Here is a 57,671-nt window from a genome sequence, read left to right on the forward strand (position 1 = left end):
GAAATTTGTACCTATACAAGCTCTTCACAGGGCATGATCGCCCATCGAATTTTTCCGTGACTGCCGCGTGACGAACGAAAATCCGTCCCATCCGGGTCAACCCGGTCACCGAATTCCCGCGTTCCGCCGGCTGCTGTGCGCCGCGGCGCTGACCATCGCCGCCGTTCCGGCCTTCGCCCAGAGCACAGCCGAAGCCGATCCGGCCGCCGCCAGGCCCGCCGCCGCCAAACCCGATACCACCCAGCGCAGCAAGGCCGACGCCGCCGCTACCGCCACCCTGGCCGCCCTGCTCCCGCACTTGGCCGCCAACGACACCATTCCGCTGATGGACCGCTCGGCCATGTTCGCCGGCGACCTCAGCCGCCTGCTCTCGGCCTACGACGCCTCCAAGAGCGTGGCCGGCGCGACCGACACCGCGCTGGCCAACGACAGCGACGGCAAGGTGCAGTCGATCCTGCGCCGCGCCATGACCCTGCTGGGCACACCGTACCGCTGGGGCGGCACCTCGCCGGACGCCGGCTTCGACTGCAGCGGCCTGGTCGGCTACGTGTTCCGCACCGCGCTGGGCATCGAGCTGCCGCGCGTCTCGCGCGAGATGGCCAGCCAGGCCAGCAACGAACTGATCAAGGACCGCTCGGCGCTGGTCGCTGGCGACCTGGTGTTCTTCGGCCGCAAGGGCCGCGTCGACCACGTCGGCATCTACGTCGGCGAAGGCCGCTTCCTGCACGCGCCGAGCACCGGCAAGGACGTGCGCACCGACACCCTGCTCAGCGGCTACTGGGGCGACAAGTTCATGCAGGCGCGCCGCCTGGACCTGTAACCGGTCCGCGTCCGGATCCACGAAAAGCCGCGGCCCCGCCGCGGCTTTTCCGTTCCTGGCCGGATGAATGCACGGCGCCCTGTTTTTGCGGCCCATTCAGGCATGCATTTCGTTTTCCACGGCATTTCCCGCGGTTCACGAAAGGTATAAGTTGGCCGCTTGCAGCAAGGTGACCGCCATGCCCGCAACGCCTGCTCCCTCCCGCCGGTGCGTGATCTGGTTCGGGATGCCCTGTTCGATGGAACGAGCCCTGCTGGCTTCCAGCGGCTGGCATCTGCGCGCGGTATCGCTGTCGGAAGCCGGCGGGGTGGGCATGCGCAGCGAGGACATCGTGATCGGCGTGCTGGATTTCAGGACTTGCGCGGCCGGCGAGCTCGCCTCCGCCGCCGAGGTGGCCGTCGCCTACCGCCACCTTCCCCTGTTCGCCCTGCTGCCGGCGCTGCCGGACGAGAGCGACCCGCAGCTCCAGCATGTCCTGTCGCACTGCCGGCACCGGTTCCCGCATCCGCTGGACCATGCCGACCTGCTGCGGCAACTGGCGGCGCTGCAGGAAACCTCCGCGCCGGACGCATCGGGCGACGCGCTCGCCTGCCTGATGGGCGAGAGCAGCGCGATGCTCGCCATGCGCGCGACCCTGCGCAAGTTCGCGCCCGTGGACCTGCCGGTCCTGATCACCGGCGAAACCGGTACCGGCAAGGAAGCGGCCGCCCACGCGCTGCACCGCCTGTCGCCGCGCAGCGGCCATCCCTTCCATGCGGTCAACTGCGGCGCGATCGCCCCGACCCTGCTGCAGTCCGAACTGTTCGGCCACGAGCGCGGCGCCTTCACCGGCGCCACCACGCGACGCGCCGGACTGTTCGAGAGCGCCCATCGCGGCACCGTGTTCCTGGACGAGGTCGGCGACCTGCCCATGGAGGCGCAGACCAGCCTGCTGCGCGTGCTGCAGGAAGGCACGGTCGAGCGGATCGGCAGCAACCAGTCCATCCACGTGGACGTGCGCGTGCTGGCCGCGACCCACGTGGACCTGGAGCAGGCGATGGAACAGGGCCGCTTCCGCAGCGACCTGTATTACCGGCTCAACGTGCTGCGCCTGACCATGCCGGCGCTGCGCCGGCGCGAGGGCGACGTCGAGCTGCTCGCCCTGCATTTCCTGCACGAGTTCCGCGCGCGCCACCTCATCCGCGCGCGCGGGTACACCCCGGCCGCGCGCAGGGCGATGGCCGAATTCCACTGGCCCGGCAACGTCCGCGAACTGCTCAACCGCGTGCAGCGCGCCGCCATCACCACCGACAACGAACTGATCGACTGCGTGGACCTGGAACTGGCCGCGCCGGCGGAAACCCGGGAGCGCCTGCAGGATGCGCGCCTGCGCGACGAGCGCGAGACGCTGGTGGCCTGCCTGACGCGCAGCCACTACAACGTCAGCGCCTGCGCGCGGCTGATGAAGGTCTCGCGCGTCACCGTCTACCGGCTGTGCCGCAAGCACCACCTGCAGCTGGAAAGCCTGCGCTGAGGAGCCGCCGGCGCCGGCCAGCCGCGGCTAGAGCATGTAGGGCACCTTGAAGGCCAGGGTGAAATCGGGGGCATCGGGCGTCAGGCCGATGCCCAGCATGCTCACCAGCGTCGCCTTCGGCGTGAGCGCGTAGGTCACGCCCAGGTTGAGGGTACCGGCGTTGGCGTCGCTGCCGATCACCTTGACCCACTGCCCGCCCTTGTAGCGGGTCGATGCGCGGGCGCTGAGCTTGTCGCTGAAGGAGATGCTCAGACTGGTGCGCTCGTTGAACGCGAACGCCACGCCGGCGCCGAAGTAGTAGGCGTCGCCCAGCTGCACCTGTCCCGGGTTGACCGTGTCCGGATTGGAATCGATGTCGTCGAAGCTGCGCTTAAAGGAACGCACGTAGCCGATGTTGCCGAACAGGATGGCCGGATCGGCGGTCTTCACCGCCGACAGGCCGATGCTCGCCTGCCACAGCCCGTTGCCGGTGGGCTGTTCGGCCGGCACCGCGAACCGGATGAAGTCGTCGTCGTCGCGTTCGATCACCGTCCAGTCCAGCCCGTACGGCTCGCGGCCGGTGGGCGCGGTGACGCCCAGCGTCAGCACCGTCTCCGGGCGCCGGCGCCCTTCCTGGAACAGGCGGTAGTTCGCGCTGGCGGTGACGTCGCCGATGCCGGCTCCATGGGTTTCCTCCTGCGCCACGGCCGCGGCCGAACCGCCGGCGCCGCCCTTCTGGTAGATCGTCTTGCGCGCGATGTACGGTACGTCGAGGTTGAGCGTCAGCTTCGGATCGACGCCCCAGCGCGCGGCGAAATCGTAGGTCAGCGAATCCGATTCCACGTTCTCGATGGCGATGTTGCCCAGGAAGATCGCATCCAGCGCGAGGAATCCGTTGAGGGTGAGCTGCTTGCGGTCGTAACGCGCGTAGGTGAGGCTGTTCTCCAGCGTCAGCCGGCGGTTGAAGAGCGCCGACTGCTGCTGTTTCACGTCGTCCACGCTGCGCCGCGCCGATTCCTTCGCCGCGCGCGCCTCGCTGGCCGAACTGGCGTATCCCTCGCCGTAGGCGGGCGCCGTCGCCGGTGGTGGCGGCGCGGCCGCGGCGGGTGCGGCCGTCGCGGTGCGGCCGTTGAGGCGCGCCTGCATCGCCTGCACCTGCATGTCCAGTTCGCGCAGCCTGCGCACCTCCTGCGCGTAACTGGCCTTGAGCGTCTCCAGTTGCGCCATCAGCGCCCTGACATGCGCCTCGTCATCGGCGGCCTGCGCCTGCGCCGCCGCTTCCGGCGAGAACACCACAAGGCCCACCAGCGCCGCCATCGCCAGCTGTTTCATTGTCCCACTCCTCGATCGATGCCCACATTGCCGGTGCCGGCCGTGCCGGCTCAGTACCCCGCGCCGACGCCGCCTGCGCGGATCAGCGTGATGGCCTGGGCCACGTTCTGCGCCAGCGGCAGGTTGCCGGCCGGTCCCTGCCGCACCAGGTCGATCCGCAGGCGGTTGGCCGCCTGCTGCCCGTCGCCCGCCAGGGCGATGCGCTGGCCCACGCTGCCGCTGCGCAGCCACTGCTCGACCGCGCCCTGGCCGTCGATCTGCAGCAGCACGCGCGCCGCCTCGCCGTCGAAACCGGCCACCGCGCTGGCGCCGTCCATCCGCTGCGCCGCCTGGCCGCCGGACGCGTCGCCGCCATCGCCAGGCGACGCTCCCGCGTCGCGCACGGTCAGCTGCATGGCGTTGCTGGCCTGGTTGCCGTCGCCGGCCACCTGCACGCTCTGCACCAGTCCGGCCACGTTGCGCAGGCCGCTGCCGCCGATGCTGCGCCCGCCGGTGTCCGGCAGCGGCGCGTCGACCGCGGTGATGCTCACGCTGGGCGTGAAGCTGATCCGCGGGACCTTGCCGTCGCCGAAATCCATCGCCAGCGTCAGCGCGCCCTGCAGCTGCTGGCCGGACGCCGTCTGCCAGGTGGAGATCATCGTCACCCCGAACCAGGCCACCGCGTTCCCGCCCACGGTGTAGCGGCCGCGCATCAGGCTCAGTTCCGAGTCCGGTATTTCCTGTGGTTTGCGGCCCGGCGCGCCGTCGGCGCCGTGGGCCGGGAAGGCCATTGCAAATGCCAGCGCCAGGCCGGCGCATATCGCGATGTTCATGATCCGGTTCCTTCAAAACAGATCGGCATGGGTGAACCCGAAATCCACCAGCTCGGCCTCGGTGAGGGTTCCCGCCCCCTGCCGCGCGTACAGCGCGCGGGCGCTGGGTTTCTCGCTGGGCAGCAGCAGCACGGTGTCGCGGTCGAAATCGCTGCCGATGACGATGAACACCGCGCGCGATGGCCATGCGGCCAGGAAGTCCTGCAGCGGCACCACGCGGTTGCCCAGGATCGGGTCGGCCAGTTCGGCCATGTCCTCGCGCACCTGCTTGAGCACAACGAAATGGCGGAAGCCACGCACGTCCATCAGCACCAGTCCGGGCACGCGCAGCGAGCGCAGCCGTTCCTCGCTGATCCGGTAGCCGCGGCCGCGCATGCCCAGTGCTTCGACGTAGCGCTTGATGTCCAGCAGCGAGAAGCCGCGCTGGTGGACCAGCGCCGGGTCCGACACACCCATCATTCCCTCGATCACGGTCGATTCGTCGGCATCGAGGTGGTAGGCATAGCGCAGGATCGTGGCCAGCGCCGCCGCCCCGCAGCTGTAGTCGGTGTGCTGCCGCACCAGGTTGCGGAAGCGCCGCTCCTGCATGCTCTCCACCGGCTGCCGGTAGACCGCGCCGTTGGGCAGCACGCCGCTGAAGGCGACGTCCGCGGCAGCGCACGGCCATGCCGCGGTCGCGACGCAGGCCAGCAGCAACATCCTGCAGTACATGGCGGTCTCCGATACGGGTCCGGCAGGTGGGAGCCCTTGCCCGCGAGGGGTACGGGGACAAGGGCTCCCGGGATCGCCCGGTCATTGGCGGATGGCCGGGCGTACCGCTTGCGTCAGGGCCCGCCGCTCACCGGCGGACCGCGACTGTCACTGGCCGCCTTCGCCGCCACCGCCTCCGCCACCGCCGCCGGTGGAGGGCTGCGCCACCGCGAGCGCCAGGCTGTTGGCCTGCAGGTTGCCGGTGCCGGCGGAGACGTTCACGCCGATGTTGCCCGACGCCCCGCTGAAGGCGCTGCCGGACAGGCTGGCGGTGTTGGTGGCATTGACCGCGATCCAGTCCACGTCCACCACCTGGCCGCTCAGGCTCGCCACCAGATCGGCGGTGCCCATTTCCGAGAACGACAGGTTGCCGTGCTCATCCGTATCCCAGGCCATGCCGCCCACGCCCGGACGGTTGGGGTTGGCCACGGCGCCCTGGGTCTGGAAGTCCCAGTCGCTGTGCCCGGTCTGGTCGCCGGCCGGATGCGTGTCGCCGGTCCAGTTGTCCGGGTAGAAGTTGGTCTTCTGGTAGGAATTGCCGGTGCCGTTGTAGCTGCCGGTCCCGCTGCCGCGGGTGGTGCCTGCAACCCTGCCGCCCAGGCTGAGCGCGTAGGTGTTCACCACGTAGTCGTAGTACCCGTTGTTCTCCACGTTGTTGCCGGTGGAGACCTGGTTGGAACTGATGCTCGACTGCGCGTAGGCGGAGGTGGCCACGGAGGCGGCGAGCGCGTTCTTCTGCTCGTTGTTGTTGCCCGAGGTGACGTTGACGCCGATGTTGCCGGCGGCGTTGGCGAAGGCGTTGCCGCCGATGCCCGCGTCGTTGGTCACGCCGTGGTTCATCGTCATGTTGTTCATGCCGCTCTGGTTGACGAATACCTCGGCGTCGGCCATGCCGAAGCTGAAGGACGCATCGGCCGCGGAGAGCGAGGCGGCATTGTCCTGGGCGTTGTTGTCGCCGGCGGCGGCGTTGAAGCCCAGGTTGCCCGAGGCGTTGGAGCCCACGTCGTCGGCGATGGACGCCGAGTTCTCCAGCAGGCCGTTCTCGGCGTTGTTGCCGGAGATCGACTGGCGGTTGTCGACCACGGCGATGGCCGCCGAATCGATGGTGATGTCGCCGCTGATGGTCGGGTCGCCGGAGAACTGGATGTCCGAGCCCAGGCGCAGGTCCTTCTCCAGGTTCACGTCCACGCCGTGGTTGTTCTTCTCCCTGCGCTCGTCGGAACTGACGCTGGACGTCCTCTGCACGTCCTCGCGCACCTCGGTGTTGGAGCGCGAATCCAGGTAGCGCAGCGTCGCGGCGGCATCCAGCTTCAGGTCCACGTCGGTATCGACCGTGGTGTTCTGGGTGTTGTTGCGGATGTCGCTGGTGCTGGTGTTGGTACTGGTATTGGTGCTGGTGTTCGTGCGGGTGTTGGTGTCGTTGTTCGTATTGGTGTTGGTATTGGTATTGGTGTTCGTGTTGGTACGGGTTTCGGTCACGTTGTGCTGGTGATCGATGTCGGCGCTGGCGTTCTGGTCGTCGTCGGCCGCATTGGCTGCGGTGCTGGCGACCAGCGCGGCAACCGCCATGGCGAGTACCGTCCATTTGACATTCGCTTTCATGGTGCCCTCTTCAGGTTTTCTGATGCATCGGGTGGATGGAACCTTGTTTACGGGATGCCTTGCACGGAAATGCCGATCCGGTTTTCCACGGCATTGCCTGATCCCGCGATCTGATTGAGTTGCAGCACACCACCGAAGCCGCGCAACGCGGTTGCCTCCACCGCCACCTTGCGGATGGCGCGTGGATCGCCGGCAACGAACCGCTCCCCTGCCGACGCGAACGCGGACGGCGAGGCCATCGCTTCGTCCCCCGCTTCGCGTATGCCCTGTGCGGCCAGCGAAACGGCCACGGAGTTGAGCTCCGCATTGCCGCCGCCACTGGCCTGGTTGATCGAAACGACGCCGCCGGCGCCGGCCAGCGCATTGCCGCCGATGCTGGCCGATGCGGCCAACGGCGCGGTGGCCTGGCTGTCGGCCTGCGCTTGGCGCGCGTGGATGCCGGCATCGGCACGGCGTCCGACCGCCACGCTGTGCAGGTTGGCCTGCAGATTGAGATCGCCCGCCGCCTGGTTGATGCGGATCGCCCCCTGGCTGCCGGCCAGCGCGTTGCCGTCGATGCGGCTGCTCTGCAGGTAGGTCAGCATCGGCGCGTAGGGATCGGCCTGCTGCGCCCAGGCCGCGGCGCTGCCCGACAGCAGCACGAACAGCAGCGGCAGGCGACCGGCGGGAGCGCGCGCGCTCATGTTCAGCGGCCTCCCGGCGCGGCCGGCTGGCCGAGTGGGAACTGCGCCAGCGCCCCGCGCACCTGGTCGCCGATGCCGCGGGTGGCCCCGCCGACCGCGCCCATCGGTCCGCCGATGGTGCGCGCGAGCTGGGCGCCGGACAGCATGCCGCCCTCGCCCATGGCATGGCCCAGCGTCGTGCCGACCATGCCGCTGGTGACGCGTTCGACCGTGGTCTGCCCGGCATGCGCGGACGCTGGCCGTTCCATCGCCGAGTCGATGGACGCATAGGCGTCTTCGTCCAGTTCGTCGATGCCGTCGCCGCCTCCCAGCGCGGCGGCCAGTTCCCGGCGTGGCGACGGATCGACGATCAGCGCCATTCCCGGCGGGTGCATGCGGTATGCCGGACGCGCGGGAACGTCGCGCAGCAGGACGATCTCGCCCGGGCGCGCCTTCACGCCCTGGCGCGCGCCCGAGGCCTGGGCGATGCCGCTGGCGCCCAGCGTCAGCAGCAATCCGATCAGGATCGGAAACGGATATGAGGTCCTACCAGCCATCGCCCTGCCTCCCCGGTCAACGCGGGAGTCGGAGCAGCATCCATGCCAGGTCTATTTTCCCTTTCGGTACAATGGGTTGCATGTGAAACCCGGATGTCGTGTCTGTATCGCGCGTTACACCCCACAACGCGCGCCACGGGCGGCCGGAACAGGTGGCGACGCACCGCCGGGGCATCGCGCCGCGGTGTAACGGTCCGTTTACAGGGGGCGCTACAGCGTGTTACACCGCGTCGCTTCGGCGGGAAGCGGACGGGCAGACGCGTCCTGCCGGCGCCGCGGCAGCGGCCCTGTTCCTCGATCCATGCGGGAGACGGCGCGCCGAGCGGCGCATGCCAATGCGGGCGGGCCATCGATGCCGCCGCGCTCCGGGCCGGAAACGCTCCGGCCCGGAGACGGCGGCTTCAGCGTTCCTCGACGCCGAAGGTGCCGAACGGCGCCAGCTGCGGCGCCACCGCGTCGCGGTCGCCGACCACGATCACCGACTGCGCGTCCGGCGCGTAGTAGCGCGCGGCCACCGCCTGCAGTTGCGCCGCATCGACCGCGCGGATCCGGCCCACGTACTGGCCCAGGAACTCGGCCGGCAACCCGGCCAGCCAGTTGGTCGCAAGGGTCGCGGCCACCGTGCCCTGCAGCTGGTTGCCGATCAGGTAGCCGCCGGCGACGTAGCGCTTGGTCGACTCCAGTTCCGCGGCCGGCACCGGCTCCTTGCCCAGGCGATCGAATTCCCCGAAGAACTCCTTCAAGGACGCGCCGGTGACCTCGTTGCGCACGTCGGCCGATGCCACCAGGTTGCCGCCGGCACGCAGCGCCGCCAATCGTGCGCCGGCACCATAGGTGTAGCCCTTTTCCTCGCGCAGGTTCTGGTTGAGGCGGCTGCTGATGCCGCTGCCCAGCACGGTGCTGGCCAACTGCAAAGGCACGTAGTCCGGGTCGGTGGCGGCGATGGCCGGGCGGCCGATCCGGAAGGTGGACTGCACGCTGCCCGGCCGCGGCAGGATCGTGCGTTTGGCCGCCGCCTGCCGCGGTGCCGGCGCCGTGTCCGCCACCGCCTCGCCCTGCCCCTGCCAGTCGCCGAAGGCACGTTCGGCCTCGGCGAAGGCGGTGGCCGCATCGATCTTGCCGGTGATCACCAGCAGGCCATGTCCCGGACGGAAGCGGCGCGCGTGTTCGTGTTTCAGCGCCGCCGGGGTCAGTGCCGGCAAGGTGGCGTGGTCCAGTTGCGTGCGCGCATACGGATGGTCGCCGTAGACCGCCTGCAGCAGCGCGCGCGAGGCGCGGAAACCCGGCTGCGCTTCAGCCGCCTTCAGTTCCTCGGCGGCGTTGGCGCGGGCCAGCTCCACCTCGTCGTCGGCGAAGGACGGCGTGCGCGCGACCTCGGCGAGCAGGGCCAGCATCGGCTTGGCCTGCGAGGCCAGCGCCTGGCCGCTGACCAGCACGCCGTCGACGCTGGCACTGGCGCCGACGCTGCCGCCCATGCCCTGGGCCAGCTCGGCGATCTGGCGCGCGTCGCGCGCCGCGGTGCCCGCGGTGAGCAGCTGCGCCAGCACGCTGGCGAAACCGGGCGTGGCGGCGGCATCGGCGGCCAGCCCGGCGTCGCGCATGGCCAGCACGTAGTCCACGCGCGGCAGTCCGTCGCGCGGCACGACCCAGACCTCCAGGCCGTTGCCCAGCGTTTTGCGCGAGATGTCCGGCACCGGCAGCGGCTTGTCGGCCGCATAACCCGGCAGGCCGGCGGGCAGCGCCGGTGTGGCGGCATTGGCGCCAGCGGAGGCGAGCGAAAGGGCCAGGCCCATCGCGAGCAGGCACGGCATTGTCTTGATCATGGCGGTGTCCTCACTTCTGCTCGGCGGGGGCCAGCATCGCCGCCGGCTTGCGGTCGATGACGGTGCGGTTGGCGGTGGTCAGGTAGGTGCGCGCGGCGCGCTGCACGTCGGCGGCGTCGACCGCCTCGATCCAGCCCGGGATCCGGTTGACCACGTTGGCGTCACCCCACAGGGTCTGCAGCTTGGCCAGGGCGTCGGCGCGATCCAGGAACATCTCCAGGCCGTCGTACCACTGCGCCAGCAGCTGGGTCTTGACCCGCGCCAGGGTGGCCGCGTCCACGCCTTCGCTGGCGACCCGGGCGATTTCCGCGTCGATGCCGGACAGCACCGCGTCGGCATCGTGGTCGGGCTTGTACATCGCGAACACCACGAACAGGGTCGGGCCGTCGTATTCCCAGGCGCTGGTCAGGCCGTAGAGCGACTCGACGTTCAAGGCCAGCTGGCGGCCCTTGACCAGTCCCTGGTGCAGGCGCGAGGCATCGCCTTCGGCCAGCAGCGCGCCCAGCACCGCCATCGGCGCCTGGTCGCGGCTGCCGCGGTCGGGCATCATCCAGCCCACCGCCAGCGCCGGCACCTGCGCCAGCGCGTCGGACTGCTGCAGGCGGATCTCCTTCGTGTTCAGCCCTTCGGCGTAGTCCGGGCGCGGCGGCGTCGGCCGCGCCGGGATGTCGCCGAAGTAGCGTCTGGCCAGGGCGAAGCCCTGCTCCGGGGTGACGTCGCCGGCGATGGACAGCACCGCGTTGTTGGGGCCGTAGAAATCGCGGTGGAAACCGCGCACGTCGTCGAGGCTGGCGTTCTCCAGGTCGTGGAAGCTGCCGTAGCCGTCGTGGTTGTTCTCCCACTTGGAGAACGCGTGCTGGCCGATGTCGATCCACATGAACCCGCCGTAGGGCTGGTTCTGCACGTTGTTGCGGATCTCCTCCTTGACCACGTCCTGCTGGTTCCTCAGCGTCTCCGGGTTGAAGTCCAGCGTGCGCATGCGGTCCGCTTCCAGCCACAGCATCGGCTCCAGCGCCGATACCGGCGCGGTCTCGATGTAGTTGGTGAAGTCGGCGCGGGTGGAGCCGTTGTTGCGGCCGCCGCCGCCGGTGATCACGCTGTCGAACACGCCCTTGCGCGCCTGCGGCGTGCCCTGGAACATCAGGTGCTCGAACAGGTGCGCAAAGCCGGTGCGGTTGCGCGGCTCCAGGCGCATCCCGACGTGGTAGACCACGCTGATGCCGACCACCGGCGCGCTGTGGTCCTCGGACACCACCACGGTCAGGCCGTTGTCGAGTTTCTCGACCGCCACCGGCCCCCGCCACTGGTCGGCGTCGGCGGCAGCCGCCGTGCCGGCCAGCGCGCAGCCGGCCAGCAGGAGCATGCGTTGCAGCATCATGGAGCGACTCCTTTCGTTGTCATGGGCAGGCCGGACGGCCGCCGCTATGATGCGCCGGGGGTAATTGGGATATCCACAGGACTTCCGACACCCCTGCGATAGTCGCTCGGTTCAGCGGTTCAACAATCCCGCGCTCTCCCGCCACTGCGGCTCCGGTGGCTGCGGCAACAACTCGTTGAAAGCGCGCCAGAGCATGGTCGTGGCATTTTCTGCCTGCGCATTGCAATTACGGCTGCGTGCCGCATAGCGGCCATTGACGCAGGCTTCAAGAAATACCGGATTCCCATCGAGGCAAGCAAAGGCAGCCGCATCCTGAGGCGCATGCCAGAGTGCTTCATCACTCCAGAGTTTCCTGATTTTTTCCAGCTCGATGCGTGACTTCCGCACATGGGCGACGGGAACGACAAGGTCGCCAGACCGCGCAGCGACGATCTTGCCCGCGGAGGGAGGGGGCGGTGGCGGGATGGCGCCGCCGTGACTCCATGCGATATCGACGTGATCCCGCTCCACATCGATGACGATCTTCCACGTCGGCCCCCACGCATCCTTGCCGATGCGTGCGACATAGCGTTCCTTGTTGCCGCGAAAATCGTTTCGTTCCGGATTACCGCATTGCCAGGCAAGCGCCTCGGAGCGCCCTGCCTGACTCCAATCCCCCCAATTGACCACTTGGCGGGTGGGCAACTCCGACGCATCCATTCCACTACGCGGAAACTCGATCCACGGCGCCGCATCGAGGTCGACGGGAGCAGGAGAACCACGGCCGCCAATACCCACAACAGCAGCGCCGGCCAGACCCAGCAGCGTGCTCCACACGGCGACCCGGGTCAGATTCAGCGGTGTTCCCATGGCCATCCCCTGCGGATGAGAAGCAGCCCTGCGGTCAGTCCACCCCGACGCCGGCGTGCACCGGAGCGTCGTAGACCTGCCGGTCCAGCAGCCCGGTTTCCTTGGCCACGATCACCGGCACCACCATCTGCCCGGTGACGTTGGTCATGGTGCGCATCATGTCCAGCACGCGGTCGATGGCGTACAGGTAGCCGATGGTTTCCAGCGGCAGGTTGGCCGCGCTCAGCACCACGGTGGCCATCACCACCGCCGTGCCCGGCACGCCGGCGGTGCCGAAGCTGCCCAGCACCGAGGCGATCAGCACTACCACGTACTGCTCCGGCGTCAGCGGCACGCCGGTGTACTGGGCGATGAACACCGCGCACAGCGCCGGGTAGATCGCGCCGCAGCCGTCCATCTTGATGCTCGCGCCCAGCGGCACGGCGAAGGAAGCGTAGTCCTTGTTGACGCCGAGGTTGGCGGTGATCGAACGCATCGCCACCGGCATCGCCGCAAAGCTCGAGGAGGCCACGAACGCCACCTGCATGCCCGGCGCGGCGCCGCGGAAGAACTTGACCGGGTTCAGCCCGTGCGCCAGCAGCAGGCCGCTGTAGACCACCAGGATGTGCAGCGCGCAGGCCACGTACAGCGCCAGCACGAAGCTGCCCAGCGGCAGCAGCTTCTCGAAGCCGTAGCTACCGACCAGGCCGGCGATCAGGCCGAAGGTGCCCAGCGGGGTCATCTCCAGCACGAAGCGGGTGACCTGGATCATGACCTCGCTCATCTGCCCGGCCAGCTTGCGCGCCTCGCCCACCTTGTCGCCGAGCTTGACCATCGCAAAGCCGAGCAGGCCGGCGAAGAAGATCACCGGCAGGATCGAGCCGCGCCCGGCCGCCAGCACGGTCTCGCCGGCGGCGTTGACCGCCGTGCCGATGCCGGTCAGCGCGTAGAACACGTTGGCCGGCACCACGTCCATCAGCACCTTGGCCACCGACGGCACGTCGCGCGGGGTATAGGCGCCGTCCATCGCCAGGCTCAGCCCGCCGGTGCCCGGCTGCATCAGCGTGCCCACGCCCAGGCCGACGCACACCGCCAGCGCGGCGGTGACGATGAACCACAGGAAGGTGCGTCCCCCCAGCGCGGCCACCGACTTCTGCCCGTGCAGCGAGCCGATGGCGCTGATCACCGCGAAGAACACCAGCGGCACGGCGATCATCTTGATCAGGGTGACGTACAGCTCGCCCAGCGGGCCGAACCAGGTGTCGGCGAGCGGACCCAGCACCCAGCCGGCGAGCGCGCCGAGCACGAAGCCGCCAGCCACGCGCTGCCAGAACGGAATCCGCAACCAGGCAGAAACCAGCTTCATAGAGGGGATCCGGGAACGTTTTCAGGGACCGGCACGATAGCGCAAGCCCGGTGACGGCACGATCCCCGTGCGGAAAAGCTGCGTGTCATCGGCATGCCTTTTCGGGATCGTCATAATGGCCGCCTGTTCCGGATTCATGGTCGATCGCATGCGCCACGCCACACCCCTGCTCGCCGCCCTGTCCACCCTGCTGCTCGGCGCCTGCGCCAGCACCGCCGCCCCCAGGGCGCCGCAGGCCTTCGCCGTCGAGGTACCGGCGGTCAGCCACCCGCAGGGCGAGACCCCGCAATGGTGGTACCGCAACGGCGCCGCGCAGGCCGCCGCCAACGGCGCGATGGCCGGCAGGGCGAAGAACGTGATCCTGTTCCTGGGCGACGGCATGAGCCTGACCACGGTGGCCGCCGCGCGCATCCTGGAGGGCCAGCGCCACGGCAGCCCGGGCGAGGAGAACCTGCTGTCCTGGGAGCGCTTCCCGGCCACCGCCTTCAGCAAGACCTACAACACCGACTCGCAGACGCCCGATTCGGCCGGCACCATGACCGCCATCACCACCGGCGTGAAGACCCACATGGGCGCCATCGGCGTCAGCGCCGGCAGCCGCAGCGACTGCGCCGACAGCCTGGGCAAGCACGCCCTGACCTGGCTGCAGCTGGCCGACAGCGCCGGCATGGCCACCGGCGTGGTCTCCACCGCGCGCCTGACCCACGCCACCCCGGCCGCGACGTACGCCCATTCGCCCGACCGCAACTGGGAGAACGACACCGACCTGCCCGAAAGCGCGCGCGCCGCCGGCTGCCGGGACATCGCCCAGCAGCTGCTGTCGACCTCCCGCTACGGGCGCGGCCCGCTGGTGGCCCTGGGCGGCGGCCGCGGCCAGTTCACCACCGTCAACGAGCAGGACCCGGAATACGCCGACAAGGTCGGCCTGCGCCTGGACGGCCGCAACCTGGTGGCCGAATGGCAGGCCGCGCATCCGCAGGGCGCCTACGTGTGGAACGCCGAACAGCTCAAGGCCGCGGCCGGCGCGCCGGCGCTGCTGGGCCTGTTCGAGCCCGACCACATGCAGTACGAGCAGGACCGCACCAGGGACCCGGCCGGCGAACCGTCGCTGGCCGAGCTGACCCGCGCCGCCATCGCCAACCTGTCCAGGCATCCGGAAGGCTACGTGCTGATGGTGGAAGGCGCGCGCATCGACCACGCCAACCACAGCGGCAACGCCGCGCGCGCGCTGGGCGACACCATCGCCATGTCCGACGCGGTGCGCGCGGCGGTGGAGGCGACCTCGACCGAGGACACCCTGATCATCGTCACCGCCGACCACTCGCATACGCTCAACTTCGTCGGCTATCCGGCGCGCGGCAACCCGATCCTGGGCAAGGTCAAGGACAAGGGCGGCGAGGACGGCGCCGGCGGCCTGGACCTGGCCCGCGACGCCACCGGCCTGCCCTACACCACGCTCAGCTACGCCAACGGCCCGGGCTACACCGGCGCCAGCAACCGCCAGCCGGCCGGCCCCAAGACCTACCCGCACACGCCCAGCAGCTACGAGCCGGCGCAGGGCCGCCCGGACCTGACCCACGTCGACACCGAGCACCCGGACTACATGCAGGAAGCGCTGGTCCCGGCCAAGGCCGAATCGCACGGCGGCGAGGACGTCGGCATCTGGGCGCGCGGCCCGGGCAGCGTGGCGGTGCGCGGCACGCTGGAGCAGAACACGATCTACCACCTGATCGTGCAGGCCACTCCGCGCCTGCGCGAGCGCCTGTGCGCGCAGGGCACCTGCGACGCGCAGGGCGTGCCGGTGGAACTGCCGCAGCCGGCGAAGTTCGAACGCAAGGCGCCGTGAGCCACGCGCGGCGGCATGCGTCCGGGCCGGCGGCGCCACTGCTGTCGCTGGCCCTGCTGCCCGCCCGGGCCTGCGCCAGAGAACGCTGCCATCGCCGCGACACCGACCGCTTCGAGATACTGTCCGGCTGCTGGCAGACCGCGCCGGGCACGCTCGCCATCGGCGCCGGGGCACTGGCGCGGCTTCGGCTCGATGAAAAAACCGCAGGACGGCCGTTTTTCACTGCGAAGCCGCCCGAAGGGTGACGCACAGGGATGTGCGTCATGAAAACGGGCTGGCCGCGCTGCAGGCCGGCCGGCAGTACTACTACGTGCGCCGCGACGGCGCCTACCTGCCGGTGATCACCTACGACAACGGCCCGGACTACTTCGCCGACTGCCTGGTCCAGGCGCCGGATGGACGGCCGGATCGGCTCACGACACTCGCCTGCAGCCGGCCTTCGCCGCGCGTTTCGACTGGGGCTTCCCGTTCCAGCACGGCAGCGCCGAGGTCTGCAACGGCTGCCGCGAAAGCACGCCCGACGCCGACGGCCATGCCGGCATCGTCGGCGGCACGCGTTTGCGTATCGATCGGCAGGGCAACGTGTTGCCAGATTCCCCGTAACGGAGGGGCTTGCCCCTCCGCAGCTTCGGCGCGCCAGGAACGCATGGAAGAAGGGGGTTACTTGCCCCACCTTGGCCGCCGATGCGGGGAAGAAGAATCCGCCTGCATGCTCCTCGCGGCTGAAGCCGCTCCTACAATGCGGCGATGGAATCGTGCCTGCCACCGCTGACTGACGTCGCCGCGCCGGTAATGGCCGGTTTCAGCGGCGGGCTGGACTCGACCGTGCTGCTGCACCTGCTGGCGAACGCCCCGACGGCGCGCGAACGCGGCCTGCGCGCCGTGCACGTGCACCATGGGCTGCAGCCGGCCGCCGACGACTGGGCCGCGCACTGCCAGCAGGTCTGCGATCAATGGCAGGTGCCACTGCAGATCGTGCGCGTACGGGTGGACGCCGGAACCGGCGAAGGCCCGGAGGCCGCCGCGCGCCACGCCCGCCATGCCGCGTTCGCCGAGCTGCTGCGGCCGGGCGAATGGCTGGCGCTGGCGCATCATCGCGACGACCAGGCCGAAACCTTCCTGCTGCGCGCCCTGCGCGGTTCCGGCGTGGACGGACTGGCGGCGATGCGCGCGCGCCGCGCCTTCGCCGGCGGGCAACTGTGGCGGCCGCTGCTGCACGCCCCGCGCGCCGCGCTGGAAGCGCATGCGCGCCAGCACGGCCTGCGCTGGATCGAGGATCCCAGCAACGGCGAAGACGCCTTCGACCGCAATTTCCTGCGCAACGCGGTGATGCCGTTGCTGGCCACGCGCTGGCCCGACGCGGCCGCCCAGTTCGCACGCAGCGCCGCGCTCGCCGGCGAGACCGCGGCACTGCTGCAGGCGCAGGACGAACAGTGGCTGCAGGCCTGCGACGATGGCGACGGCGCGCTGTCGGCCGCCGCGCTGTCGGCATTGCCGGAGCCGGCCTGCGCCCGCGTGCTGCGCCTGTGGGCGCGGCAACGCGGCCTGCCGCCGCTGCCGGGCAACGGCGTGGCGCGCATCCGGCACGACCTGCTGGGCGCCGGCCACGACCGGCAGGCGGAATTCCGCTGGCGCGATGCGCGCATCGTGCGTTGGCGCGACCGCCTGCATGCCGTCGCCGGACTGCGCCCCTGGCCCAGCGGCTGGCAGGCCGCATGGGACGGCCGCGCGCCGCTGCCGCTGCCCGATGGCGGTGTGCTGGCGCTGCGCGGCGCGCCCGCCTTCGACGCGCCGCTGCAGGTACGCCAGCGCCAGGGCGGCGAACGCATCCGCCTGCCCGGCCGCACGCATTCGCACCTGCTCAAGCACCGGCTGCAGGCCGCGGACATCGCGCCGTGGCTGCGCCCGCACCTGCCGTTGCTGTGCGACGCCGCGCAGGTGCTCGCCGCCGGCGACCGCATCGTCGCCGCGCCGCTGCGGGAGTGGCTGCAGGCCCGCGGCGCGCAACTGCGCTGGCAGGCGCCGGGCCACACGAATTGACCCTTTCCCGCCCGCCGCTCACACTTCCCGCCATGTCCAAGAAGTCCCCCAACGAGGCCTCCCCGGTCGCCCGCTTCGAGCATTCGCTGGAAGAACTTGAGCAACTGGTGGAGAAGATGGAAACCGGCGAGCTCAGCCTGGAGCAGTCGCTGAGCGCCTACGAACGCGGCGTCGGCCTGTACCGGCAATGCCAGCAGGCGCTGGAACAGGCCGAACTGCGCGTGCGGCTGCTCACCGATCCGGCGCAGCCGGAGAAATCCGAACCGTTCCAACAGGCCGGCGATGTCGACTGAGGCCCTGTTCGCCGGCTGGATCGAACGCACCGAGCAGCACCTGCAGGCCGCATTGCCCGACCCCGACACCGCGCCGCAGCGCCTGCACCAGGCCATGCGCTACGCCGCGCTGGGCGGCGGCAAGCGCATGCGGCCGCTGCTGGTGCGCGCCGCCGGCCACCTGTTCGGCGCCGACCCGGCACAGCTCGATGCGCCGGCCAGCGCGGTCGAACTGGTCCACGCCTATTCGCTGGTGCACGATGACCTGCCGGCGATGGACGACGACGACCTGCGCCGCGGCCGCCCCACCACCCACGTCGCCTTCGACGAGGCCACCGCGATCCTGGCCGGCGACGCGCTGCAGACTCGCGCCTTCGAACTGCTCGCCGGAGCGCCGCTGCCGCCGGCGCTGGCCGTGGCCTGCCTGCGCACCCTGGCGGCCGCTTCCGGCGCGGCCGGCATGTGCGGCGGGCAGGCGCTGGACATCGACGCTACCGGCCGCCAGCAACCGCTGTCCGGCCTTGAACGCATGCACGCGCTCAAGACCGCCGCGCTGATCCGCGCGGCGGTGCGCATGGGCGCGCTGTGCGGCGGCGCCGGCGACGCCGAACTGGCGCGGCTGGACGGCTTCGCCGCCGCGCTCGGCCTGGCCTTCCAGGTGCGCGACGACATCCTCGATGTCGAGGCCAGTTCCGAGCAGCTGGGCAAGACCGCCGGCAAGGACGCGGCGCAGGACAAATCCACCTTCCCGGCGCTGCTGGGCATGGACGGGGCCAAGGCGCGGCTGGAAGCGCTGGCCGTCGACATGCGCGACGCGCTGGCGCCGTTCGGCACGCGCGCCGGGGCGCTGGCGACATTGGCCGAACTGGCGATCCGCCGCACGCATTGACGCCCCTGCTCCCGCAGGAATGCACCTTTGCGCTCCGGCGCGTTCCAGACGACGCAACAGATAAAGGCCCATCGCCGGTTGCCGGGCCTCGGCCCGGACAGTGAGCGCGCGCCCGCAGGTGCCGGACTCGCCGGCTGCGTCACCGGAAGGCTTCGTGCGGGGCAAGCCCCGCATCTGCGAGGTGGCTGGGCCCTGTAGCGCCGGGTAACGCCGACGAAGCCGGGCGGGCAATGCCCGGCGGGGCGATGCTCCGCACTACGGGAGAGGGATTCCTGCGCCAGCCGATCTGCCGGCAAGTGGCGATAGACCAAAAAAAAAAGCCCGGGAAACCCGGGCTTTTTTCGTCGCGCCTACGCCGGATTACTTGATCAGGCGGATCGCGAACGGATAGCGGTAGGCCTGGCCCTTGTTGGCCGCCAGACCGGCGACGATGCTGAGCACGATGCAGGCGATCCAGGCGATCAGGTTGATCAGCGCGCCGATCAGGATGATCGAGAGGATGGTGCCGATGATGTAGACGCCCAGCAGCGTGAGCTGGAAGTTCAGCGCTTCCTTGGACTGGTCGGTGAGGAACGACTTCTGCGGGTTGTCCTTGTTCACCAGCCACATGATCAGCGGCACGATGAAGCCCAGGATGATGCCCGACAGGTGCACCAGCATGGCAATGGTGTTGTCGTCGGACCCGTTGCCTGCCGCCGGCGGAGTGCTGTTCTCGTAATCGCTCATGGTGTTTCCCTTTACCCTTGGTCTTATGGAATGAGTGGGATGGCTGTCATCGGCGGTCCCCTGGATGCCCCGCGGCGGCGGCTGCCGAAGAATACGTCAATCGTCGCCCGCGACCGTCATTCTCCCGACAAGGATCGATCCTGTCGAGACGTGCGAACGCGTATCGACGTCGCTGCCCACCGCCTCGATGGTGGCGAACATCTGTTTCAGATTGCCTGCGATGGTGATGCCATCCACCGGCCAGGCGATCTGCCCGTTCTCGATCCAGAAGCCGCCGGCGCCGCGCGAGTAGTCGCCGGTCACGCCGTTGACGCCCTGCCCCATCAGTTCGGTGACCAGCAAGCCGGTGCCCATACCCGACAGCATGGACGGCAGGTCGCCGGCATTGGCCGCGACCTTGAGGTTGTGCACGCCGCCGGCGTTGGCGGTGGTCTGCAGGCCCAGCCGGCGCGCCGAGTAGCTGCCCAGGACGTAGCGCTGCAGCACGCCGCCGCTCACCAGCGCCGAATCGCGCGTGGCCACGCCCTCGCCGTCGAACGCGCAGGAGCGCAGGCCGTGGCGCAGCAGCGGCCGCTCGTCGATGGCGAACCAGTCGGGGAACAGCTGCGTGCCGGCGCTGTCGAGCAGGAAGCTGGCGCGCCGGTACAGCGCGCCGCCGGAAACGGCCGACAGCAGGTGGCCGATCAGCGAGCGCGCTACTTCCGCGGCGAACAGCACCGGCACCTGCCCGGTCGGCAGCGAGCGCGGCTGCAGGCGGGCCACGGTGCGTTCGGCCGCGCGCCGGCCGATGGCCTCCGGGTCCTGCAGGTCGGCCCGCGCGATCGCGCTGCTGTACCAGCCGTCGCGCTGCATGCCGTCGCCCTGCCCGGCGATCAGCGCGCAGCCGATGGAATGGTGGCTGCTGCGCTCACGGCCGATGAAGCCGTGCGAGTTGGCGTAGACCGACAGGCTCTGCGCGGTGGCCACCGAGGCGCCATCGGAATTGGCGATGCGGGCATCGGCGCGCCCGGCCGCTTCGCAGGCCAGGGCCAGGTCCACGGCGTGGTGGGCTTCCAGCGCCCAGGGATGCCAGGTGTCCAGGTCGGGGAAATCGCGCGCCATCAGCGCGGCATCGGCCAGGCCGGCGGCCGCGTCGTCCTCGGTATGGCGGGCGATGGCGCAGGCCTGGGCCACGGTCGCCTCCAGGCTGCTTTCCTGCAGGTCGGCGGTGCTGGCGCTGCCCTTGCGCTGGCCGAAGTACACGGTGACGGCGATGCCGCGGTCGTGGGTGGACTCGACCGTCTCCACCTCGCCCAGGCGCACGTTCACGTCCAGGCCGCGGTCCTCGCTGCAGCTGACCTCGGCCTGGCTGGCGCCCAGCGCGCGGGCCTTTTCCAGCAGCCGCTGCGAGATGCCGGCCAGCTGTTCCAGCCGCTGCAGGCTGTCGTCGGCGGCGAAGGTTCCGGTGGTGATGGTGTTCAATGCTTTATCCTTTCAGGTCTTCAGCCATGCCTGCCGTTCCCTTCTCCCCTCGGGAGAAGGTGGCGCGAAGCGCCGGATGAGGGGCGAACGGAACCAGCGATGCTTGAAGCATCCGGACTCCATTGCCCCTCACTCCAACCCCGCTCCCGGCGGGAGAGGGGCTTTCCGCGGCAGCTGGCGGGTACACACGAACTTTAATCGAGTAACAGGGCAATGCGCGGACGCGACGAAGATACCGGCGAATTTTTCAGCGAGAGCCGCAGCCAGAACCGGCGCGAGGCGCTGGAAATATTGGCGCTGGGCGAGAAGCTGGTGGAACTGACGGCCGCGCAGCTCGCGCGCCTGCCCATTCCCGAAGACCTGCTCGGGCATATCGAGTACAGCAAGCGCATCACCTCGCACGGCGCGCGCAAGCGCCAGCTGGCGTTCCTGGCCAAGCAGATGCGCCGCGAGGACGACGCCGTGCTGGACGCCATCCGCGATGCGCTAGAAGCCAACAGCGAGACCTCCAAGCGCGCGGTGGCGCTGATGCACCGCGTCGAGCACTGGCGCGAGCGCCTGCTGGCCGAGGGCGACGCCGCGCTGGCCGAACTGCTCGACGAATACCCCGGCGCCGACCGCCAGCAGCTGCGCACGCTGGTGCGCAACGCGCTGGCCGAGAAGGCGAAGAACAAGCCGCCGCGCGCGTTCCGCGAGATCTACCAGGTCCTGCGCGAGCTGGTGATACCGGCGCAATCGGCGGCCGCGGGCGACCCGGACGAGGAGGCCGACGGCCTGCCCGACGGCATCGATGACGCCAACGAGGACGACGGGCGCGATTGACCCGCGCGCCCACAGCAGCCGCTTCGGCCGGGCGCCGACGCATGGCGGCATGCCGCCGCTCCCCTTCCCGCAGCCCGGAGGCAGCATGCCCACACGACGATCGCTCCTGCTGGCCGCCCTCGCCGGCTCCGCCCTGCACCTGCCGACCGTGCGCGCCGGCATCTCCCGCGGCAACCCGCCCGGGGAGGCGGGCTACGTCGATTTGATGCCCGATTTCTGGAAGGCCTACACGCGGGCCGAAGGCGCGGCCGACCGCGCGCAGGCGTTGCAGGACGGCTTCTTCGCCCCGCACCACGCCATCTATGCCGCGGCCGGACTGAAACCCCGCACCGAACGCATCGCCCGCTGGCTGCCCGACTTCGACGCGATGGCCGCCGACGTGCGGCGGATCGTCGCCGGCTTCCCTGACCTTTACGCGGCGCACGCCCGGCGCTTCGCCGACGCCTTCCCGGATTTCGACCGTACCCGCGCCCCGATCTACCTGCTGCCATCGCTGTTCGCCTTCGACGGCCACCTCGAACCCGGCGACGGGCAGCTGCCGCTGTTCATCGGCGCCGACGGGCTGGTGCGCTACCACGGCACCTCGCCGGACCTGGCGGTATTCCTGGACCACGAATCCTTCCATCTCTACCAGTCCCAGATCGCGCCGGAGGCGATGCTGGACCCGGCGCCCCCGGTGTACGCGATGCTGTGGACCGAAGGCGTGGCGAGCTACGTGAGCGAACGCCTCAATCCCGACGCGGCGCTGCTGCACGTGCTGCTCGACGACGTCCATCTGGCCGGCGCCGACGCGGCCACGCGCCGCGAACTGGCCGCTGCGATCCTTGCCGTACTGGATTCCACCCGGGAAGCCGATGCGCTGCGTTTCTTCAGCGCAGGCGCCACCGGGCCGTGGCCGGCGCGCGGCGGCTACCTCGTCGGCCTGGAAGTCGCGCGCCGGATCGGCCGCGAGCTGCCGTTGGCGCAGCTGCCCAGGCTGCAGGGCGCGGCGCTGCGCGAGCGCTTGGCCCACGAACTGGCCGCGCTGGCGGCAGGCGAGGATTGAGCCCCACAGCACCTGCCTGCCGGGCGCACGCGGCTCAGGCCTGCGTGCCGCCCACGGTGAGCCCGTCGATCAGCAGCGACGGCTGGCCCACGCCGACCGGGACGCTCTGCCCATCCTTGCCGCAGATGCCCACGCCTTCGTCCAGCGCCAGGTCGTTGCCGACCATGCGCACCTTCTGCATGGTTTCCGGGCCGTTGCCGATCAGCGTGGCGCCCTTCACCGGCGCGGTGATCCTGCCGTCCTCGATCAGGTAGGCCTCGGTCGCCGAGAACACGTACTTGCCGCTGGTGATGTCGACCTGGCCGCCGCCGAAGTTGACCGCGTACAGGCCCTTCTTCACCGAGCGGATCATTTCCTGCGGGTCGTGGCTGCCGGCGCGCATGTAGGTGTTGGTCATGCGCGGCATGGTCATGTGCGCGAACGACTCGCGGCGGCCGTTGCCGGTCGGCGCCACGCCCATCAGCCGCGCGTTGAGCGTGTCCTGCATGTAGCCAACCAGGATGCCGTCCTCGATCAGCGGGGTGCACTGGGTCGGCGTGCCTTCGTCGTCGATGTTGAGCGAACCGCGGCGGCCGTCGAGGGTGCCGTCGTCGACGATGGTCACGCCCTTCGATGCCACGCGCTCGCCGATGCGGCCGGCGTAGACGCTGGTGCCCTTGCGGTTGAAGTCGCCTTCCAGGCCGTGGCCAACCGCCTCGTGCAGCAGTACGCCGGGCCAGCCCGGGCCAAGCACCACCGGCATCACCCCGGCCGGGGCCGGGATCGCCTCCAGGTTCACCAGCGCCTGCCGCAGCGCCTCGCGGGCGAAGGCCTCGGGGCGGCCGTCGGCGAACAGTTCCTCGTAGCCGTAGCGCCCGCCGCCGCCGGCGTAGCCGGATTCGCGGCGGCCGTCCTGCTTGACGATCACCTGCACGTTCAGCCGCACCAGCGGGCGCACGTCCGCGCCCAGCACGCCGTCGCTGCGCGCGACCAGCACCGTGTCCACGCCGCCGGACAGGCTCACCATCACCTGCTGCACGCGCGGGTCGGCCGCGCGCAGGTAGCGGTCCAGGCGCTTGAGCACGTCCACCTTGGCCTCGTTGCCGAGGCTGTCCACCGGATCGAGCGCCGGGTACAGCGCGCGCGCGCCGCCCCGCACCAGCGCGCTGGCGTTGCAGGTGCCGCCGTCGCGCGAGATCGCCCGCGCCGACTGCGCCGCGGCCAGCAGCGCCGCCGGCTGGATGTCGTCGGAATAGGCGAAGCCGGTCTTCTCGCCGGCGATGGCGCGCACGCCCACGCCCTGTTCGATGGAGTGGGCGCCGTCCTTGACGATGCCGTCCTCCACGCTCCAGCTCTCGCGCCGCGAATGCTGGAAATACAGGTCGCCGAAATCGATGCCCGGGCCCAGCAGGGTGCCGAAGGTGCGGTCGAGGCGGTTGGCGTCCAGCCCGGCCGGCAGCAGCAGGCGGGATTCGGCGAGCATCAGGGCGGTGTCGGTCATGGCTTTCCAGATGGGGGCAGGCCTGCGGTTCGCAAGCATGCGGCAGAAACGGTCAGGGCGTGCCGGCGGGTGCCGGGCTCACCGCCGGCGGCGGCAGGCGCGGGGCGTCGCGGTCGATCACTTCCACCTTGGGGTCGGACCATGGCCCGGTGACGCGGTAGGTCTTGGCGCCGATCTCGCCCAGCGGCTTGCCCAGCACCGCGTTGGCGGCCGCGCCCACCGCCGCGCCGACCGGGCCGCCGGCGACGGCGCCGACCACCGCCAGCAGGTTGCCCGAACGCGGGTTGACCTCGATGGTCTGGTCGAAACGCTGCGCGCGCAGGTCGGCCTGGCCGCGGATGGCGATGTCCGCCGCCGGGCCCTGCATGCCGATCCTGTCGGTGCGGGCCAGGCCGTCGCCGAACATCACCTGCCCTTCGGCCTGGTTGAACGCCAGGCCCTTGGAGAAGAAATCGCGGAAATCCAGCATCAGCCGGCGCGGCAGCTGGGCGACGCTGAGCAGGCCCAGCACCCGCCCCGCGCCCGGTTCGACTTCGAGGATCTGGCCGTTGCGCAGGTTGATGTCCAGCGTGCCTTCCAGCCCGGCCAGGTTGAAGGCGGCCGGCGCGCCGTCCCAGCCGGCGTTGAACTGCAGCTGCCCCTGCCCGCCGCGCAGCTGCCCGCCGTAGCCCAGGTTGTCCAGCAGCCCGCCCAGGTTCTCGCTGTGCACGGCCGCCTCGAACCGCGTGCGCGCCTGCGCGCCGGTGCCGCGCCATTGCCCGGTCACGTCGATGGCCTGCTTGGGCGAACGGAACTGCAGCTGCGACACCTGCAGGCCATCGGCCAGCGGGCGGGTGCGCACGGTGGCCTGGCCCAGCACGACCTTGCCGAAGGTCAGGTCGCCGATGTCCAGCGCCAGCGGCGGGATCTTCGCCGGGTTCACCGGGTCGGCCGGATGGTCGCCGGCCTCGCCGGCCACGGCCGTCGCCGCCTGCCAGTGCACGCGCGCCAGCGTGCCGCTGACAGTGCCGCCCGCGGCCTCGGGCACCACCAGGTCGCCAGCCAGCGCCGGCCCTTCCAGCTGCACCGCGACCGCGCCGTTGCCCGGCCGCAGGCGCAGGCGGGTCTGCTCGAAGCGGCCGCCGACCAGCAGCAGCTGGTCGGCCAGTACGTCCACCTGTTTCAGCGCAAGCCCGTCGTCGCCCCCGCCTTCGCCCGCGCTGCCGCCGCGCGCCAGCGCGATCCATTCCAGCGCATCCAGCGACGGCGTGCGGCCGTCCATCACCAGCCCGTCGGCCGGCGGCTCGCGGCTCACCCGGTCGCTGCCCATGGTCACCTGCACCCCGGTCCTGCCGTTCTGCACGCGCGCGGCCAGCGCCATGCGCCGGCCGAAGGCGACCTCGGTGGTGCCGCTGCCCAGCGGCAGGCTGGCGGTCACCCGGGTCGGCAGGACGTCGGCGGCCGGCTTGTCCAGCGGCGCCGGCAGCTGCAGGCGCGTGCCCTGCAGGTCCGAGCGCAGGCTGAGCGTGGTCGGCGGTTCGCTGCGGCTGCCCTCGGGCACCTTGGGCAGGGTCACGCCGATGGTCCAGCGCGAGGTGCCGTGCATGTAGGGCTGCAGCCACTGCAGCTCCGGTGCGCGCTGCAGCAGGTCGGCCGCGCCCAGCGTCGCGGTCAGTTCGGCCTCGAAGGCATTGCGCGGATCGGCCACCGGCGTGCCCGCGCCCAGCGCCAGCACGCCATCGTGTTCCTTGTACCGGACCTGCAACGCCGGCGCGCGGAACCCGCCGCTGCCGTACTCGGCCTTGCCGCGCACGTTGTCCAGGCGCAGGTCCCAGCGGCTGTCGGCCAGGGTGGCGCCGCGCAGTTCGACATCGCCGCTGACCTGCCCGGCACCGCCGTGCAACGGCAGCGACAGCCCGAAGTTGACCGCCGCCGGCCCGCTGGCGCTGAGCGCGTCCAAGGTCGGGCCGTAGTCGGCCTGCAGCGGGCTCTGCCGCAGCAGCGCCAGCAGGTGCCTGCTGTCGTCCACGGTGCGCGCGTCCACGGTCAGGCGCGATTCGTGGAAATCGGCGATGCCGGCGCGGAAGGCGTCGACCTTGACCCCGCCGAGGTTGCCCCTGCCCTGCAGCGCGAAGCCGTTGGCGATGAAGGCCACGTCGGCATCGACGCCGGTCATGGCCGGCCAGCCGTGCGAGAAGCGCAGGGTGCCCTGGTCGATGCGGCCGCCGGCCTCGAAGCGGCCGTCGTTGCCGTCGAAGGGCCAGTCGTCCAGGTCGCCCACCGCCAGGCCGAAGCCATCGCGCAGGTGCCCGTCCACCAGCGCCTCGTCCAGCCACCGCACCGCCGCCACGCTCATGTGCGAGCGCACCCAGAAGCCCTTGGCCGCGGCGATCGGCACGTCGTCCAGCTGCGCGGCCAGGCTGATCCACGGCCGCGTGCCGTCGCCCTGGAACCACAGCCCGCCGCGCACGTCGGCCGCGTAGTCGTTGCCCTGCACGCGCATCGCCGGCGTGGCGACGCGCCAGCCGGCGCCTTCGCGCCAGGCCACGGCCTGGCCGTCCAGCTGCAGGTCGTGGACCACGCCGAAACCGCTCGGCCAGTCGAAACGCAGCGGCTGGCCCGGGCGCAGCCGCAGCGCCACCGCCTGCCCGTCGCCCTCGAAATGCCCGCGCAGGCCGCTCAGGCCCGGGCTGCCGTCCACCGGCGTGAACGCGGCTTCCTCCAGTTCGCCGGCGCCGCGCACGGCACCGCCCAGGCGACCGGCGATGTCCACGTCGGCCAGGCGCAGGACCGGCGCGGCGCGGTACAGCCATTGCCGCAGCCCCGGCTCCACCGCATCGCTGAGCGCGGCCACCCGCAGCAGCGGGGTCGCGTCGATGCGTCGTCCGCGCAGCGCGAAGTCGCGGCCGCCGCCCAGATGCAGGCCGTCGAGTACCTGCGTGCCGCCGTTCCCGGTGGCGACCCGCAGCTGCGGTGCGTCCATGCGCCAATCGTCGCCGTCATGCCGCCAGCGCGCGCGCAGGCGCAGGCTGTCGAAGCCGGCGGTCGGCGCGGTGCCGCCGGTGGCGAAAGGCGCGCCCGCCAGTTCCACCTTCTCCAGCGTGGCGTCGGCGATGACCGAGGCCACGCGGTGATCGCTCACCGCCACCCAGCTGCGGATCGTGCCGGTCCCGTGGCGCACGTCGATGCCGCCGAAGTGCAGCAGCGGGCTCCATGCGGACAGGTCGGCCGGCGCGGCGGCGATCCAGGCGGTGCCGTCGCCGCGCTGGCGCTGGAAATCCAGCACCGCGGTCAGCGGCGCGGCCTCGGTGTCGATCCAGGCGCGGGCGCCGGCGCGCACCCGTTCGCCGTCCACGCGCAGGCGCAGATCGATCCGCGGCAGCTCCGCCTCCAGTCCCAGCGAAGGCGCGTGCAGCCGCAGGCGGCCGCCGATCACCTGCAGCTCGCCGAGCCGGCGCAGGGTTTCCAGCGGGTCGCCAGCGTCGCCGGCACTGGGCAGGCCGCGCACCGACCAGCGGCCGTCGTCGGCCCGCTGCAGGGTCAGCGCCAGCCCGCGCAGGCGCAGCTCGGTCAGCGGCGCGCCCGGCAGCAGTCCGGAATACAGCGACACCAGCACCTCGGCCTGGCCGATGCGCACGCCGTCGCCCTGGCCGATACGCAGGCCGTCCAGCCGCAGCAGCGGGCCGCGCCGGGTCCAGGCGGTGTCCATGCGGTCGAACGCCACCGGCTGGCCGGCGCGTTCGCTCAGCCAGGCAGCCACCTTTTCCGGGTGCCGCTCGACCAGCGGCAACAGCTGGTTGAGGCTGCCCACCAGCACGGCCACGACCACCAGCACCACGGCCAGCGCGTAGATCGCATGGCGGCGCAGGTGGCGGAGGCGGTAGCGCGACAGCACGGGCATCGGGAAACGGGACCGGAGGACGAAGATCGGGACGGAAGTGGGAAAGAATGCCTGTGGCAGCCGGAATCGCAATGCAACGGCCGGCCTCCCCGCCACCGCGGGCCGCCGTCAGCGGCCGGCGGCCTCCGGCGCAGCGCTACAGCAGCACGACGTCGAACTGTTCCTGCAGGTACTGGTCGTCGGCCTGGAAACGGATGCTCTTGCCGAGGAACTCCTCCAGCTCGGCCACCGCCGCCGACTCCTCGTCGGTGATGCGCGCCACCACCTTGGTCGAGGCGATCACCAGCAGCCGCGCGGCGTCGAACTGGCGCACCGCGCGGGTGATCTCGCGGAAGATCTCGTAGGTCACCGTCTCGGTGGTCTTGATGCTGCCGCGCCCGCTGCACTCCGGGCAGGGCTCGGACAGCTGCCGCTCCAGGCTCTCGACCGTGCGCTTGCGGGTCATTTCCACCAGGCCCAGCGGCGAGAAGTCGTAGACGGTGGTCTTGGCGTGGTCGCGCGCCAGCGATTTCTCCAGCGTGCGCAGCACCTGGCGGCGGTGCTCGGGATCGACCATGTCGATGAAGTCGATGATGATGATGCCGCCGAGGTTGCGCAGCCGCAGCTGCCGCGCCACCGCCTGCGCCGCCTCCAGGTTGGTGCGGAACACGGTTTCTTCCAGGTTGCGCTGGCCGAGGAAGGAACCGGTGTTGACGTCGATGGTGGTCATCGCCTCGGTCTGGTCGATGACCAGGTAGCCGCCGGACTTGAGCGGCACCTGCTTGTCCAGCGCGCGGCCGATCTCGTCCTCCACGCCGTACAGGTCGAAGATCGGGCGGTCGCCGGTGTACAGCTCCAGCTTCTCGGCCAGCACCGGCATGTACTTGGCGACGAAGGCCTGCAGCTGGGCGAAGGTTTCCTTCGAGTCGACCTTCACCTTCTCCACGTCCTTGCGGATCAGGTCGCGCACCGAGCGCAGCGGCAGGCTCAGGTCCTCGTAGATGATGCTGCGCGGCGGCGCCTCGCGGCCGCGGCGCTCGACCACGTTCCACACCCGCGACAGGTAGGAGATGTCCTCGGCCAGCGCCTCGGCCGGCTGGCCCTCGGCGTTGGTGCGCACGATGTAGCCGTAGCCGCCGTGCTGGGCGGAGATCTCGGTCACCAGCGCCTTGAGCCGGGCGCGCTCGGCCTCGTCCTCGATCCGCGCCGACACCCCGACCATCTTCGACTGCGGCAGCAGCACCAGGTAGCGCGAGGGAATGCTGACCTGGGTGGTCAGGCGCGCGCCCTTGCTGCCGATCGGGTCCTTGACCACCTGCACCACCACGTCCTGGCCGTCGCGCAGCAGCTCGACGATCGGCACCGACGAGGGCAGCGGCAGGCTGGGCGCGGTCTCCTCGGTGTCGGCGGCCACCGGCGCCGGCCGCACCACGTCGTTGGCGTGCAGGAACGCGGCGCGCTCCAGCCCGACCTCGACGAAGGCCGCCTGCATGCCCGGCATCACCCGCTGCACCCGCCCCTTGTAGATGTTGCCGACCACGCCGCGGCGCCAGCCGCGCTCGATGTGCAGCTCCTGCAGCATGCCGTTCTCGATCACCGCCACGCGGGTTTCGCGCGGGGTGACGTTCACCAGTATTTCTTCGGACATCCGTTCAATCCTTCCCTGCGCCGAAACCGCGCAGCAGCGCGGCGGTCTGCTGCAACGGCAGCCCCATCACGCCCGAATAGCTGCCCGCGAGCCGGCTGATCCAGCGTTCGGCGCCGCCCTGTATGGCGTAGGCGCCGGCCTTGCCCATCGGCTCGCCGCTGGCGACGTAGGCGGCGATCTCGTCCTCGGCCATCGCCGCGAACGTCACCTCCGATTCGACGACAACCAGTTCCTCGCGCCCCGGCGCCACCAGCGCCACCGCGGTGACGACCTGGTGGCTGCGCCCGGCCAGCGAACGCAGCATGGCCGCGGCGTCGGCGGCGTCGGCGGGCTTGCCATAGACGCGGTCGCCCAGCACCACTTCGGTGTCCGAACCGAGCACCATGGCCTGCGGGTCGGCGGCGGCCAGCGCCAGGCCGGCGCGCGCCTTGTCCAGCGCGACACGGCGCACGTAGGCCGCCGGCGCTTCGTCGGCGCCGCGGATTTCTGGTACGTCCAGGTCCAGCGTGCGGAACGGAATGTCCAGGCGTGCGAGCAGTTCGTTGCGGCGGGGAGAGCGGGAAGCGAGATAGAGCATCGGCGAAGCATAACCCGCGCCCGTTGCGGCCGGCGCCTGCCGCAGGCGCGCCGCTCGCCACGGACCGCCATTCCCGCCTACGCTTCGCCCGTTCCCGGCTGAACCGCGGGCAAAGCCGGCGCCGCGTCCTCGACCCCGGCCGGCCTCACCGCCCGTTCATCGCTCCCGAACCAACCTCGCATCCATCCAAGGAGGATCCACATGCGCCATTCCGCACTCGCCCCGCTGCTGCTCGCCCTGTCCTTCGCCTCGGGAGCCCCGATGACCGCCCACGCCCAGAACGCACCGGCCATCGTGGCCAGCGACGCCACCCTGCTCAACATCTCCGCCCAGGCCGAGGCGCGGCGCGTGCCGGACGTGGCCACGCTGTCGGCCGGGGTGGTCACCCAGGCCGTCGACGGCAATACCGCCATGCGCGAGAACGCGGTGCAGATGGACAAGGTGATGGCCGCGGTCAAGGCCGCCGGCATCGCCGAGCGCGACATCCAGACCAGCGGCATCAACCTCAGCCCGCAGTACCGCTACGCCGACAACGAGGCGCCGAAGATCACCGGCTACCAGGCCAGCAACACCGTCAGCCTGAAGGTGCGCGACATCGCCAAGCTGGGCAAGGTGCTCGACAGCCTGGCCGCGCAGGGCGCCAACCAGATCAACGGCCCGAGCTTCGAGATCGACCAGCCCGAGCCGGTGTACGACGAGGCGCGCGTGGCCGCGCTGAAGAAGGCCCAGGCCCGCGCCGAGACCTATGCCAAGTCGCTGGGCCTGCGCGTGCGCCGCATCGTCAGCATCTCCGAAGGCGGCAACGGCGGCTTCCGCCCGCCGATGCCGATGATGGCGATGGCGCGTTCGGCCAAGGCCGAAATGGACACGGCGGTGTCGCCGGGCGAGACCACGCTGTCGGTGAACCTGGACGTGGTGTTCGAACTGGGCCGCTGATCCTCGCCGACATCCCGATCCCTGGAAACGGCGCCTGCGGGCGCCGTTTTCCTGTCTGGCGGCTGACCGGGAAATCCGGCCCCGCTTGCCGGATCGCCGCTTTGCAGGCGCACTGGCCGCACGCGGGCCGGAACCATCGCAACCCCGGCCGGCGTCACCGAGCGTTGTTCTCCAGCACACACCCACGCAGGAGGTGGCACATGGTCCGCACGCAGCCCGGCATTTCCCCGATCCGTTTCGATACCTCGCGTATCCTCGCCTACAGCACGGCCATCGCCCTGCACGCGCTGGCGGCCGGATTGCTGCTGATCCCGTTGTCGCAGGTTCCCATCCGCAGCGACGCCGTCGTCCCGGAACCGCGCTGGCAGCTGCCGGACATCGTCCCGGTGGTACCGACGCCTCCGCCGCCGACGCCGGTCCCGGTGGTGAAGCACGCGCCACCGCCCACGCCCCACGCCCTGCCCGCGCCGGTGGAGAACGCGCCGATGCCGGTCTTCGCCACCGAGGCGGTCATCCCGCAGCCGGCCGAATCCGGCACGCCCACCGATACCGGCCCGGTCGCCGATTCGATCGCAGCGCCCGCGCCGCTGGTGGGCGTGCAGCTGCGCTACCTGCACGCGCCCGCTCCGGCCTATCCGCGCGATGCCCTTCGCGTCGGCGCGCAGGGCACGGTGACCCTGCGCGTGCTGGTCGGCGTCGACGGCAAGCCGCTGGAAGTGAGCGTCGAACGCAGCAGCGGCAACCGCAGCCTGGACAATGCCGCACGCAGCCAGGTGCTGCGCCAGTGGACGTTCCAGCCGGCCACCGACAACGGACGCGCGGTGCAGGCCTATGGCCTGGTGCCGGTCGATTTCAAGCTGAATTGAGGCCCATGCGGTCCGCAGGGAAGCGCAGCTGAACGCTTCCTTGCGGACCCTCTGCGCAACCGCGCCTATTAATCGATTTTTCACCGTTGTCTCACCCCGGGAAAACCTAGATTCGCGGCCGTCGATGTCCCCCGGCCGCCTATCGGCGGCCTCTTCGCCGCAGTTCCCCTGGAGAGAAGACCGTGAAACATCCGACCCAACATCGGCGGCCCGCGTGCCGCCACACCGCCCTCTGCGAATCCCTCTCGACCGGCCTTGCGCGCCTGCTGCTGGTTCCAGCCGCATTCGGCCTGGCCGCCCCCGCGGCCATGGCGCAGGCGCAGCAGGAGAAGCCGACCACGCTCGACCGCGTCACCGTCACCGGCTCCAACATCCCCCGCACCGACACCGAGACGCCCTCGCCGGTCCAGGTCATCACCCGCCAGGAGATCGACCGCACCGGCAAGAACAACGTTGGCGAATACCTGCAGACCCTGACCGCCGACGGCTCCGGCTCCATTCCCAAGACCTTCGGCAACGGCTTCGCCGGCGGTGGCGCCGGCATCTCGCTGCGCGGCCTCGGCGCCGGCTCCACCCTGATCCTGTTGAACGGCCGGCGCATGGCCACCTACGGCCTGGCCGACGACGGCCAGAAGGTGTTCACCGACCTGAGCACCATCCCGCTGGACGCGGTGGAGCGCATCGACGTGCTCAAGGACGGCGCCTCGGCCATCTACGGTTCGGACGCCATCGCCGGCGTGGTCAACATCATCCTGCGCTCGGACTTCACCGGCGCCATCCTGCGCGGCTCCTACGGCCTGTCCGGCGACAGCGACGGCGACCAGCGCAAAGCCACCCTCACCGCCGGCACCGGCAGCCTGGCCGAGGACGGCTGGAACGCCTTCTTCAGCCTGGACGTGGGCAAGAGCGATGCGATCCGCACCTCCGACCGCCGCGACCGCAAGTGGATCGGCACCGGCGACCTGCGCCGCTGGGGCTACGACATCGACGGCAGCCAGTTCCTCGCCGGCGCCTTCAACGGCACCGCCGGGCAGGGTTCCTCGCCCACCGGCAGCGTCTACTCGCCCGACGACAGCACCATCACCAGCCTGCCGGGCTGCGCGGCGCTGTCGTCGGTGTCGCCGCAGGACCCGCGCGGCGGCTGCGTGTGGGACGCCACCCGCTTCCGCGACCTCGCGCCGGAGGAGAAGTACGCCAATGTGTTCGGCCGCGCCACGTTCGCCTTCGGCGACAGCTCCGAGGTCTACGTGGAGATGGGCTACTCCAAGAAGAGCACCACCTTCCGCAACACGCCCTCGAACATTTCCGGCAGCTGGGGCTACCCCGGCGGCCCGGTCAACGCCAACAGCGGGCCGGACGCGATCATGCTGGGCGCCGACCATCCGGACAATCCCTATGGCGTCCCGGTACGCGTGCGCTATTCGGCGTTCGACGTCGGCCCGCGCGTGACCAACAACACCAACGAGTTCATCCGCTTCCTGGCCGGGGTCAAGGGCATCTGGGGCGACTGGGACTACGACACCGCCTACCTGCACTCGAGCACCAGCCTGTTGAACGAGCGCACCGGATTCCTGCGCTACAGCGCGGTGAAATGCGTGCTGTCCGATCCGGACTGCGCGGCCGGCGTGTGGAACCTGGGCCAGGGCGCGGAGGGCAACCCGCAGAGCCTGTACGACTACATCTCCCCGACCATCAGCGCCCGCGCCAAGAGCGAACTGGACATGTTCGACTTCAAGGTATCGCGCGTGCTGGCCGACCTGGCGGGCGGCCCGCTGGGTCTGGCGCTGGGCACCGAGTGGCGCAAGACCAGCAACTCGCTGACCCCGCAGACCTATACCGACCAGGGCGACATCATCGGCCTGGGCTACTCGGCCTACGACGGCACGCAGAACGTGTACGCCGCCTACGCCGAACTATCCGCGCCGGTGCTCGAGCAGCTGGAACTCAACGCCGCGGTCCGCTACGACAAGTACGAAAGCGGCGACGACGCGGTCAAGCCCAAGGTCGGCTTCAAATGGACGCCGGCCGAATGGTTCGCCCTGCGCGGTACCTATGCCGAAGGCTTCCGCGCCCCCAACCCGGCCGAGAACGGCGACGGCGGACTGGCCGCGTTCTCGCGCGCCAATGATCCGGTGCGCTGCCCCGACGGCACCCCCGCACCGGGCGCCACCCAGGCCGACTGCGGCCTGCAGCCGGTGGCGATCATCACCAAGCCCAACCCCGACCTGGAGCCGGAAGAGTCCAAGAGCTATTCGCTGGGCATCGTGCTGCAACCCACCCGCACCACCTCGGTCACGATCGACGCGTGGCGCATCGAGCGCACCAACGAAATCGCGCAGGGCGACACCGACGCGGCCATAGCCGCCGGCGACGTGCTGCGCGACTCCAACCTGCTCAACGGCGTCGCGGGCACCGGCTCGATCCTGGCGGTGAACACCTCCTACGTGAACGCCGCCCAGTCGCAGGTGGAAGGCGTCGACGTGGATCTGCGCCAGGACATCGCGCTGGGCGAGGCCGGCGACCTGCGCCTGGACGCGCAGTGGAGCCACACCCGCAAGTTCGAGCGTACCGACGGCGGCGTCACCCACGAATACGCCGGCACCCACGGCAACTGCGACGTGACCAACTGCATCGGCACCCCCAAGGACAGGGCCAACTTCGGCGCCACCTGGAGCCACGATGCCTGGTCGCTCAGCGGCATCGTCAACTACATCGGCAAGATGGACAACAAGGACGAGCGCGGCGGCGACTACCTGTCCTTCTACGCCGACGGCACGCCGGTGGAGACGATCCCCTCCTTCACCACCTTCGACCTGTCCGGGCGCTGGAACGTCACCGACGCGCTGGAACTGAGCGCCTCGGTGCAGAACGTGTTCGACCGCATCGCCCCGCTCGACCCGGCCACCTATGGCGCGGTCAACTACAACCCGCTGCACTACAGCGGCGCCATCGGCCGCTACTTCACCGTCGGCGCCAAGTACACCTTCAACTGATCCGCTCCCGGATCATGTCGGCCGCGGAAGCCCGCTCATCCCGGGCTTCCGCGGTGCGGATGCGGCGCACGCCCCGGGCGCGACGGGATCGGCCACGCGCGATTGCTACGGCATGCGCACGCAGACCGCATGGAAGGGAAACCGTCGCATGCGGCAGGCACCGCCGGTGTTGAAAGCGGCTTCCCGATCCGGCCAGGCCGCGGCGCGATGCCGGTAGCAAGCGCGGCGTTTCCGCTCTCCTTGCCGGAACCGCAGAATCTCCCCGGCGGTTTTCCGGGACAACAAAAAAGGCCTGCATCGTGCGATGCAGGCCTTCGAATTCTGGCGCCCGAAGTTGGACTCGAACCAACGACCCCCTGATTAACAGTCAAGTGCTCTAACCGGCTGAGCTATTCGGGCGGGGACGCGCATTCTATACGCTTGTCATGCCCGATGGTAGGGGTGATTGGCCAGCATCGCGGCCGCCCGGTACAGCTGCTCGGCGACCACCAGCCGCACCAGCATGTGCGGCAGGGTCAGCGGGCCGATCGACCAGGTCTCGTCGGCGATCGCCGACACCTCGGGCGAATGCCCTTCCGGGCCGCCGATCAGGAACGCGAGGTCGCGGCCCTGCGCGCGCCAGTGTTCCAGGCGCTGGGCGAGCCGTTCGGAGCTGAGCTGGCGGCCGGGCACGTCCAGCGCCACCACGTAGGGATTCTTCGGCAGCGCCGACAGCACGCGCCGGCCCTCGTCCTCGATGGCCCGCTTCGGGTCGCGGCCCTTGCCGCGCAGGCCCGGCTCGATCTCCACCAGTTCCAGCGGCAGCCAGTGCGACAGGCGCTTCTGGTATTCGGCGAACCCCTGCGCCACCCATGACGGCGCGCGTTCCCCGGTGGCGATCAGTCTGGCTTTCATGGCGCCTCTCCCGGCACGGCGTCGAAACGAAGACGGCGCCCTGCGGCGCCGTCGCGAGGCAATCGCCGGATAGGTCAGCCGGCTTCCTGCTCTTCCCCGTCGGACGACGGTGGCTGGTCGCCCACCGTCCACAGGCGCTCGAGCGCGTAGAACTCGCGCACGCGCGGCAGCATCACGTGCACGATCACGTCGCCCAGGTCCACCAGCACCCATTCGGCCTCGCGCTCGCCTTCCACGCCCAGCGGCATCACGCCCAAGTCCTTGGCGAAACGCACCACTTCATCGCCGATGGACTTGACGTGGCGGGTCGAGGTGCCCGAAGCGATGACCAGGTAATCGGCGACGCTGGACTTGCCGCGGACGTCGATCTCCACGGCGTCCTTGGCCTTGAGCTCTTCCAGCGCCGCGTGCACGGAGGCCAGCAGGGCGGGAACGGACGGCGGCGGATTGGGCAACTGGGTCTTGATGACTTGGGCTTCGGTGGTCAAAGCGGCGGAACTCGATGAATGAAGGGGCGATTATAGAGAACCCGGCCCCGCCCGGCATTCACGCCGCGGCGCAGCCGTAGAGGTGATGGGCGGCGATGTAGCCGGCGACCGCGGCCGGCACCAGGCCGCGCCAGTGCCCGCCGGCGGCGATCAGGCCGCGCACGGCGGTGGCCGATTCGGCCTGCAGCGGCTGGCGCAGGCGCCAGACCCGGCCGGCCGGCCGCGCGCGCAGGCATGCCGGCGCGTCGGCCCAGGCATCGCGCAGCCGCGTGGCCAGCACCCCGGGCAACTGCCCGTCCAGCGCATTGCCGGGGCGCTCGGCCACGACGATATGCGCCAGCTCGAGCAGGTGTTCCCATTCATGCCAGGTCGGCAGGCCCAGCAGGCTGTCGGCGCCCATCAGCAGCGCCACCGGCGCATCGGCTCCGGTCTCGTTGCGGATCTCGCGCAGCGTATCCACGGTCCACGACGGTACGCCCGGCTGGCGGGCGGCGCGGCGCAGCTCGCGGGTATCGAGCTGCAGGCCGTCTTCGCCGGCGATCGCCAGTTCCAGCATGCGCGTGCGCTGCGCGGCGTCGGCGCCCGGCGGCGGGCGATGCGGCGGGTCGGCGGCGGGCATCATCCGCACCGGCGTGTGCAGTTCGTCGCGGGCGCGGCGGGCGATGGCCAGGTGGCCGTTGTGGACCGGGTCGAAGGTGCCGCCGTAGATCAGCAGCAGTTCGGAAGCAGGCCGCGTTCGGCGTGGCCCCGGCGCGGGGAGCACGGTCAGCGCGTCCCGCGGGCCAGCAGGCGCACCGCCTGCGCTTCGGCCACGGCCAGCAGCAGGCGTTCCAGCGCCAGCCAGGGGTCGCCCTCGGCGCGGCCCTTGGCCATGCGGTCGACCTGCCCGGCCTCGGCCACGAAACGTTCCCAGCGCTGTGGCGCCGGGTGCCGCTGCAGCGCGCGCTTGAACGGCGCCTGCCGCGATTCCCAGATGCCACGCGCCTTCATCTCGCCGGCGAGGTTGCCGCCGCCGGCCTGCACCCGCGCCAGTCCGGCGGTGAGCAGCAGCTCGCGGATCAGGATCGGGGTCAGCGCGGCCACCGCCTCGCCCTCGGCGCGCAGCCCGGCGAGCATGCGGATGACCGCCGGCGGCTGCCCGGAGAACGCCGCCTCGACCAGGCGGAACACGTCGTAGCGCGCGGCGTCGGCGACCAGCGCTTCCATCTTCGCCACGTCCAGGGTCTGGCCCTCGGCCAGCAGCGCGAGCTTGTCGATTTCCTGCGCGGCGGCGAGCAGGTTGCCTTCCACGCGCTCGCTCAAGCGCTGCACCGCGGCCGGCTCGGCACGCAGCCCCCTGGCGCGCAGGCGGCGCTCGATCCAGTCGCCCAGTTCGTGCGGCTTGATCGCCCACGCCACCGACAGCACGCCGGTGCGCGCCACCGCGTCGGCCCACTTGCCATGGTGCGACTTGCTCCACTCGCCGGCGGTGATCAGCAGCACCACGTCGGCCGGCGGCCGCGCGCAGAACTCGCTGATGACCTCGGCCCCCTCCTTGCCCGGCTTGCCGCCGGGCAGGCGCAGCTCGACCAGCCGCCGCGCGCTGAACAGGCTCGGCGCGTTGAAGCTGGAGGCCAGCTGGCCCCAGTCGAAATCGCGTCCGTCGGCGTCGAACACCTCGCGCTCGCCGATGCCTTCGGCGCGCGCCCTGGCGCGCACCGCGTCGGCCGCTTCCAGCACGCGCAGCAGTTCGGGGCCGGCGATCAGGTAGACCGGCGCCAGCGGCTGCGCGCCGGCCTGGCTGGCGAGCTGTTCGGGACGCAGTTCCATCGCTCAGCGCCCGCGCGCCTGGGCCGCCATCGTCGGCATGCGTCAGTCGTCCTTGCCGGTCGCCGGAGCGGCGGTGCGTTCCTTCTCCATCTGCGCGCGCACCACGCTGTCGATGCGGCGCAGGATCGAGGCGGACATCTCGCGGCGCAGCTCGTCGGCGAGGATCTCGCGTTCGGTGGTGGTGCCGGTGGCGTCGGTCGGTTCGGACACGTAGTCGCGCGACAGTTCGATCACCTGTTCCGGCACCAGCACGCTGCCGTCCGGACGCAGGAAAGCGAAGATGACCGCGTAGCGCATGCTGTATTCCTGCGTGCGGCCCTGCGCGTCGATGGCGATCGGCAGGTCGCCCCAGCGCTCGGAGCGGACCTGCAGCCGGGCCGCGCCCTTGCCGGGCTCGTCCTCGCCGACGACGATCGCGCCGGAGGCATGCAGCCCGCGTCCCAGCAGCTTGACCAGCTCGCTGTAGCGCACCGTGGATTCGACCTTCACCGCCGGCGTGTCGTCCGGCAGGGTGAGCTTGTTGCGCAGGTGGAAGCCGCAACCGGTCAGGCTCACGGCGAGGACGAGGGCGGTCAGGTATCGGGTCATGGGCACAGTCTGGCGGAGCCGGCCGGGAGCGGCAACAGAAAACGGCCCGCATCATCGCCCATCGGGTGTGAGCGGGGATGAAACCGGCATCGCTGATTCATTGTTCGGAAACGCACACCGAGCGTGCGGAGGCAACGCGGAGCCTAACGCTCACGCGCTCCTGGTCCGGAGGCATTCGCGAAAACCGGTTGCCAAGGCCCAGCCCCCCAAGTTGGGGGGCGATCCGCGCATAGCGCGGATGGGGGGATGGAAGCTCAAGGCGCGGGGCCCAAAGTTCCGCAGGCGGAACTTTGGGGGGTGACCGCCGCAGGCGGATCACCCCGCCACGATATTCACGATCTTGCCCGGGACGATGATGACCTTGCGCACGGTCAGCCCTTCCAGGAACTTGGCCGCGTTGGGCTCTTCCTTCGCGGCGGCCTCGATCAGCTCGCGGCCGGCGTCGGCGGCGACGTCGATGGTGCCGCGCAGCTTGCCGTTGACCTGCACCGCCAGGGTCAGCGCGTCCTTGACCAGCGCCGCGGCGTCGACCTGCGGGAACGGCTGGTCTTCCAGCAGCGTCTCGGCGTTGCCCAGCAGCTGCCACATCGCATGGCAGGCGTGCGGGGTGATCGGGTTCAGCAGCAGCACGGTGGCCTGCAGCGCCTCCTGGCGCACCGCGCGGCCCTGCGCGCTGGCGTCGTCGAACTTGCCCAGCGCGTTGAGCAGTTCCATCACCGCGGCGATGGCGGTGTTGAAGGCGTGGCGGCGGCCATAGTCGTCGCCGACCTTGCCGATGGTCTCGTGGGTCTTGCGGCGGATGGCCTTCTGCCCGGCGTCCAGCGCGGCCACGTCCAGCGCCGGCGCCTGGCCGTCGGCGACGTGCTTGTGCACCATCGCCCACAAGCGGCGCAGGAAGCGGGCCATGCCGTCCACGCCGGCCTCGTTCCACTCCAGCGACTGTTCCGGCGGCGCGGCGAACATCGAGAACAGGCGGACGGTGTCGGCGCCGTACTTGGCGACCATCGCCTGCGGGTCGACGCCGTTGTTCTTGGACTTGGACATCTTCTCGGTGCCGCCGATCACCACCGGCTGGCCGTCGCCGCGCAGGGTGGCGCCGGTGATGCGGCCGCGCTCGTCGCGCACCACGTCCACGTCGGCCGGGTTGAACCAGTCCTTGGAGCCATCGGCGTTCTGGCGGTAGAAGGTCTCGGCGATGACCATGCCCTGGCACAGCAGGTTCTGCGCCGGCTCGTTGCTCTCCACCATGCGCGCGTCGCGCAGCAGCTTGTGGAAGAAGCGGAAGTACATCAGGTGCAGGATGGCGTGCTCGATGCCGCCGATGTACTGGTCCACCGGCAGCCAGTAGTTGCCGCGCTTGTCCACGGCCTCGCGCGCGCCCGGCGAGGTGTAGCGGGCGTAGTACCAGCTCGACTCCATGAAGGTGTCGAAGGTGTCGGTCTCGCGCTCGGCCGCGCCGCCGCAGTCCGGGCAGGTGGTCTTGCGCCATTCCAGGTCGGCCTTGAGCGGCGAACCGGTGCCGTTGAGCGTCACGTCCTCCGGCAGCACCACCGGCAGCTGGTCTTCCGGCACCGGCACCGCGCCGCACTTGTCGCAGTAGATCACCGGGATCGGGCAGCCCCAGTAGCGCTGGCGGCTCACGCCCCAGTCGCGCAGGCGGTAATTGACGCGGCGCTGGCCCTGGGCCTTGCGCTCGAAGCGCTCGGCCAGCGCCTCGAAGGCGCCCTGGAAGTCCAGCCCGTCGAACTCGGCCGAATTGACCAGTTCGGTCTCGCGGGTCTTGTCGCCGTACCAGTCCTGCCAGCGGGCCGGATCGTAGCTGCGCTCGTCGTCGTTCTTCGGGTGCTTCAGCGCGATGACCTGCTTCTTCGGCAGACCGTACTTGGTCGCGAACTCGAAATCGCGCTGGTCGTGGCCGGGCACCGCCATCACCGCGCCGGTGCCGTAGCCCATCAGCACGAAGTTGGCGACCCAGATCGGCACCTGCTCGCCGCTGACCGGATGGATGGCCTTCAGGCCGGTGTCCATGCCGCGCTTTTCCTGGGTTTCCAGCTCGGCCTCGGAGACGCCGCCCTGCTTCAGCTCGGCCAGCATCGCGGCCAGCGCCGGATTGGCCTTGGCCGCATGCAGCGCCAGCGGGTGCTCGCCGGCGATGGAGACGAAGCTCACGCCCATCACCGTGTCCGGGCGGGTGGTGAACACGCGCAGCGGGTCCAGCGCGGCGCCGTCCACGTCGCGCACGTCGAACTGGATCTCCAGGCCTTCGGAGCGGCCGATCCAGTTGCGCTGCATGGTCTTGACCGAATCCGGCCAGCCCGGCAGTTCGTCCAGGCCGTCCAGCAGTTCCTGGGCGTAATCGGTGATGCGCAGGAACCACTGCGGGATCTCGCGCTTCTCCACCAGCGCGCCGGAGCGCCAGCCGCGGCCGTCGATGACCTGCTCGTTGGCCAGCACGGTGTTGTCGACCGGGTCCCAGTTCACCACCGAGTTGCGGCGGTAGGCCAGGCCCTTGCGCATCAGCCGGGTGAACATGCGCTGCTCGTGCACGTAGTAGTCCGGCGTGCAGGTGGCGAACTCGCGCGACCAGTCGATCGCATAGCCCAGCGACTTGAGCTGGCTGCGCATGTGGTCGATGTTGGCGTAGGTCCACTTGGCCGGCGCGGTCCTGTTCTTGATCGCGGCATTCTCGGCCGGCAGGCCGAACGCGTCCCAGCCCATCGGCTGCAGCACGTTGTGGCCGGTCATGCGCTTGTAGCGGCTGATGACGTCGCCGATGGTGTAGTTGCGCACGTGGCCCATGTGCAGCGCGCCGGACGGATACGGCAGCATCGACAGGCAGTAGTACTTGGGCTTGTCCGAGGTCTCGTCGACCTCGAAGGCACGGGTGGTTTCCCAGTACTTCTGGGCAGCGGTTTCGACCGGCTGGGGATCGTAGATGTTGGTTTCGACGCTGGACATGAACGCGTTGGGACGGCGGCAAAGCGGGACAGCGTACCGCAGTGCACCAGAGTGCTCCAATCCAGCCCACCCCGACACCCCCGGGAAAAACCTGTTTCCCGCAATATCAATCGCTTGCGCGCCCCTGCCCGGCACCGCCCGCGGCGCCCACAGACGCCGCGCCGGTTTCCCGCGCCGGCTCGCTATGCTGCCGTCTCCGCCCCTGGGGAACAGACCGATGCCGATCCGCCGCCACCTCGCCGCTCTCCTGCTGCTGGCCTGCGCGCCGGCCTGGGCCGAACCCGTCGCCGTGCGCTGCGGCCGCCTGTTCGACGCGCGCAGCGGCCAGCTCAAGGGGCCGCACACGCTGGTGGTGGCCGACGGCCGCATCCAGCAGGTAGTGAGCGGCGCCGATGCAGAGACCGGCGGCGCGCGCCAGGTCGACCTGCGCGACAAGGTCTGCCTGCCCGGCTGGACCGACCTGCACGTGCACCTGGGCAGCCAGTCCAGCCCGCAGAGCTATTCCGAGGGCTTCCGCCTGGACCCGGTGGACCATGCCTTCCGCGCGGTCGGCTATGCCGAAAAGACGCTGATGGCCGGCTTCACCAGCGTGCGCGACCTCGGCGGCGAGGTCGGCCCGCACCTGCGCGACGCGATCAACCAGGGGCTGCTGAAAGGGCCGCGCATCTTCGCCGCCGGCAAGTCCATCGCCACCACCGGCGGCCATGCCGATCCGACCAATGGCTGGAACGACCAGCTCTCGCACCTGGTCGGCCCGCCCGGCCCCACCGAGGGCGTGATCAATTCGGTGGACCAGGCGCGCCAGGCGGTGCGCCAGCGCTACAAGGACGGCAGCGACGTCATCAAGATCACCGCCACCGGCGGCGTGCTCAGCTACGCGCGCTCCGGCGACGCGCCGCAGTTCACCGTGGACGAGATCAAGGCCATCGTCGACACCGCGCACGACTACGGCTTCCGCGTGGCCGCCCACGCCCATGGCACCGAGGGCATGAAACGCGCGGTGCTGGGCGGGGTCACCAGCATCGAGCACGGCACCTACATGGACGAGGAGATCATGGGGCTGATGAAGCAGCGCGGCACCTGGTACATCCCCACCTTCTACGCCGGGCGCTTCGTCACCGAGAAGGCGGCGATCGACGGCTATTTCCCCGAGGTGGTGCGCCCCAAGGCGGCGCGCATCGGCGCGCTGATCAGCCAGACCGCGGCCAGGGCCTACCGCAGCGGGGTCAGGATCGCCTTCGGCACCGACCAGGGCGTGGGCCCGCACGGCGACAACGCGCGCGAGTTCATCTACATGGTCGAGGCCGGCATCCCCGCCGCGTACGCGCTGCAGGCCGCCACCGTGCACGCCGCGCAGGTGCTGGGCGTGGACGACCAGGGCGTGCTGGAAGCGGGCAAGCGCGCCGACGTGATCGCCCTGGCCGCCAACCCGCTGGAAGACATCAACGCGGTGATGGACGTGCGCTTCGTGATGAAGGACGGGGTGATCTACAGGCAGTGACGGCCGCGCGCGCTCCGCCGTGGGGAGCGCGCGCCGTGCAGGTTCAGCGCGGCGCGAGCCGCGCCAGCAGCGCCAGCCACAGCGCCCAGCCCAGGAAGGCCAGCCGCTGCGCCATCGCCACCGGCATGACGCTGCCGAACACGAAGGCGCTGCACAGCATCCACACCGCGCAGGCCACGGCCAGGGTCGCGACCGGGCGCCACGCCGCATCCCGCGCCGCGCCCACGCGCAGCATCGCCGCGCCGGCGCAGAACGCCACCAGCCACAGCAGCCAGACGCTGGCATGCGCCTGGCTGGCGCGGTTCTCGATGTCGTCCACGTCCAGCGGGAACACCCCCATCGCCGCGAACGCCAGCCCGGCCAGCAGCAGCATCTGCCCGGCCACACGCAGTGGGCGCGAGGCGGCGGCGGGCATGCGCAGCAGCAGGCCGAGCGCGGCCAGCGCCGCCAGCAGGCCCGGCAGCACGAAGCCCACCGCATTGAACGTCCCCGCGCCGGGAACGCCGGTCGCGCCCAGCAGCGAAACCGGGTGGCGCATCTGATCGTAGAACGGCAGGCGCGCACCGAAGACCGCCAGCGCCACCAGCCACACCACCACCGACGCCGGTCCGGCCCAGCGCAGCATCTGTTTCCACACCATCGGCATCCGATCCCTTCGACGCCGGCGCGCGCGGGCGCCAGCCAACGCCGGCGATTGTGAGGGTTGCGCCGCCGGCGCGCACGCCGGCGCGGCGCGCGCACGGCTCAAGCGCCGGCTCCGGCGATCTCCACGCGGCGGTTGGGCGCTAGGCAGCGCACGCGCTCGGCGCGCGGCGCCTTGCCGCAGTCCACCAGCGGCTGCGCGCTGCCGCGTCCTTCCGCGCGCACCGACCCGGCGGGAATGCCGCGCGCCAGCAGGTAATCGCGCACGGCTTCGGCGCGGCGCTGCGAGAGCCGCAGGTTGTAGGCGTCGCTGCCGATCTCGTCGGTGAAGCCGACCACGGTCAGCTGCGCCGTGCCGGCGCGCGCGCCCAGGCGGGCGACCACCTCGTCCAGTTGCGTCCTGCCCGCCGCGGACAGCTCCGCGCTGTCGAAGGCGAACAGCGCATCGGCGGAAATGCGCAGCGGCGGTGGCGGAGCGGGCGGCGGCGGCGGCGCGGCCGCCACCGGCGCCGGCTCCAGCAGCGCCGCGCAGGTGGCCGGTTTCCACGACTGGCCCACGGCCACGCCCTTGCCGTCGAAATGGATCTGGAACTGGCACTGCACCGGCGGCGCGCCCACCGAGCGGCGGAAGTTGAACAGGTAGTTCCATTCGCGCACGCCCCACAGGCCCTCGCCGAAATGCGGCGTGCCGAGCAGCGCATACAGCTGCTGCTTGTTCATGCCCGGCGCATACTGGCGCAGGCCCTCCAGGCTCACGTAGGTCCCGCCCGCCGGATGGGCGCGCGCCGGGTCGGGGAAATCCCCGCGTACCTGCGCGCCGCCGCACCCGGCCAGCAATGCCGCCATCGCCATCGTCGTCCACTTCATGTCCATGCCAGCCCCCGTTGCGTTCGTCGCTCATGTGCGCGGCGGCACCGGCCACGCCGGTGCGCGCCGGGCGCTCACCACTGGAAACCGGCGCCTACCGTGACGCCGCCGTCGCCGCGCGTATTGGCCGAACCGCTCAGCTTGTAGATCCAGCGCCCGCCGTCGGTGACGCCGGAGATGCCCACCGCCATGCTGGACTCGCCGTGGAAGGTGCTGGCCGAGAACGAGGCCATGCGCCTGCCCGCCTCGGTGGGCTGCGGCAACCCGGCCATCGCCATGGCCGAGGCGATGCCGGCCGAGGCGCGGTTGTCGACGCGGTTGATGTCGCGGCCGATGTCGCCGAAACGTTGATCGGTGTAGTTCTTCGACCAGTCCATGATGTCCCCCAGCCCTTTGTTGAGTTGCGCCACGTTCACCGCGTCCGTATCGGCCACGCCGGTGGCGACGTTGTGCATCACCACGCCCCTGCCCGCCTGGCCCAGGGTCACGCTGCCGTAGTTGGTACTGCCGTCGCCGTTCTGGTCGTAGCGCACCGTGCCCTGCTGCGAGGCCTGCAACTGGCGCAGGTTGACCGCGTCGGTGTCCTGGCTGGCGTCAGCCACGTGGGTGATCTGCCGCTCCTGCCCGGCGCTGCCCACCGACACCGTGTCGGCGCGGTCGGCGACCGAGCCGGCACCCAGCGCGACGCTGCGGTCGGCGGTGGCGGTGGCGCCATCGCCCAGGGCGACGGACTGCGCGCCCGACGCCGTGGATTGCGGGCCGGCGGCCATGCTGTCCTGGCCGGTGGCCGATGCCGCGGCCTTGCTCGAGTTCACCGCGAAATACGCATTGCCGGCGCCACCGGACTGGATGTTGTCGATGCGACGGTTGACGTTGACGATGGAGCCATCCAGCGCTTCCAGCGCGTCACCGACGTTGTCCAGCACCTGCTGCCGGGTGGCGCCGGCCGCATTGATGTCGGTGATCGTGAAACTCGGCCCGGTCCACTGCCCGGATGCGCTGTCATAGGCCATCGCCCCGCCCATCGCCGTCGCCAGCGCGGCGTTGGTGCCCGCCAGCTGCCCGCCGTTGACCGCATCGGTGCTGCCGGCCGCGACGCTGCCTGCAGCGACGTTGCGCAGTGCCACCGCGGCGCCGTCGCCTGCGCCCTGCAGCGTGACCTCGTTGGTGGGCAGGCCGTCGGCGTCGGCGGTATAGCGCACTGCCAGGAGATCGGGGTTGCCATTGGCCGGCGTTCCGGGAACCACCAGGCCACGCAGATGCGCCAGCGAATTGCTGATCGAGCCGAAGGCCGCGCCGAGCCCGGCGTACTGGTTCAGCGACAGCTGGCCGTTGGCGCCGATGGCGTTCAGCGCATAGGACGGCATGGACAGCGTGCCGTTGCCGTTCAGCGTCGCGCCGCCGCCGATCAGCGCCGCCAGCGAATTGCCGAAGCCGTACAGCTGGCCGCCGTTGATCGCCTGCATGCTGCCGGCCGCCACCGCGCCGGCGGCGAGATTGCCCACCACCGTCCCCTGCGGCGCGTTGCCGCCGCCCAGGGTCACGCGGCCATAGTCGGGATTGCCCTGCGCATCGTCGTCATAGGTGACCGCCGACTGGCTCACGCCAGAGATCAGCGACAGCGCGCCCTTGAGCTGGGCCACGTTCACCGCGTCGGTCAGTTCCAGGCCGGCGGCGACATGGGTGATCTGCCGCTCGCGTCCGGCCGAGCCCACCGCCACTTCGCCGATCGAGTTCTGCGGCGCGGACAGGCCGAACGCCGCATAGCCGTTCCGGCCGCCGCGGTCGGCGTTGGACTTGTAGCCCAGCGCCACGCTGTTGGCCTTGTCCGAGGTAGCGCCCGCGCCGATCAGGGTCTGGCCGTTGGCCGAGCCCGACGCGCTGTCGCCGATCACCACCGAATGGCCCAGCCGCGCGTCGTAGTCGGCCGTGGGCACGCCGGTCGGGCCGGTGCCGCCGCCGGGGAAGACCACGTCCGCGTCCTGCCGCGCCAGGCGGTGCTCGGCATTGGTGCCGATCACCACCTCCTTGGAGCCGTTGGCATAGGCGCCGTCGCCGATCAGCACCTGGTAGTCCTGCGCCGCGTTGATGCCCCAGCACTGAACCGTGGCCAAGCCCAGGCCCAGCGGATCGGCGCAGGTGTCCGCCCACGCCGGCGCGCTGTCCGGCAGCAACAGGCCCAGCAGCCCGTTGGGCCTGCCGTTGTTGATGTTGTAGATGTAGTTGTCCGAGGTGACACCGCCGATCAGCGTCATGTGCGAGTTGCCGCCGGTGGCCAGGCCGCCCAGGCCGTCGAGCACCTGCCCGACCGGGCTGAGGTTGACCACCGGCAGGCCAGCCACCGTGGTCACCGCGTACGCCTGCGCGATGTTGGCGTTGCTCATCGCCAGGCCGCCGTTGCGGACATAGCCGTCGCCGCCGAACAGGGTCGCCAGCGACGGACCGGCCAGTTGATCGACGGTGCCGACCAGCCCGCCGTTGCCGACCACCAGGCCGGTCGGGCGCGCCACGGCTGCCGCGCCGCCCGCGGCAGCCACCGGCTGCCCGGTCAATTGACCGACCACGTTGGACACACCGCCGGTCAACCCGCCGGCGATGTCGTCGATCACCTGCTGCAGTCCGCCCAGCCCGGACGCGGAGCCGGTGACGCCCGACAGCGTGCCGGTGACGGTTCCGGTCGCCGTGGACACCGTCCCGCCGACGGTGCCCAGCAGGGAGTGCACGGCACCGCCCACATCGCCCTGGCCCAGCGCGCCGGTCGTCGCCTGCAGTCCCTGCGTGGCGGTGGCCACGGTCTGCGACAGGCCGGTGCCGAGCGCGGCCGAGCCGGTGAGCTGGCCGACCAGGGCGCCGGTGGTGTCGCCGACGCCGTCGAGCACCGGCGCGACCCCATCGACCACGCCGTCGAGCACCGCACCCGCATGACTTCCCTTGACCAGTCCGCCGGTCAGTTCCTCCACCGCGCCCACGGTCGAAACCAGGGTGCCGCGCAGGGGATTGCCGCCGTTTTCGTCCTTGCCCGGCGACAGCACGTTGCCCAGTGCCTGCAGGGCCGCGCGCGCGGTGCCCGCGATGCCGCCCGCCACTGCATCCTCCTTGAGCACCAGCGCCTGCGGCAGCTTGCCGGCGATGCCCGGCAACGCCGTCACCGCCTTGCCGGCGCCGGTGACCGCATGCGCCACGGGCTTGACCCGCGTGGCCTGGACCGTGGCCGCGACCTGCGGCCGCACCGTGGATGCGGCGACCGCCTTCACCGATGCGGCCACCCCGCCGAGCGCCTGCGGAAGTGCCGGCGCTGCCTGTCCGGAATGGCCGGCGATCCGCACGGACGCATCGGCGCTGGACACCACCGCCGCGCCCGCGATGGACGGGACCGGCACGGGAAGCGCCGGCGCGGACGCTTCCTGCGCGGCGTACTTGGCGACCAGCGCCTGCAGATCGTCTAGGCGCGCGTCGCCGGCCTGCGCCGGTGGCGCCATCGCGAGCATCAGCATGCCGCCCATGCCCAGCAGCGCGCCCGCCTGCCCTGCATGTAGGCGCCTGGCGGCGCAGCGCTTCCCGCCTGCGCTTGCCAGCTCCGACCCCACGACGAAAGCATTCAGGGCGTGGTTCCATACCAGTCTGTAGATGCGATTCATGACGTGTCCCCGTGCAATGCGAGCGTCCCGCCCCGATGGCGGACTTCATCGCTTGGATCGCACTTCATCAGGAACCGGCGGCTGTCTTTGCCTGTATCCGGCACATCGCTATGGCTATCCGGCAAATCTGTGCGCACTCCCGGCAAGCCCATGCACGGAATCGGCAAATGCGCCGGATCCCGCTGGTTTCAGGAGTCGGGGAAGGTGCCGCGCATCAGGGTTTCGCTCGGCAGCTCGCCGAACACCCGGCGGTAGTTGTCGGCGAACCGCGACAGGTCCCACAGACCGCAGCTCAGCGCGATGGACTTGACCGACTTGCGCCCGGCGTCGGCGGAGGACAGCGTGCGGCAGGCCTCGCACAGCCGCAGCATCGACAGGTAGCGCACCGGCGATATGCCGACCAGTTCCTCGAAGGCATAGCGCAGCGCGCGCTCGCTCACGCCTGCCGCGTCGCACAGCTCCTGCATGTAGATGTGCCGGCGGATGTTGGTACGCATCAGGTCCTCCGCGCGACGCAGGATCAGGTAGCGCGCGCGGCGGTTGCGGCTGCAGACCCGGCGTTCGGCCGGGCCGTTGGCGAACAGTTCGCCGGCGTGCGCATCGAGCAGCGCGTCGATCTCGTTGGCGGTGACTTCGCCGCGGCGGATGCGCTGCTGCAGGCCCTGGTAATAGTCCTGCAGCGGCGGCAGTTCGCGGCCGCTGACCAGGGGAACGTCGACGCTGCCCGTGTCCAGGCCACCCAGGCTGCGGCTGGCGGTGCGCTCCTGGAAGCGCCGCAGCGGCACCAGCACGAAGGTCACCCGGCTGTTCGCTCCCAGCGCGAACTCGGTGACGCCTTCGGGCATCACCGAAATGATCCCGCCCGGCGACAGCGGCACGCCGTGGCACCAGCTGGTTTCCGGATCCACCGCTTCCATCCAGCCCAGCAGGCACCAGTCGACCGGCAGCAGGAAGCGCCCGCGCGTGCGCGCGGCGATCTCCAGCGTGCACAGCAGCGCCTGGTCGTGGACGAACGAGGTCACCGAGGCCATCGGCGGCTGTCCGTCGAGCAATACCAGTTCGACATGGCAGACGCGGAGGACGCTCCCCAGCGTGGACAGGTCGAATGACCTCAAATGCCGATCGCAGATCATCGCATCCATGTGAACGTCCATGCCCGGACGGTTTTCCCGTCGTAAGCCCTCGGATGCGGCCGGCAACCAGGCGCATCCCCCCTTGATCCGCCGCGGACCGGAAACCGGATGGAATAACCGCACCCGGTTCCTTTCCGCCCGCATTACATAACCGGCACGCCGGGACGAGCATGTGTACGCCGGGTGCGCGAATAGAGAAATACATCACACATGCGCACTTCCGCAATATCTTGCCGAATATGTGTATGCGCACCGAATTCGAATTGAAATGATCCTCCCCGGGCATGCCTGCCATGCCACAGGGGGAATACAGGAATATCGCCGGAGGATTATCCGGCGACTCCGGACCAACCGCACCCTCTCCCTTGGCCAGGCCGCATGCCCGAGACAATCCCCGCGGGTGTCGCCACCCGCGTTCGCCCGGTGTACTCCGGCGCGTTGCCGGCCCGGGCTTTCATGGAGAGCATCATGAACGCCAAGATCCGCAGGTTTTTCGCAGAAGAAGACGGTGTCACCGCGCTGGAATACGGCCTGCTCGCCGCGGTAGTGGCCGGCGCGCTGGTGGTCGTCGCCGGCCCCGCGCTGCGCGGTTTCTTCACCGCGCTGTTCGCCCAGCTGACGGCGGCCGTCACCGCCGCATTCGCTTGACGGACAAGCGGCCGTGCCCCCGCTGTCGGCAGCCATTGCGGTGATGCTGGGCCTGCAGGTCGTCTGCACCGACCTGTATGCCCGGCGCGTTCCCAACCGCGGGTTGCTGGCGGCGGCGGTCGCCGGGAGCGTGGCGATGCTGATGCTGCCGGGGGTTTCCACCGGTTTTCCCGACGCGATGGCCGGGCTGCTGCTCGGCCTGGTCCTCCTGCTTCCTTTCCACCTGATCGGCTGGATGGGCGCCGGCGACGTGAAACTGTTTTCGGTGCTGGGCCTGCTGCTCGGCGGCGGTGCGCTCCTGCCCCTGTGGATAATCGCCAGCTTGCTCGCGGGCGCACACGCGGCGATTTTGATCGCGGCAAGGAACGGCCTCGCCAAGGGGTTTATCACCCAGTATCCGCCGGCGTTCCGCGTATATACCTTCGTGAATGAAAGCGGTTTTCTCGACAGAATGAAAGCGTCGCGCGAGGGGCGAAAAGGAATTCCCTATGCCGCCTATCTCGGTATCGCCACCCTGCTGGTTGTTTTCACCGGGGTTTCACATGGATAAACAAATACGCCACCGCCCCAATATCAAAAGGCAGCGCGGCGCAGTCAGCATCGAATATGCGCTGCTGCTGATGCTGGGGATATTGCCGCTGCTGCTGGTCACCTTCACCGGGGTGATGGTCTTCGCCGCGCAGCAGTCGCTGACCCTGGCCGCCAGCGAAGGCGCCCGCGCCGCGCTGCGCTATGGGGATGTACCGGCGCGCCGCAACAGCGCCTGCCAAGCCTCGGCCCGCTCGATGCAGTGGCTGCTCAATTTCTCCGGCGAGGCGCCCAACTGCCCTGCGGCGGCGGCCGCGCCCATCGTCGTGTCCGACGCCTACCCCTGCGCCAGCGACGGCACGACCCGCTGTATGCAGGTCAGCGTCTCCTACGACTACGACCGCCACCCGTTCATTCCCGGGACCGGCCGGCTGCTGGGCTGGACGCTCGGCGAACGGATGCGCAGCAGCGCCATCGTGCAGTTGGACAACGGCAACTGAATCCATACGCCTTCACGGAGGACCACCATGCCCAAGGCCATACGAATCACGGCGGTACTGCTCCTGGCGATCGCCGTGCTGCTGGCGGTCGTCGCCATCGGCATCGGCCGTCGTTCGTCGCATGCCACGCCGGTCGCGTCGCCGGGGGCGGCGTCCGCCCCGCGGTACGACGTGGTCGTGGCGGCGCGGGCGCTGACGGCCGGCATGCCGTTGTCGGCCAACGACCTGACCGTCGCCACGCTGGCCGAACGGCCCGCCGGCACCTTCGTCTACATAGGCGAGGCGACCGGCGGCATCCTGCTGCAGGACGTCGCCGCCGGACAGCCGGTGCCGCGCAGCGGCGTGTCGCGCGGCATCGCCCTGGCGCTGAATCCCGGCGAACGGGCCGTGGCGGTGCCGGTGGACGAACTGGCCAGCGCCGGCAACCGGGTCTCGCCGGGCGACCACGTGGATGTGTTCATGAGCCTGCCCGGCGTGGCCGAAACCGCCGGCACCCGCCAGGGCGGCATGCAGGCGCGCCTGCTGCTGTCGCGCCTGCGCGTGCTGGGCTACGGCGACCGCGACATGCTGTCCGCCGCGCCCGCCACCGCTGCCGCCACGCAGGCGCATGAAGAAACCAAGGCGCCGGAACCGGGCGGCCGTGCCGCCTCCATCATGGGACAGGGCAGCGGCGGCGCCAGCGCCGCGAGCCAGGCCACGACGCCGGCCAGAACGGCGGTGCTGGCGGTGCCGGTGGAGATGATCGGGCGCCTGCTGCTCGGCGCGCAGAGCGGCAAGCTGTTCCTGGCCCTGCGCAATCCGATCGACACGGCAGTGGCCGACAACACGCTTTTCGCGGCGCCTGCGCCGGTGCTGCCCCTGCGCAGCGGGCTGGACGGCATGGCGACCGAGGAAGCGCAGCGGCCGGAGAACCAGGCCTTCGCCGGCGTCGACCTGGGCGGCCTGGCCGGAACGAAGAGCGCCGTGCCGGCGCCCGCCGCCGCACCACCGCAGCGCACGTTCCGGCGCGCGCACACCGGCGGCGGCATCGAGGTCGTGCGCGGCTCCAACCCCGCCACCCCGCTGTCCTCGCCATGAAAGGGAGTTCGACCATGGCCAAGCCCGCCCGTCTTCCGCCGCGCCTCCCGGTCCTGCTGTTCCTGGCCGCGGCAACGCTGGCCGCCGGCCTGCCGGCCCTCTGCCTGGCGCAGGCGGCGGCGACCGACGCCGTGCAGCTGGAGCTCCACGAGCAGCGGCCCTGGGCGCTGCCCGAGGACGTGGAGCGGATCGCCATCGCCGATCCGGAGATCGCCGACGTCACCTCCCTGCGCGACAAACGCCACGTGCTGCTGGTCGGGAAGAATGCCGGCAGCACCACGCTGATGCTGTGGCAGCGCCGCCAGCCCACGCCGACCCGCATCCGCGTCGATGTCCGCAGCGCGGTGCAGCGCGGCCTGCTCGACGCCCGCTCTCCCGCCGTCGCCGTGCAGGACGGGCAGGCGCTGCTGCAGGGACAGACGCCTTCGCTGCTGACGCATGAAGCCGCGCGCAAGGCCGCCGCCAGCGCGGTGGGCGAAAAGGGCGTGGTCAACGACGTATCCACCATCGCCAGCGGCGGCGTGGTGCAGGTGGAAGTGAAGGTGGTGGAGTTCAACCGCAGCGTGCTGCGCCAGATCGGCCTGAACTTCAGGAACACCAACGGTGGCTTCAGCTACGGCGTCGCCTCGCCCACCTCGGCCAGCAGCGGCGCGCTGTCCTCGGCATTCAAGCTGGTCGCCAGTTCCCTCCCCCACAACTGGAACGCCAGCATCGACCTGCTGCAGAGCAACGGCATGGCGCGCGTGCTGGCCGAGCCCACGCTGGTGGCGCTGTCCGGCCAGAGCGCGAGTTTCCTGGCCGGCGGCGAACTGCCCATCCTCGAACCGCAGGGCCTGGGCACCACGACGGTGACGTTCAAGCCGTTCGGCATCGGCCTGACGGTCACCCCCACGGTGCTGGCGCCCGACCGCATCGCGCTGAAGGTGGCGCCCGAAGCCAGCGACCTGGACTACACGCGCGGCATCACCCTGGACGGCGTGCAGATTCCCGCCATCTCCACCCGGCGCGCGGACACAACCGTCGAACTGGGCGATGGCGAGAGCTTCGTCATCGGCGGGCTGGTGAGCAGCCAGCTGTCGTCGATGGTCAACAAGATCCCGCTGCTGGGCGACATCCCGGTGATCGGCGCGTTCTTCCGCAACCTGGACTACAAACGCGAGGACAAGGAACTGGTGATCGTGGTCACCCCGCGCCTGGTGCGGCCGCTGGCCAGGGGCACGGACATCCCGCTACCGGGCCAGCGTGAATCCGAACCGCGCCTGCCGGTGTGGGGCTCGTGGCTGCTGCATCCGGCCTCCCCCGACCAGTTGCCGGGCTTCTCCCGCTGAAGAACCGCCATGCCCTCGCCCATGCCCCTGCCGCCCATGCACCAGAACCCGAAGCTGCAACTGGTGCTCTACGCCCCGGACAACCGCCACATGGCGCGGCTGGGCGCGGCGCTGTCCGGCCATGCGCGGCTGGCATGGGTGGACAGCCGCGACGTGCCGCCGCCGCAGCTGGCCGCGACCGCCGCCGGCGCGCCGCTGGTCCTGCTGGACTACTGCGGCGGCAACGCCAGCTATTCGTCCGAGCTGGCGCGGCAGCTGCTCGCCAGCGGATGCCCGCTGCCGATGGTCGGGGTGGGCAGCGAAGGACCGGAACAGGCCCACCACCTGCTGGTGGCGATGCGCGCCGGCGTGCGCGATTTCATCGACATCGACAATGACGCCGCGCAGATGCTCGAGGTATTCGACCGCGTCGCCACGCAGTCCGTGCCGTCGCCGGCGGTCGCGGCCACGCCCGCCGCACCGGCCGCCGCGCCTGACGGACGCCTGGTCCTGCTGCACGGTGTGCGCCCCGGCGTCGGCGCCAGCATGCTCGCGGTCCATCTCGGCGCGCAGCTGGCCGCGCAGCTCGGCCATCCCGGCAGCGGCGGCCAGCGCGCCAACCAGGTCCTGCTGCTGGACCTGGGCCAGCCCCACGGCGACGGCGCGCTCTACCTGGGCATGGAAAGCCATTTCGGCTACGAGGAAGCGCTGCGCCACGTCGAACGCATCGACGCCACCTTCGCCACCACCGCGCTGGCCCACCACGCCAGCGGCCTGGCGCTGCTGGGCATGGCCCGCACCGCGCTGCCGCCCGTGCACGAGCCGACGGCGCTGCTGAAGCAGTTGCGCGGCATCTTCCCGTTCGCCCTCGCCGATAGCGGCGGCCTGCCGATGTCGCAGGTCCCCAGCGCGCTGCTGAGGCAGGCCCATGAGATCTGGCTGGTCGCCGACCAGGGCATCGGCACCCTGGTCTCGCTGGACCAGGCGGTGCGCGACCTGGAGCAGCGCGAGCTGCGCGACGACCGCCTGCACCTGGTGGTCAACCGCTACGACCCGGACGGCGGCCTGAGCGACCGGCAGATCGCCGAGCGCTTCGGCCTGCCGCTGCTGGCCACCGTGCCCGAGCGCAGCCGGGCGCTGCGTTCCAGCACCGGGCTCGGCCGCCTGCTGACCGAAAGCGCGCCGCGCGACCCCTACGTGCGCGCGCTGCAACCGCTGCTGCAGCACCTGGCCGGCGGCCGCGACGCGGCGCCGATCGTCTCCCCCATCGCCCGCCTCGCCTCTCTCCTGGGTCGCTAACCATGGAAGACAAAGTCACTCCCCTGCCGCAACGCCTGCAGCCCGCCACCGAGGCGCAGGCGCCGCCGCCGGGCGTGCCGTTCGAGCAGACCGAGCAGTTCCAGAGCATGCTCTCGGCCGCGCACGAGTACCTGCTCAACCACATCGAGGACGAGCGCGTCGACATCGACGCCTGGTCGCCGTCGACCATCGCCCGGTTCGTGCAGGCGCAGACCGCCGCCTTCGTCAAGGAGTGGCGGATCCCGGTCAACGCGCAGGAGATGGAAACCGTCGCCACCGCCCTGCAGAAGGAGCTGATCGGCTTCGGCCCGCTGGACGACCTGCTGCACGATCCCGAGATCGAGGACATCCTGATCAACGGCTACAAGGACGTGCACGTCTCCAGCGGCGGCGTGCTGCAACGTGCGCCGCAGCGCTTCAGCGACGACCGCCACCTGCTGCGCATCCTGCGCCGCATCATCGCCCCGCTCGGACGCCGCCTGGACGATTCCAACCCCATGGTCGACGCGCGCCTGCCCAATGGCGGCCGCCTCAACGTGATCATCTCGCCGCTGGCCGTCGACGGGCCGATGGTCTCGATCCGCAAGTTCCGCAAGGACCCGTTCACGCCCGACGAGCTGCTCGGCCGCGGCGCGTTCGACAAGCCCATCTACGCCCTGCTCAACGCGATGGTGCGCGGGCGCTGCAACATCCTGATCTCCGGCGGCACCAGCTCCGGCAAGACCTCGCTGCTCAACGCGCTGGCCACCTTCATCCCGCACAACGAGCGGGTCATCACCATCGAGGACACCGCCGAGCTCTCGCTCAACCATCCGCACGTGGTGCGCCTGGAAAGCCGGCTGGGTGGCTTCGACGGCAGCGGTGCGGTCGGCATCCGCGACCTGGTGCGCAACAGCCTGCGCATGCGCCCGGACCGCATCGTGGTGGGCGAGGTGCGCGGCGCCGAGGTGCTGGAGATGCTGCAGGCGATGAACACCGGCCACGACGGTTCGATGGCCACCATCCACGCCAACTCGCCGCGCGACTGCCTGTACCGGCTGGAGATGCTGGCCGGATTCGCCGGGTTCCAGGGCAGCGAGGAAAGCCTACGCCGGCAGATCGCCAGCGCCATCGACTTCATCGTGCAGATCTCGCGCCTGGGCAACGGCCGCCGCGTGATCCTGTCCATCACCGAGATCACCGGCGTCAGCGACAACATCATCAGCAGCCAGGAGCTGTTCAAGCACGAGAGCTGGATCGACAACGACAGCCGCGAGCGCGACCGCTGGCTCGGCCTGGGCTTCCACCCGCATTGCCACAAGCTCGAGCCGTTCCGCATGGAGCTGCGCCAGGCCACGCTGGGGGAACTGCCATGACCCTGGCCCTGCTGATGGCCAGCATCGCCTTGCTGCTGGCGGCCGGCGCCCTCCACCTGTGGTGGAGCGTGGCCGCGCGCCAGCAGCAGCGCGCCGCCGCCCTGCATGCGGAAACCCGGCTGGCGCCGGCCGCCGCCGGCAAACCGGGCAATGCGTCGCCGGCCGTTGTCGCGGTGCCGCGGCAGCGCTGGGCCGAACTGCTGCGGCGCGCCGGGCTGGACGACGGCCGGCGCATGCTGGTCGTGCTGGCCTTGCCCGGTTTCGTCCTGCCGGTCGCCGCGGGCATGCGCCTGGGCTCGGCGTGGTTCGGCGTGCTCACGCTGCTGCTGTACGCGCTTGGCCTGGGCCTGTGGCTGCAGCGCCGCATCGAGAAGACCCGCCAGCGGCTGGTCGCGCAGATGCCGGACTTCCTGGAAAACATGGTGCGCATGGCCGGCATCGGCAACAGCCTGTCGATGGCGTTCCAGAGCGCGACGCAGAACGTCACCCCGCCGTTGCGCCCGATCCTCGACAGCGCGCTGGGCTACACCCGCGCCGGCATGGACCTGGACCGCGCGCTGCTGCAGGCGGCGCAGGCCTGGCGGCTGCAGCCGCTGGAAATGCTGTCGGTGATCCTGGGCACCAGCATCCGCATCGGCGGCCGCAGCGACCAGATCCTGCAGCGCATGAGCGATTTCATGCGCGACATGGAGGAGGTGCAGCGCGAACTGCAGGCCACCACCTCCGAGACGCGCATGTCCGCCTGGGTACTGGGCCTGCTGCCGGTGCTCTCGGCGCTGTTCATGGCCCTGCTCAATCCCGATTTCTTCCAGCCCATGTTCCATGAGCCGCTGGGGCGGAAGATCCTGTTGCTGGCGGTCGCGCTGGAGGCGGTTGGCGCGTTCGTGCTGTACCGGCTGGCGAAGTCGATATGAGCCGATGCCCGCCCGCGCTCCGCCCCATCCGGGAGGCCGACGCATGAACCTGCTCTTCGCCCTCGCCGTCGCCTGCCTGGCACTGGCGCTGCTGCTGGCCGCCGCAGGGCTGCTGTTCCAGGACCGGCGTGCGCAGCAGGTCAAGGCGACGCTGCAGCATGCGCTGGACCATGCGCAGAAGGCGCCCGCTCCGGTACCCGCACCTGCGCCGCGTGGTCGCTGGCAGGCGCTGCTGGCCGAGCTCAGCGCCATCGGCGACCACTTCGAGGGCAGCCGGCTGCAGAAGGCCCTGCTGGCGCCGGAGGACAGGCTGCTGCTCGAGCAGGTCGGCTGGAACCACCGTTCCGGCGCCGCGGCGTTCCTGGCGCTGCGGGTGCTGCTGGCGGCGCTGCTGCCGGTTCTGGGCCTGATGCTGATGCAGCCCCACGGCATCCGGGCCGGCGCCGTCGTGGTCTGTGGATGCGCGCTGGGCATCCTGCTGCCCAAGCTGGCGCTGCGCGCCTGGGCCGGCCGCCTGCGGCGCAGGGTCGACGAGGAACTGCCGCTGCTGATCGACCTGCTGCGCCTGCTGCAGGGCGTTGGTTTCAGCATCGACCAGAGCCTGCAGATGATCGGCGACAAGCTGCAGGTGGCGATCCCGACG

The 57,671-nt window shown here is 70.7% G+C and carries 47 protein-coding genes, 1 tRNA gene and 1 pseudogene (1 of these 49 running past the window's edge); 22 read left to right on the top strand and 27 right to left on the bottom strand.

Translation table 11 applies throughout. The features are described from left to right. Window positions 1-112 precede the first annotated feature (112 nt). A complete protein-coding gene (locus CQ393_RS09225) occupies window positions 113-820 on the top strand; it encodes a C40 family peptidase (RefSeq protein ID WP_343199912.1) in 708 nt (235 codons plus the stop codon). Between the two features lie 178 nt (window positions 821-998). Further along, window positions 999-2,333, top strand: coding sequence for a sigma-54 dependent transcriptional regulator (locus CQ393_RS09230; RefSeq protein ID WP_153191263.1), 1,335 nt, complete (start codon window positions 999-1,001; stop codon window positions 2,331-2,333). A gap of 27 nt (window positions 2,334-2,360) precedes the next feature. On the opposite strand, the gene CQ393_RS09235 is transcribed toward CQ393_RS09230, so the two are convergent. From CQ393_RS09235 to CQ393_RS09280, 10 genes are all read right to left on the bottom strand, one after another. Further along, the gene (locus CQ393_RS09235; RefSeq protein WP_153191264.1) at window positions 2,361-3,644 is read right to left on the bottom strand and encodes a hypothetical protein; all 1,284 of its coding nucleotides are present in this window, start codon (window positions 3,642-3,644) and stop codon (window positions 2,361-2,363) included. Between the two features lie 50 nt (window positions 3,645-3,694). Next, the gene (locus tag CQ393_RS09240; protein WP_228114402.1) at window positions 3,695-4,414 is read right to left on the bottom strand and encodes a hypothetical protein; all 720 of its coding nucleotides are present in this window, start codon (window positions 4,412-4,414) and stop codon (window positions 3,695-3,697) included. A gap of 54 nt (window positions 4,415-4,468) precedes the next feature. Continuing rightward, the gene (locus CQ393_RS09245; protein WP_228114403.1) at window positions 4,469-5,155 is read right to left on the bottom strand and encodes a C39 family peptidase; all 687 of its coding nucleotides are present in this window, start codon (window positions 5,153-5,155) and stop codon (window positions 4,469-4,471) included. A gap of 159 nt (window positions 5,156-5,314) precedes the next feature. Beyond that, on the bottom strand, window positions 5,315-6,808 hold the full coding sequence (locus CQ393_RS09250) for an adhesin (RefSeq protein WP_153191267.1): 1,494 nt from the start codon (window positions 6,806-6,808) through the stop codon (window positions 5,315-5,317). 47 nt (window positions 6,809-6,855) lie between these two features. Continuing rightward, on the bottom strand, window positions 6,856-7,491 hold the full coding sequence (locus tag CQ393_RS09255; RefSeq protein WP_153191268.1) for a hypothetical protein: 636 nt from the start codon (window positions 7,489-7,491) through the stop codon (window positions 6,856-6,858). A 2-nt stretch (window positions 7,492-7,493) separates the two neighbouring features. Beyond that, window positions 7,494-8,027 (bottom strand): hypothetical protein, encoded by a 534-nt coding sequence (locus tag CQ393_RS09260; protein WP_153191269.1) that lies wholly within the window; start codon window positions 8,025-8,027, stop codon window positions 7,494-7,496. 401 nt (window positions 8,028-8,428) lie between these two features. Further along, the gene (locus CQ393_RS09265; RefSeq protein WP_153191270.1) at window positions 8,429-9,850 is read right to left on the bottom strand and encodes a pitrilysin family protein; all 1,422 of its coding nucleotides are present in this window, start codon (window positions 9,848-9,850) and stop codon (window positions 8,429-8,431) included. A gap of 10 nt (window positions 9,851-9,860) precedes the next feature. Then, window positions 9,861-11,228: a pitrilysin family protein gene (locus CQ393_RS09270; RefSeq protein WP_153191271.1), complete on the bottom strand. Its 1,368-nt coding sequence runs from the start codon at window positions 11,226-11,228 to the stop codon at window positions 9,861-9,863. 111 nt (window positions 11,229-11,339) lie between these two features. After that, window positions 11,340-12,077 carry a hypothetical protein gene (locus CQ393_RS09275; protein ID WP_153191272.1) on the bottom strand — a complete coding sequence of 246 codons (738 nt, stop codon included), beginning with the start codon at window positions 12,075-12,077 and terminating at the stop codon, window positions 11,340-11,342. Window positions 12,078-12,111: 34 nt separating this feature from the next. Further along, complete coding sequence (locus tag CQ393_RS09280; RefSeq protein ID WP_153191273.1) at window positions 12,112-13,422, bottom strand: dicarboxylate/amino acid:cation symporter; 1,311 nt, start codon at window positions 13,420-13,422, stop codon at window positions 12,112-12,114. A gap of 148 nt (window positions 13,423-13,570) precedes the next feature. On the opposite strand from CQ393_RS09280, the gene CQ393_RS09285 reads away from it, so the two are divergent. From CQ393_RS09285 to CQ393_RS09305, 5 genes are all read left to right on the top strand, one after another. Further along, window positions 13,571-15,268, top strand: a complete 1,698-nt coding sequence (locus CQ393_RS09285) for an alkaline phosphatase (protein WP_153191325.1) — start codon at window positions 13,571-13,573, stop codon at window positions 15,266-15,268. After that, window positions 15,265-15,513 (top strand): hypothetical protein, encoded by a 249-nt coding sequence (locus tag CQ393_RS09290; RefSeq protein WP_153191274.1) that lies wholly within the window; start codon window positions 15,265-15,267, stop codon window positions 15,511-15,513. Before CQ393_RS09285 ends, CQ393_RS09290 begins: the two co-directional genes overlap by 4 nt. Window positions 15,514-16,015: 502 nt before the next feature. Further along, complete coding sequence (tilS, locus tag CQ393_RS09295) at window positions 16,016-17,308, top strand: tRNA lysidine(34) synthetase TilS (protein ID WP_153191275.1); 1,293 nt, start codon at window positions 16,016-16,018, stop codon at window positions 17,306-17,308. Window positions 17,309-17,340: 32 nt separating this feature from the next. Then, window positions 17,341-17,601, top strand: coding sequence for an exodeoxyribonuclease VII small subunit (locus tag CQ393_RS09300; RefSeq protein ID WP_153191276.1), 261 nt, complete (start codon window positions 17,341-17,343; stop codon window positions 17,599-17,601). Continuing rightward, on the top strand, window positions 17,591-18,469 hold the full coding sequence (locus CQ393_RS09305) for a farnesyl diphosphate synthase (protein ID WP_153191277.1): 879 nt from the start codon (window positions 17,591-17,593) through the stop codon (window positions 18,467-18,469). The genes CQ393_RS09300 and CQ393_RS09305 overlap by 11 nt, the downstream gene beginning before the upstream one ends. 360 nt (window positions 18,470-18,829) lie before the next feature. Here CQ393_RS09305 and CQ393_RS09310 read toward each other — a convergent pair whose 3' ends face one another. Beyond that, entirely contained in the window at window positions 18,830-19,195 is a 366-nt protein-coding gene (locus CQ393_RS09310) for a DUF4870 domain-containing protein (protein ID WP_153191278.1), read from the bottom strand. Window positions 19,196-19,291: 96 nt separating this feature from the next. Beyond that, window positions 19,292-20,656: a metalloprotease PmbA gene (gene pmbA, locus CQ393_RS09315; protein WP_153191279.1), complete on the bottom strand. Its 1,365-nt coding sequence runs from the start codon at window positions 20,654-20,656 to the stop codon at window positions 19,292-19,294. A 213-nt stretch (window positions 20,657-20,869) separates the two neighbouring features. Here pmbA and yjgA point away from each other — a divergent pair, with 213 nt between their 5' ends. Further along, entirely contained in the window at window positions 20,870-21,478 is a 609-nt protein-coding gene (gene yjgA / locus CQ393_RS09320; protein ID WP_153191280.1) for a ribosome biogenesis factor YjgA, read from the top strand. An 85-nt stretch (window positions 21,479-21,563) separates the two neighbouring features. Beyond that, window positions 21,564-22,523, top strand: a complete 960-nt coding sequence (locus tag CQ393_RS09325; RefSeq protein ID WP_153191281.1) for a hypothetical protein — start codon at window positions 21,564-21,566, stop codon at window positions 22,521-22,523. A 34-nt stretch (window positions 22,524-22,557) separates the two neighbouring features. On the opposite strand, the gene tldD is transcribed toward CQ393_RS09325, so the two are convergent. From tldD to CQ393_RS09345, 4 genes are all read right to left on the bottom strand, one after another. Beyond that, entirely contained in the window at window positions 22,558-24,003 is a 1,446-nt protein-coding gene (gene tldD, locus CQ393_RS09330) for a metalloprotease TldD (protein WP_153191282.1), read from the bottom strand. 52 nt (window positions 24,004-24,055) lie between these two features. Next, window positions 24,056-27,883 (bottom strand): YhdP family protein, encoded by a 3,828-nt coding sequence (locus CQ393_RS09335; RefSeq protein WP_153191283.1) that lies wholly within the window; start codon window positions 27,881-27,883, stop codon window positions 24,056-24,058. Between the two features lie 136 nt (window positions 27,884-28,019). Next, window positions 28,020-29,510 carry a ribonuclease G gene (gene rng, locus CQ393_RS09340; protein ID WP_153191284.1) on the bottom strand — a complete coding sequence of 497 codons (1,491 nt, stop codon included), beginning with the start codon at window positions 29,508-29,510 and terminating at the stop codon, window positions 28,020-28,022. A gap of 4 nt (window positions 29,511-29,514) precedes the next feature. Continuing rightward, window positions 29,515-30,087: a Maf family nucleotide pyrophosphatase gene (locus CQ393_RS09345; RefSeq protein ID WP_153191285.1), complete on the bottom strand. Its 573-nt coding sequence runs from the start codon at window positions 30,085-30,087 to the stop codon at window positions 29,515-29,517. A gap of 201 nt (window positions 30,088-30,288) precedes the next feature. On the opposite strand from CQ393_RS09345, the gene CQ393_RS09350 reads away from it, so the two are divergent. The 3 genes from CQ393_RS09350 to CQ393_RS09360 all read left to right on the top strand — a co-directional run bounded on the left by CQ393_RS09350 (window position 30,289) and on the right by CQ393_RS09360 (window position 34,882). Beyond that, complete coding sequence (locus CQ393_RS09350) at window positions 30,289-31,023, top strand: SIMPL domain-containing protein (RefSeq protein ID WP_153191286.1); 735 nt, start codon at window positions 30,289-30,291, stop codon at window positions 31,021-31,023. 200 nt (window positions 31,024-31,223) lie between these two features. Next, the gene (locus tag CQ393_RS09355; protein WP_153191287.1) at window positions 31,224-31,889 is read left to right on the top strand and encodes an energy transducer TonB; all 666 of its coding nucleotides are present in this window, start codon (window positions 31,224-31,226) and stop codon (window positions 31,887-31,889) included. Between the two features lie 182 nt (window positions 31,890-32,071). Beyond that, on the top strand, window positions 32,072-34,882 hold the full coding sequence (locus CQ393_RS09360) for a TonB-dependent receptor (RefSeq protein ID WP_343199907.1): 2,811 nt from the start codon (window positions 32,072-32,074) through the stop codon (window positions 34,880-34,882). A gap of 322 nt (window positions 34,883-35,204) precedes the next feature. Here the strand turns inward: CQ393_RS09360 and CQ393_RS09365 are convergent. The 7 genes and pseudogenes from CQ393_RS09365 to leuS form a co-directional block, all read right to left on the bottom strand. Beyond that, window positions 35,205-35,281, bottom strand: a tRNA-Asn gene (locus CQ393_RS09365). A 24-nt stretch (window positions 35,282-35,305) separates the two neighbouring features. Continuing rightward, window positions 35,306-35,776, bottom strand: coding sequence for a 23S rRNA (pseudouridine(1915)-N(3))-methyltransferase RlmH (rlmH, locus tag CQ393_RS09370; protein ID WP_153191288.1), 471 nt, complete (start codon window positions 35,774-35,776; stop codon window positions 35,306-35,308). A gap of 74 nt (window positions 35,777-35,850) precedes the next feature. Next, window positions 35,851-36,264, bottom strand: a complete 414-nt coding sequence (rsfS, locus tag CQ393_RS09375) for a ribosome silencing factor (RefSeq protein WP_153191289.1) — start codon at window positions 36,262-36,264, stop codon at window positions 35,851-35,853. A gap of 58 nt (window positions 36,265-36,322) precedes the next feature. After that, a complete protein-coding gene (gene nadD / locus CQ393_RS09380; RefSeq protein ID WP_343199908.1) occupies window positions 36,323-37,027 on the bottom strand; it encodes a nicotinate-nucleotide adenylyltransferase in 705 nt (234 codons plus the stop codon). A 2-nt stretch (window positions 37,028-37,029) separates the two neighbouring features. Next, window positions 37,030-38,073 (bottom strand): DNA polymerase III subunit delta, encoded by a 1,044-nt coding sequence (holA, locus tag CQ393_RS09385; protein ID WP_153191290.1) that lies wholly within the window; start codon window positions 38,071-38,073, stop codon window positions 37,030-37,032. Window positions 38,074-38,154: 81 nt separating this feature from the next. Continuing rightward, a pseudogene (lptE, locus tag CQ393_RS09390) lies at window positions 38,155-38,661 on the bottom strand (LPS assembly lipoprotein LptE); the annotation flags it as partial. Between the two features lie 315 nt (window positions 38,662-38,976). Beyond that, window positions 38,977-41,619: a leucine--tRNA ligase gene (leuS, locus tag CQ393_RS09395; RefSeq protein WP_153191292.1), complete on the bottom strand. Its 2,643-nt coding sequence runs from the start codon at window positions 41,617-41,619 to the stop codon at window positions 38,977-38,979. A gap of 217 nt (window positions 41,620-41,836) precedes the next feature. On the opposite strand from leuS, the gene CQ393_RS09400 reads away from it, so the two are divergent. Next, a complete protein-coding gene (locus CQ393_RS09400) occupies window positions 41,837-43,120 on the top strand; it encodes an amidohydrolase family protein (protein WP_153191293.1) in 1,284 nt (427 codons plus the stop codon). Window positions 43,121-43,163: 43 nt separating this feature from the next. On the opposite strand, the gene CQ393_RS09405 is transcribed toward CQ393_RS09400, so the two are convergent. From CQ393_RS09405 to CQ393_RS09420, 4 genes are all read right to left on the bottom strand, one after another. Beyond that, window positions 43,164-43,760 carry a DUF998 domain-containing protein gene (locus CQ393_RS09405; protein WP_153191294.1) on the bottom strand — a complete coding sequence of 199 codons (597 nt, stop codon included), beginning with the start codon at window positions 43,758-43,760 and terminating at the stop codon, window positions 43,164-43,166. 104 nt (window positions 43,761-43,864) lie between these two features. Beyond that, window positions 43,865-44,629 (bottom strand): OmpA family protein, encoded by a 765-nt coding sequence (locus tag CQ393_RS09410; RefSeq protein ID WP_228114391.1) that lies wholly within the window; start codon window positions 44,627-44,629, stop codon window positions 43,865-43,867. Window positions 44,630-44,703: 74 nt separating this feature from the next. After that, the gene (locus CQ393_RS09415; protein WP_153191296.1) at window positions 44,704-48,267 is read right to left on the bottom strand and encodes an ESPR-type extended signal peptide-containing protein; all 3,564 of its coding nucleotides are present in this window, start codon (window positions 48,265-48,267) and stop codon (window positions 44,704-44,706) included. Window positions 48,268-48,455: 188 nt separating this feature from the next. After that, complete coding sequence (locus CQ393_RS09420; protein WP_228114393.1) at window positions 48,456-49,382, bottom strand: helix-turn-helix domain-containing protein; 927 nt, start codon at window positions 49,380-49,382, stop codon at window positions 48,456-48,458. 486 nt (window positions 49,383-49,868) lie between these two features. Between CQ393_RS09420 and CQ393_RS09425 the strand changes: the two genes are divergently transcribed. The 9 genes in view from CQ393_RS09425 to CQ393_RS09465 are tightly spaced (at most 43 nt apart) and all read left to right on the top strand, a layout consistent with a single transcriptional unit that may run on beyond the window. Further along, window positions 49,869-50,048: a Flp family type IVb pilin gene (locus CQ393_RS09425; RefSeq protein WP_153191298.1), complete on the top strand. Its 180-nt coding sequence runs from the start codon at window positions 49,869-49,871 to the stop codon at window positions 50,046-50,048. A gap of 13 nt (window positions 50,049-50,061) precedes the next feature. Next, window positions 50,062-50,598 (top strand): prepilin peptidase, encoded by a 537-nt coding sequence (locus CQ393_RS09430; RefSeq protein ID WP_343199909.1) that lies wholly within the window; start codon window positions 50,062-50,064, stop codon window positions 50,596-50,598. Beyond that, entirely contained in the window at window positions 50,591-51,076 is a 486-nt protein-coding gene (locus CQ393_RS09435) for a TadE/TadG family type IV pilus assembly protein (protein WP_153191299.1), read from the top strand. Before CQ393_RS09430 ends, CQ393_RS09435 begins: the two co-directional genes overlap by 8 nt. A 27-nt stretch (window positions 51,077-51,103) precedes the next feature. Next, complete coding sequence (cpaB, locus tag CQ393_RS09440) at window positions 51,104-52,153, top strand: Flp pilus assembly protein CpaB (RefSeq protein WP_153191300.1); 1,050 nt, start codon at window positions 51,104-51,106, stop codon at window positions 52,151-52,153. 14 nt (window positions 52,154-52,167) lie between these two features. Beyond that, entirely contained in the window at window positions 52,168-53,481 is a 1,314-nt protein-coding gene (locus CQ393_RS09445; RefSeq protein ID WP_153191301.1) for a type II and III secretion system protein family protein, read from the top strand. A gap of 21 nt (window positions 53,482-53,502) precedes the next feature. Beyond that, complete coding sequence (locus tag CQ393_RS09450) at window positions 53,503-54,759, top strand: fimbrial protein (protein ID WP_153191302.1); 1,257 nt, start codon at window positions 53,503-53,505, stop codon at window positions 54,757-54,759. Window positions 54,760-54,761: 2 nt separating this feature from the next. After that, window positions 54,762-56,114, top strand: coding sequence for a CpaF family protein (locus CQ393_RS09455; RefSeq protein ID WP_153191303.1), 1,353 nt, complete (start codon window positions 54,762-54,764; stop codon window positions 56,112-56,114). Further along, window positions 56,111-57,028, top strand: a complete 918-nt coding sequence (locus tag CQ393_RS09460; RefSeq protein ID WP_153191304.1) for a type II secretion system F family protein — start codon at window positions 56,111-56,113, stop codon at window positions 57,026-57,028. The genes CQ393_RS09455 and CQ393_RS09460 overlap by 4 nt, the downstream gene beginning before the upstream one ends. Before the next feature lie 43 nt (window positions 57,029-57,071). Then, window positions 57,072-57,671, top strand: partial view of a type II secretion system F family protein gene (locus CQ393_RS09465; protein ID WP_153191305.1) — the 5' portion only. 348 nt of this gene lie beyond the right edge of the window; only the first 600 of its 948 coding nucleotides appear in the window; the start codon lies at window positions 57,072-57,074; its stop codon lies off the right edge, out of view.

Origin of the sequence: Stenotrophomonas sp. MYb238, from assembly GCF_009496535.1 — a bacterium.
In the GTDB taxonomy this organism is placed as follows: domain Bacteria; phylum Pseudomonadota; class Gammaproteobacteria; order Xanthomonadales; family Xanthomonadaceae; genus Stenotrophomonas.

Bases quoted from the DNA above. Each gene is read 5' to 3' on its own strand.
- CQ393_RS09345 (WP_153191285.1), bottom strand. From the start codon at position 30,087: ATGCTCTATCTCGCTTCCCGCTCTCCCCGCCGCAACGAACTGCTCGCA.
- CQ393_RS09350 (WP_153191286.1), top strand. From the start codon at position 30,289: ATGCGCCATTCCGCACTCGCCCCGCTGCTGCTCGCCCTGTCCTTCGCC.
- CQ393_RS09415 (WP_153191296.1), bottom strand. From the start codon at position 48,267: ATGAATCGCATCTACAGACTGGTATGGAACCACGCCCTGAATGCTTTC.
- CQ393_RS09265 (WP_153191270.1), bottom strand. From the start codon at position 9,850: ATGATCAAGACAATGCCGTGCCTGCTCGCGATGGGCCTGGCCCTTTCG.
- CQ393_RS09410 (WP_228114391.1), bottom strand. From the start codon at position 44,629: ATGAAGTGGACGACGATGGCGATGGCGGCATTGCTGGCCGGGTGCGGC.
- CQ393_RS09450 (WP_153191302.1), top strand. From the start codon at position 53,503: ATGCCCCTGCCGCCCATGCACCAGAACCCGAAGCTGCAACTGGTGCTC.
- CQ393_RS09435 (WP_153191299.1), top strand. From the start codon at position 50,591: ATGGATAAACAAATACGCCACCGCCCCAATATCAAAAGGCAGCGCGGC.
- CQ393_RS09405 (WP_153191294.1), bottom strand. From the start codon at position 43,760: ATGGTGTGGAAACAGATGCTGCGCTGGGCCGGACCGGCGTCGGTGGTG.
- CQ393_RS09335 (WP_153191283.1), bottom strand. From the start codon at position 27,883: ATGCCCGTGCTGTCGCGCTACCGCCTCCGCCACCTGCGCCGCCATGCG.
- tilS (WP_153191275.1), top strand. From the start codon at position 16,016: ATGGAATCGTGCCTGCCACCGCTGACTGACGTCGCCGCGCCGGTAATG.
- CQ393_RS09260 (WP_153191269.1), bottom strand. From the start codon at position 8,027: ATGGCTGGTAGGACCTCATATCCGTTTCCGATCCTGATCGGATTGCTG.
- leuS (WP_153191292.1), bottom strand. From the start codon at position 41,619: ATGTCCAGCGTCGAAACCAACATCTACGATCCCCAGCCGGTCGAAACC.
- CQ393_RS09280 (WP_153191273.1), bottom strand. From the start codon at position 13,422: ATGAAGCTGGTTTCTGCCTGGTTGCGGATTCCGTTCTGGCAGCGCGTG.
- CQ393_RS09310 (WP_153191278.1), bottom strand. From the start codon at position 19,195: ATGAGCGATTACGAGAACAGCACTCCGCCGGCGGCAGGCAACGGGTCC.
- CQ393_RS09240 (WP_228114402.1), bottom strand. From the start codon at position 4,414: ATGGCCTTCCCGGCCCACGGCGCCGACGGCGCGCCGGGCCGCAAACCA.
- CQ393_RS09300 (WP_153191276.1), top strand. From the start codon at position 17,341: ATGTCCAAGAAGTCCCCCAACGAGGCCTCCCCGGTCGCCCGCTTCGAG.
- CQ393_RS09305 (WP_153191277.1), top strand. From the start codon at position 17,591: ATGTCGACTGAGGCCCTGTTCGCCGGCTGGATCGAACGCACCGAGCAG.
- CQ393_RS09285 (WP_153191325.1), top strand. From the start codon at position 13,571: ATGCGCCACGCCACACCCCTGCTCGCCGCCCTGTCCACCCTGCTGCTC.
- holA (WP_153191290.1), bottom strand. From the start codon at position 38,073: ATGGAACTGCGTCCCGAACAGCTCGCCAGCCAGGCCGGCGCGCAGCCG.
- CQ393_RS09230 (WP_153191263.1), top strand. From the start codon at position 999: ATGCCCGCAACGCCTGCTCCCTCCCGCCGGTGCGTGATCTGGTTCGGG.
- cpaB (WP_153191300.1), top strand. From the start codon at position 51,104: ATGCCCAAGGCCATACGAATCACGGCGGTACTGCTCCTGGCGATCGCC.
- CQ393_RS09275 (WP_153191272.1), bottom strand. From the start codon at position 12,077: ATGGGAACACCGCTGAATCTGACCCGGGTCGCCGTGTGGAGCACGCTG.
- CQ393_RS09460 (WP_153191304.1), top strand. From the start codon at position 56,111: ATGACCCTGGCCCTGCTGATGGCCAGCATCGCCTTGCTGCTGGCGGCC.
- CQ393_RS09255 (WP_153191268.1), bottom strand. From the start codon at position 7,491: ATGAGCGCGCGCGCTCCCGCCGGTCGCCTGCCGCTGCTGTTCGTGCTG.
- CQ393_RS09400 (WP_153191293.1), top strand. From the start codon at position 41,837: ATGCCGATCCGCCGCCACCTCGCCGCTCTCCTGCTGCTGGCCTGCGCG.
- tldD (WP_153191282.1), bottom strand. From the start codon at position 24,003: ATGACCGACACCGCCCTGATGCTCGCCGAATCCCGCCTGCTGCTGCCG.
- CQ393_RS09325 (WP_153191281.1), top strand. From the start codon at position 21,564: ATGCCCACACGACGATCGCTCCTGCTGGCCGCCCTCGCCGGCTCCGCC.
- rng (WP_153191284.1), bottom strand. From the start codon at position 29,510: ATGTCCGAAGAAATACTGGTGAACGTCACCCCGCGCGAAACCCGCGTG.
- CQ393_RS09270 (WP_153191271.1), bottom strand. From the start codon at position 11,228: ATGATGCTGCAACGCATGCTCCTGCTGGCCGGCTGCGCGCTGGCCGGC.
- CQ393_RS09425 (WP_153191298.1), top strand. From the start codon at position 49,869: ATGAACGCCAAGATCCGCAGGTTTTTCGCAGAAGAAGACGGTGTCACC.
- CQ393_RS09455 (WP_153191303.1), top strand. From the start codon at position 54,762: ATGGAAGACAAAGTCACTCCCCTGCCGCAACGCCTGCAGCCCGCCACC.
- CQ393_RS09355 (WP_153191287.1), top strand. From the start codon at position 31,224: ATGGTCCGCACGCAGCCCGGCATTTCCCCGATCCGTTTCGATACCTCG.
- CQ393_RS09445 (WP_153191301.1), top strand. From the start codon at position 52,168: ATGGCCAAGCCCGCCCGTCTTCCGCCGCGCCTCCCGGTCCTGCTGTTC.
- CQ393_RS09250 (WP_153191267.1), bottom strand. From the start codon at position 6,808: ATGAAAGCGAATGTCAAATGGACGGTACTCGCCATGGCGGTTGCCGCG.
- CQ393_RS09245 (WP_228114403.1), bottom strand. From the start codon at position 5,155: ATGTTGCTGCTGGCCTGCGTCGCGACCGCGGCATGGCCGTGCGCTGCC.
- CQ393_RS09235 (WP_153191264.1), bottom strand. From the start codon at position 3,644: ATGAAACAGCTGGCGATGGCGGCGCTGGTGGGCCTTGTGGTGTTCTCG.
- yjgA (WP_153191280.1), top strand. From the start codon at position 20,870: ATGCGCGGACGCGACGAAGATACCGGCGAATTTTTCAGCGAGAGCCGC.
- rlmH (WP_153191288.1), bottom strand. From the start codon at position 35,776: ATGAAAGCCAGACTGATCGCCACCGGGGAACGCGCGCCGTCATGGGTG.